63 protein-coding genes, 1 pseudogene and 1 riboswitch (1 of these 65 running past the window's edge) are annotated in these 57,671 nt (G+C 39.4%); of the genes and pseudogenes, 35 read left to right on the forward strand and 29 right to left on the reverse strand.

Going from position 1 to position 57,671, the window contains the following annotated elements; all coding sequences use genetic code 11:
* Both OCK74_RS24435 and OCK74_RS24440 read right to left on the reverse strand, forming a co-directional pair.
* Positions 1 to 263: hypothetical protein (locus OCK74_RS24435; RefSeq protein WP_279299732.1), on the reverse strand; the 263-nt coding region annotated here is incomplete at its 3' end.
* 279 nt (positions 264 to 542) lie between these two features.
* Positions 543 to 1,577 (reverse strand): DUF481 domain-containing protein, encoded by a 1,035-nt coding sequence (locus tag OCK74_RS24440; RefSeq protein WP_279299733.1) that lies wholly within the window; start codon positions 1,575 to 1,577, stop codon positions 543 to 545.
* 253 nt (positions 1,578 to 1,830) lie between these two features.
* Between OCK74_RS24440 and OCK74_RS24445 the strand changes: the two genes are divergently transcribed.
* The 16 genes from OCK74_RS24445 (at position 1,831) to OCK74_RS24520 (ending at position 13,705) form a co-directional block, all read left to right on the forward strand.
* The gene (locus OCK74_RS24445; protein WP_279299734.1) at positions 1,831 to 2,409 is read left to right on the forward strand and encodes an RNA polymerase sigma factor; all 579 of its coding nucleotides are present in this window, start codon (positions 1,831 to 1,833) and stop codon (positions 2,407 to 2,409) included.
* A gap of 319 nt (positions 2,410 to 2,728) precedes the next feature.
* Positions 2,729 to 3,292: a DUF4136 domain-containing protein gene (locus OCK74_RS24450; RefSeq protein WP_279299735.1), complete on the forward strand. Its 564-nt coding sequence runs from the start codon at positions 2,729 to 2,731 to the stop codon at positions 3,290 to 3,292.
* 41 nt (positions 3,293 to 3,333) lie between these two features.
* Complete coding sequence (locus OCK74_RS24455) at positions 3,334 to 3,651, forward strand: transposase (protein ID WP_279299736.1); 318 nt, start codon at positions 3,334 to 3,336, stop codon at positions 3,649 to 3,651.
* Positions 3,652 to 3,670: 19 nt separating this feature from the next.
* Positions 3,671 to 4,228 carry a hypothetical protein gene (locus OCK74_RS24460; RefSeq protein WP_279299737.1) on the forward strand — a complete coding sequence of 186 codons (558 nt, stop codon included), beginning with the start codon at positions 3,671 to 3,673 and terminating at the stop codon, positions 4,226 to 4,228.
* A 23-nt stretch (positions 4,229 to 4,251) separates the two neighbouring features.
* On the forward strand, positions 4,252 to 5,322 hold the full coding sequence (locus tag OCK74_RS24465) for a hypothetical protein (protein ID WP_279299738.1): 1,071 nt from the start codon (positions 4,252 to 4,254) through the stop codon (positions 5,320 to 5,322).
* Between the two features lie 12 nt (positions 5,323 to 5,334).
* Entirely contained in the window at positions 5,335 to 6,057 is a 723-nt protein-coding gene (locus OCK74_RS24470; protein ID WP_279299739.1) for a hypothetical protein, read from the forward strand.
* A 308-nt stretch (positions 6,058 to 6,365) separates the two neighbouring features.
* Positions 6,366 to 6,710, forward strand: a complete 345-nt coding sequence (locus OCK74_RS24475; protein WP_279299740.1) for a hypothetical protein — start codon at positions 6,366 to 6,368, stop codon at positions 6,708 to 6,710.
* 51 nt (positions 6,711 to 6,761) lie between these two features.
* A complete protein-coding gene (locus OCK74_RS24480) occupies positions 6,762 to 8,309 on the forward strand; it encodes an arylsulfatase (protein WP_279299741.1) in 1,548 nt (515 codons plus the stop codon).
* Between the two features lie 80 nt (positions 8,310 to 8,389).
* A complete protein-coding gene (locus OCK74_RS24485) occupies positions 8,390 to 9,361 on the forward strand; it encodes a formylglycine-generating enzyme family protein (protein ID WP_279299742.1) in 972 nt (323 codons plus the stop codon).
* Positions 9,362 to 9,458: 97 nt separating this feature from the next.
* A complete protein-coding gene (locus OCK74_RS24490; RefSeq protein ID WP_279299743.1) occupies positions 9,459 to 9,836 on the forward strand; it encodes a DUF1622 domain-containing protein in 378 nt (125 codons plus the stop codon).
* A gap of 67 nt (positions 9,837 to 9,903) precedes the next feature.
* A complete protein-coding gene (locus tag OCK74_RS24495; protein ID WP_279299744.1) occupies positions 9,904 to 10,797 on the forward strand; it encodes a pentapeptide repeat-containing protein in 894 nt (297 codons plus the stop codon).
* A 7-nt stretch (positions 10,798 to 10,804) separates the two neighbouring features.
* Positions 10,805 to 11,257, forward strand: a complete 453-nt coding sequence (locus tag OCK74_RS24500; protein WP_279299745.1) for a YidH family protein — start codon at positions 10,805 to 10,807, stop codon at positions 11,255 to 11,257.
* Between the two features lie 52 nt (positions 11,258 to 11,309).
* Positions 11,310 to 11,789, forward strand: coding sequence for a hypothetical protein (locus OCK74_RS24505; RefSeq protein WP_279299746.1), 480 nt, complete (start codon positions 11,310 to 11,312; stop codon positions 11,787 to 11,789).
* Between the two features lie 66 nt (positions 11,790 to 11,855).
* Positions 11,856 to 12,506, forward strand: a complete 651-nt coding sequence (locus OCK74_RS24510; protein WP_279299747.1) for a hypothetical protein — start codon at positions 11,856 to 11,858, stop codon at positions 12,504 to 12,506.
* 168 nt (positions 12,507 to 12,674) lie between these two features.
* Positions 12,675 to 12,938, forward strand: a complete 264-nt coding sequence (locus OCK74_RS24515; RefSeq protein WP_279299798.1) for a DUF6515 family protein — start codon at positions 12,675 to 12,677, stop codon at positions 12,936 to 12,938.
* Positions 12,939 to 12,997: 59 nt separating this feature from the next.
* Complete coding sequence (locus OCK74_RS24520) at positions 12,998 to 13,705, forward strand: outer membrane beta-barrel protein (protein WP_279299748.1); 708 nt, start codon at positions 12,998 to 13,000, stop codon at positions 13,703 to 13,705.
* 35 nt (positions 13,706 to 13,740) lie between these two features.
* Here OCK74_RS24520 and OCK74_RS24525 read toward each other — a convergent pair whose 3' ends face one another.
* Positions 13,741 to 14,220, reverse strand: a complete 480-nt coding sequence (locus OCK74_RS24525; protein WP_279299749.1) for a helix-turn-helix domain-containing protein — start codon at positions 14,218 to 14,220, stop codon at positions 13,741 to 13,743.
* A 245-nt stretch (positions 14,221 to 14,465) separates the two neighbouring features.
* Entirely contained in the window at positions 14,466 to 14,933 is a 468-nt protein-coding gene (locus OCK74_RS24530) for a helix-turn-helix domain-containing protein (protein ID WP_279299750.1), read from the reverse strand.
* A 797-nt stretch (positions 14,934 to 15,730) separates the two neighbouring features.
* On the opposite strand from OCK74_RS24530, the gene OCK74_RS24535 reads away from it, so the two are divergent.
* Positions 15,731 to 16,903: a helix-turn-helix domain-containing protein gene (locus OCK74_RS24535; protein WP_279299751.1), complete on the forward strand. Its 1,173-nt coding sequence runs from the start codon at positions 15,731 to 15,733 to the stop codon at positions 16,901 to 16,903.
* 81 nt (positions 16,904 to 16,984) lie between these two features.
* Positions 16,985 to 17,620: a DUF502 domain-containing protein gene (locus tag OCK74_RS24540; RefSeq protein ID WP_279299752.1), complete on the forward strand. Its 636-nt coding sequence runs from the start codon at positions 16,985 to 16,987 to the stop codon at positions 17,618 to 17,620.
* 79 nt (positions 17,621 to 17,699) lie between these two features.
* On the opposite strand, the gene OCK74_RS24545 is transcribed toward OCK74_RS24540, so the two are convergent.
* From OCK74_RS24545 to OCK74_RS24555, 3 genes are all read right to left on the reverse strand, one after another.
* Positions 17,700 to 19,718 carry an alpha amylase C-terminal domain-containing protein gene (locus tag OCK74_RS24545; RefSeq protein WP_279299753.1) on the reverse strand — a complete coding sequence of 673 codons (2,019 nt, stop codon included), beginning with the start codon at positions 19,716 to 19,718 and terminating at the stop codon, positions 17,700 to 17,702.
* Positions 19,719 to 19,865: 147 nt separating this feature from the next.
* The gene (locus tag OCK74_RS24550) at positions 19,866 to 20,219 is read right to left on the reverse strand and encodes a DUF6717 family protein (protein WP_279299754.1); all 354 of its coding nucleotides are present in this window, start codon (positions 20,217 to 20,219) and stop codon (positions 19,866 to 19,868) included.
* A 114-nt stretch (positions 20,220 to 20,333) separates the two neighbouring features.
* On the reverse strand, positions 20,334 to 22,115 hold the full coding sequence (locus tag OCK74_RS24555) for a PAS domain-containing sensor histidine kinase (RefSeq protein ID WP_279299755.1): 1,782 nt from the start codon (positions 22,113 to 22,115) through the stop codon (positions 20,334 to 20,336).
* 320 nt (positions 22,116 to 22,435) lie between these two features.
* Here OCK74_RS24555 and OCK74_RS24560 point away from each other — a divergent pair, with 320 nt between their 5' ends.
* Positions 22,436 to 24,784 carry a transglycosylase domain-containing protein gene (locus tag OCK74_RS24560; protein WP_279299756.1) on the forward strand — a complete coding sequence of 783 codons (2,349 nt, stop codon included), beginning with the start codon at positions 22,436 to 22,438 and terminating at the stop codon, positions 24,782 to 24,784.
* A gap of 16 nt (positions 24,785 to 24,800) precedes the next feature.
* Positions 24,801 to 25,895: an AI-2E family transporter gene (locus tag OCK74_RS24565; protein WP_279299757.1), complete on the forward strand. Its 1,095-nt coding sequence runs from the start codon at positions 24,801 to 24,803 to the stop codon at positions 25,893 to 25,895.
* Between the two features lie 14 nt (positions 25,896 to 25,909).
* On the opposite strand, the gene OCK74_RS24570 is transcribed toward OCK74_RS24565, so the two are convergent.
* Entirely contained in the window at positions 25,910 to 27,256 is a 1,347-nt protein-coding gene (locus tag OCK74_RS24570; protein ID WP_279299758.1) for a voltage-gated chloride channel family protein, read from the reverse strand.
* 36 nt (positions 27,257 to 27,292) lie between these two features.
* A riboswitch (Fluoride riboswitch) is annotated at positions 27,293 to 27,366 on the reverse strand.
* The gene (locus OCK74_RS24575; protein ID WP_279299759.1) at positions 27,339 to 27,782 is read right to left on the reverse strand and encodes a response regulator; all 444 of its coding nucleotides are present in this window, start codon (positions 27,780 to 27,782) and stop codon (positions 27,339 to 27,341) included. It overlaps the preceding riboswitch by 28 nt.
* 198 nt (positions 27,783 to 27,980) lie before the next feature.
* Between OCK74_RS24575 and OCK74_RS24580 the strand changes: the two genes are divergently transcribed.
* The gene (locus OCK74_RS24580; protein WP_279299760.1) at positions 27,981 to 28,853 is read left to right on the forward strand and encodes an aldo/keto reductase; all 873 of its coding nucleotides are present in this window, start codon (positions 27,981 to 27,983) and stop codon (positions 28,851 to 28,853) included.
* A gap of 41 nt (positions 28,854 to 28,894) precedes the next feature.
* Here the strand turns inward: OCK74_RS24580 and OCK74_RS24585 are convergent, their stop codons facing one another.
* The 6 genes from OCK74_RS24585 to OCK74_RS24605 form a co-directional block, all read right to left on the reverse strand.
* Positions 28,895 to 29,284, reverse strand: a complete 390-nt coding sequence (locus OCK74_RS24585; RefSeq protein ID WP_279299761.1) for a hypothetical protein — start codon at positions 29,282 to 29,284, stop codon at positions 28,895 to 28,897.
* Positions 29,285 to 29,416: 132 nt separating this feature from the next.
* On the reverse strand, positions 29,417 to 29,644 hold the full coding sequence (locus tag OCK74_RS24590; protein WP_279299762.1) for a hypothetical protein: 228 nt from the start codon (positions 29,642 to 29,644) through the stop codon (positions 29,417 to 29,419).
* 32 nt (positions 29,645 to 29,676) lie between these two features.
* Positions 29,677 to 29,967, reverse strand: a complete 291-nt coding sequence (locus OCK74_RS24595) for a helix-turn-helix transcriptional regulator (protein ID WP_279299763.1) — start codon at positions 29,965 to 29,967, stop codon at positions 29,677 to 29,679.
* A gap of 7 nt (positions 29,968 to 29,974) precedes the next feature.
* Complete coding sequence (locus tag OCK74_RS24600) at positions 29,975 to 30,145, reverse strand: response regulator (protein WP_279299764.1); 171 nt, start codon at positions 30,143 to 30,145, stop codon at positions 29,975 to 29,977.
* Between the two features lie 90 nt (positions 30,146 to 30,235).
* Positions 30,236 to 30,469, reverse strand: a complete 234-nt coding sequence (locus tag OCK74_RS28050; protein WP_423803181.1) for an ATP-binding protein — start codon at positions 30,467 to 30,469, stop codon at positions 30,236 to 30,238.
* Positions 30,400 to 30,684 (reverse strand): hypothetical protein, encoded by a 285-nt coding sequence (locus tag OCK74_RS24605; RefSeq protein ID WP_279299765.1) that lies wholly within the window; start codon positions 30,682 to 30,684, stop codon positions 30,400 to 30,402. Before OCK74_RS24605 ends, OCK74_RS28050 begins: the two co-directional genes overlap by 70 nt.
* Positions 30,685 to 30,970: 286 nt before the next feature.
* On the opposite strand from OCK74_RS24605, the gene bamJ reads away from it, so the two are divergent.
* Complete coding sequence (gene bamJ, locus OCK74_RS24610; RefSeq protein ID WP_279299799.1) at positions 30,971 to 31,405, forward strand: BamJ family beta-barrel-assembly machinery protein; 435 nt, start codon at positions 30,971 to 30,973, stop codon at positions 31,403 to 31,405.
* Between the two features lie 398 nt (positions 31,406 to 31,803).
* Here bamJ and meaB read toward each other — a convergent pair whose 3' ends face one another.
* Entirely contained in the window at positions 31,804 to 32,820 is a 1,017-nt protein-coding gene (meaB, locus tag OCK74_RS24615; RefSeq protein WP_279299766.1) for a methylmalonyl Co-A mutase-associated GTPase MeaB, read from the reverse strand.
* Positions 32,821 to 33,374: 554 nt separating this feature from the next.
* Here meaB and OCK74_RS24620 point away from each other — a divergent pair.
* The 11 genes and pseudogenes from OCK74_RS24620 to OCK74_RS24665 all read left to right on the forward strand — a co-directional run bounded on the left by OCK74_RS24620 (position 33,375) and on the right by OCK74_RS24665 (position 45,099).
* Positions 33,375 to 34,934: an acyl-CoA carboxylase subunit beta gene (locus OCK74_RS24620; RefSeq protein ID WP_279299767.1), complete on the forward strand. Its 1,560-nt coding sequence runs from the start codon at positions 33,375 to 33,377 to the stop codon at positions 34,932 to 34,934.
* 11 nt (positions 34,935 to 34,945) lie between these two features.
* Complete coding sequence (locus OCK74_RS24625) at positions 34,946 to 35,227, forward strand: hypothetical protein (protein WP_279299768.1); 282 nt, start codon at positions 34,946 to 34,948, stop codon at positions 35,225 to 35,227.
* Positions 35,228 to 35,244: 17 nt separating this feature from the next.
* Positions 35,245 to 35,685: a biotin/lipoyl-containing protein gene (locus tag OCK74_RS24630; RefSeq protein ID WP_279299769.1), complete on the forward strand. Its 441-nt coding sequence runs from the start codon at positions 35,245 to 35,247 to the stop codon at positions 35,683 to 35,685.
* Between the two features lie 73 nt (positions 35,686 to 35,758).
* Positions 35,759 to 36,844, forward strand: a pseudogene (locus tag OCK74_RS24635) (TerC/Alx family metal homeostasis membrane protein); the annotation flags it as partial.
* Between the two features lie 5 nt (positions 36,845 to 36,849).
* Complete coding sequence (locus OCK74_RS24640) at positions 36,850 to 38,001, forward strand: sodium ion-translocating decarboxylase subunit beta (protein ID WP_279299770.1); 1,152 nt, start codon at positions 36,850 to 36,852, stop codon at positions 37,999 to 38,001.
* Positions 38,002 to 38,016: 15 nt separating this feature from the next.
* On the forward strand, positions 38,017 to 38,166 hold the full coding sequence (locus OCK74_RS28055; protein WP_423803179.1) for an OadG-related small transporter subunit: 150 nt from the start codon (positions 38,017 to 38,019) through the stop codon (positions 38,164 to 38,166).
* A 41-nt stretch (positions 38,167 to 38,207) separates the two neighbouring features.
* Positions 38,208 to 38,612, forward strand: a complete 405-nt coding sequence (gene mce / locus OCK74_RS24645) for a methylmalonyl-CoA epimerase (protein ID WP_279299771.1) — start codon at positions 38,208 to 38,210, stop codon at positions 38,610 to 38,612.
* A 20-nt stretch (positions 38,613 to 38,632) separates the two neighbouring features.
* Positions 38,633 to 39,949: an acetyl-CoA hydrolase/transferase family protein gene (locus tag OCK74_RS24650; protein ID WP_279299772.1), complete on the forward strand. Its 1,317-nt coding sequence runs from the start codon at positions 38,633 to 38,635 to the stop codon at positions 39,947 to 39,949.
* A 66-nt stretch (positions 39,950 to 40,015) separates the two neighbouring features.
* Positions 40,016 to 41,842, forward strand: coding sequence for a methylmalonyl-CoA mutase family protein (locus OCK74_RS24655; RefSeq protein WP_279299773.1), 1,827 nt, complete (start codon positions 40,016 to 40,018; stop codon positions 41,840 to 41,842).
* A 26-nt stretch (positions 41,843 to 41,868) separates the two neighbouring features.
* The gene (gene scpA / locus OCK74_RS24660; RefSeq protein ID WP_279299774.1) at positions 41,869 to 44,016 is read left to right on the forward strand and encodes a methylmalonyl-CoA mutase; all 2,148 of its coding nucleotides are present in this window, start codon (positions 41,869 to 41,871) and stop codon (positions 44,014 to 44,016) included.
* Positions 44,017 to 44,448: 432 nt separating this feature from the next.
* On the forward strand, positions 44,449 to 45,099 hold the full coding sequence (locus OCK74_RS24665; protein ID WP_279299775.1) for a hypothetical protein: 651 nt from the start codon (positions 44,449 to 44,451) through the stop codon (positions 45,097 to 45,099).
* On the opposite strand, the gene OCK74_RS24670 is transcribed toward OCK74_RS24665, so the two are convergent.
* The 11 genes from OCK74_RS24670 to OCK74_RS24720 form a co-directional block, all read right to left on the reverse strand.
* Positions 45,086 to 45,718 carry a hypothetical protein gene (locus OCK74_RS24670; protein ID WP_279299776.1) on the reverse strand — a complete coding sequence of 211 codons (633 nt, stop codon included), beginning with the start codon at positions 45,716 to 45,718 and terminating at the stop codon, positions 45,086 to 45,088. The genes OCK74_RS24665 and OCK74_RS24670 overlap by 14 nt on opposite strands.
* Positions 45,718 to 46,281 (reverse strand): RNA polymerase sigma factor, encoded by a 564-nt coding sequence (locus OCK74_RS24675; protein WP_279299777.1) that lies wholly within the window; start codon positions 46,279 to 46,281, stop codon positions 45,718 to 45,720. Before OCK74_RS24675 ends, OCK74_RS24670 begins: the two co-directional genes overlap by 1 nt.
* Positions 46,282 to 46,340: 59 nt before the next feature.
* Positions 46,341 to 47,189, reverse strand: a complete 849-nt coding sequence (locus OCK74_RS24680; protein ID WP_279299778.1) for a hypothetical protein — start codon at positions 47,187 to 47,189, stop codon at positions 46,341 to 46,343.
* A gap of 175 nt (positions 47,190 to 47,364) precedes the next feature.
* Entirely contained in the window at positions 47,365 to 47,805 is a 441-nt protein-coding gene (locus tag OCK74_RS24685) for a hypothetical protein (RefSeq protein WP_279299779.1), read from the reverse strand.
* A gap of 52 nt (positions 47,806 to 47,857) precedes the next feature.
* Complete coding sequence (locus OCK74_RS24690) at positions 47,858 to 48,976, reverse strand: ABC transporter permease (RefSeq protein ID WP_279299780.1); 1,119 nt, start codon at positions 48,974 to 48,976, stop codon at positions 47,858 to 47,860.
* Complete coding sequence (locus tag OCK74_RS24695; protein ID WP_279299781.1) at positions 48,973 to 50,079, reverse strand: ABC transporter permease; 1,107 nt, start codon at positions 50,077 to 50,079, stop codon at positions 48,973 to 48,975. Before OCK74_RS24695 ends, OCK74_RS24690 begins: the two co-directional genes overlap by 4 nt.
* A gap of 99 nt (positions 50,080 to 50,178) precedes the next feature.
* Entirely contained in the window at positions 50,179 to 50,925 is a 747-nt protein-coding gene (locus OCK74_RS24700) for an ABC transporter ATP-binding protein (protein ID WP_279299782.1), read from the reverse strand.
* Positions 50,918 to 51,832, reverse strand: a complete 915-nt coding sequence (locus OCK74_RS24705) for an ABC transporter ATP-binding protein (RefSeq protein ID WP_279299783.1) — start codon at positions 51,830 to 51,832, stop codon at positions 50,918 to 50,920. Before OCK74_RS24705 ends, OCK74_RS24700 begins: the two co-directional genes overlap by 8 nt.
* 31 nt (positions 51,833 to 51,863) lie before the next feature.
* Complete coding sequence (locus OCK74_RS24710; protein ID WP_279299784.1) at positions 51,864 to 52,799, reverse strand: HlyD family secretion protein; 936 nt, start codon at positions 52,797 to 52,799, stop codon at positions 51,864 to 51,866.
* 14 nt (positions 52,800 to 52,813) lie between these two features.
* Positions 52,814 to 54,103 (reverse strand): TolC family protein, encoded by a 1,290-nt coding sequence (locus OCK74_RS24715; protein ID WP_279299785.1) that lies wholly within the window; start codon positions 54,101 to 54,103, stop codon positions 52,814 to 52,816.
* Positions 54,104 to 54,113: 10 nt separating this feature from the next.
* Positions 54,114 to 54,728 (reverse strand): TetR/AcrR family transcriptional regulator, encoded by a 615-nt coding sequence (locus OCK74_RS24720; RefSeq protein ID WP_279299786.1) that lies wholly within the window; start codon positions 54,726 to 54,728, stop codon positions 54,114 to 54,116.
* An 87-nt stretch (positions 54,729 to 54,815) separates the two neighbouring features.
* Between OCK74_RS24720 and OCK74_RS24725 the strand changes: the two genes are divergently transcribed.
* On the forward strand, positions 54,816 to 55,874 hold the full coding sequence (locus OCK74_RS24725) for a linear amide C-N hydrolase (protein WP_279299787.1): 1,059 nt from the start codon (positions 54,816 to 54,818) through the stop codon (positions 55,872 to 55,874).
* 16 nt (positions 55,875 to 55,890) lie between these two features.
* Here the strand turns inward: OCK74_RS24725 and OCK74_RS24730 are convergent, their stop codons facing one another.
* Together OCK74_RS24730 and OCK74_RS24735 are read right to left on the reverse strand one after the other, a co-directional pair.
* The gene (locus tag OCK74_RS24730; protein WP_279299788.1) at positions 55,891 to 56,727 is read right to left on the reverse strand and encodes an MBL fold metallo-hydrolase; all 837 of its coding nucleotides are present in this window, start codon (positions 56,725 to 56,727) and stop codon (positions 55,891 to 55,893) included.
* Between the two features lie 67 nt (positions 56,728 to 56,794).
* On the reverse strand, positions 56,795 to 57,037 hold the full coding sequence (locus OCK74_RS24735) for a hypothetical protein (RefSeq protein ID WP_279299789.1): 243 nt from the start codon (positions 57,035 to 57,037) through the stop codon (positions 56,795 to 56,797).
* Positions 57,038 to 57,188: 151 nt separating this feature from the next.
* On the opposite strand from OCK74_RS24735, the gene OCK74_RS24740 reads away from it, so the two are divergent.
* A protein-coding gene (locus tag OCK74_RS24740) for a pyridoxal-phosphate dependent enzyme (protein WP_279299790.1) crosses the window boundary here: on the forward strand, positions 57,189 to 57,671 show its beginning. It continues 873 nt past the right edge of the window; only the first 483 of its 1,356 coding nucleotides appear in the window; its start codon is at positions 57,189 to 57,191; its stop codon lies beyond the right edge, outside the window.

The following is a 57,671-nucleotide window of genomic DNA, read 5'->3' on the forward strand; positions in this document are numbered from 1 at the left end:
TTGATCTGGTCCAGGATGGCCTTGCTGGAGGCGGCACTCAGGAACTGGGGTTTGCCGTCCCCATCGGGATCATTGAGGGCATCGCCACTGATCTTGACCACCGAGTCGGGCAAAGCATAGGTGGTTTTGCTTTTGAAGTCAAAGTCGGGGTTAAAGTTGGTATAGACGATATCGAGTTCTTCTACATATTCTGCGCCTTTGGGGTAGCAGCCCCCCAGGGTGAGGCCCAGCAGCAAGAGTCCTGAGTAGCGGTTCATGGCCATAAGGAAGGTTTTAAGTAAGGTTGATGCGGGTTTTCCGGGGGCGGAGGGGTTTAAGCAGGGGCGGAGGCGTCTAAAGGGCAGTGGAGGATTGGCTGCAAAAGGGTCAGAGGGTACAGCGCAACGAGGATCCGAAATTGATGTAGCATCCGGGATTGCTGGTCTAAAATTACAGGGGAATGGCGGGCTGAGAAAACTTCTCCCCTCCTACTCTGCTCAATATCATAAGATTTGGCAGCTCTAAGAATTGTTGGCAAGAAAAGATTGAAAATTCTTGGCAACTCAAAATCGATAAGAAATATTTATAGCCACACCAAAGTCAAAATTGCTGTCTCCTTCTGGTGGCTGGTTGTCGAAATTTGAATACGGATTGAAGGTTAGATAAAAGCGCCGAATCAATTCCCAGGAAAAATTGATATTGTTGTCAAAGCGCACCCGGCCTTTCTGACTTAAACTATAATAGAATGACTGAACTGTATTGATCTGTATGTTAGGGGAATGGTATTTAAAAAAATTGAATCTGAAAATTAATGGCAATTCAAACAACTCATTTGTTGATGTACCTGATGTACTCCTTTCCTGGTTAATCGTTAGGCCGCTCATCAATCGCAACTGCCAATACTTGCGAACAATGATTTTATTACCACCACCAAAGAATTCCTGAAATCTACTTGCAATTGATAGTTCCAGGTTCCTTTGGTAATTCAATCCTATAGATAGAAACCATGTGGAAGTATTTAAATCATATGAAGTAAATAAACTTCCATCTTCCCTATCCCTTGAATATTTAGAAGAATCTAAAGACCCAATGGTTGCCAATGACAATTGGTGTCCAAATCGCTCGCCTGCATATTTCACATTAAAACTAAAATTCAGTTGACCTAAAGAGTTAGATTTAGTATAACTGAATCCGGCCGCAAGGTTTCCTTCCAATCGGGGAAAGAATCCCTTTTCTATGGCGATTATGGTATTCAGGTTAAGGATACTGACTGCAAAAACCTCGGAGTTATCCTGAAGAATATTTACCCAACCATTTTTTGGACCTGGTTGCATGACGCCATAATAGGTCCTTTTATCCTGGGTTTCGATCTTGAATCTCCCGGATGATTGAATGGTCTTGATCTTGTACATTTTTACTTGTATGATACCTAGGTCTACCTCATCAATGGTCAGTTTGCCTAAAAAGCCGGCTTTAATGTCTCCTATCAAAACCTGGCCGTTGAAAAACAATAAAGTATCCTTTTTCTGAGCATTAGTTTCCAGCGTCAAGCTCACAGCTATAAATAATAACAGGACCATATGCCAAAGTCTGAACATACCGCTACTTTTCATTACTCAAATGCTGAATAGTATATAATAGACACGCACCAAAAGCTTATTCCTGAACTTTAGATGAATTATTTCTTATTCGAGAGATATCTCTAATAATTCTTTGCAAAAACTTCATTTAGGTTTTCAACTATTAACTGTACCTTTCATTACCCAAATAGACATTTGAAAAATTACCGCCATCTTATTTGTACACGCACTTGCCTGCATAACGTTCATTCAATTACTTTAAATAACTGTTATGTTACAAAAGTGCCTATTGCATGGTACTATCAATGATGAGGATTTGCTTGAAATGATCGGAAACCATGACGACCAAGCCTTTAATTTGTTATATAAAAAGTATTGGCATCCGCTTATTCATTATGCCAGGCGCTATCTCAAAGATGAAGATACTTGCGAAGAAATAGTCCAGGGCCTGTTCGTACACCTTCATAACAGGCTTACATCGTTAAAAATAAACTCATCAGTCGCTTCTTATTTATATACAGCTTTAAGAAACAGGATAAGTAATTATTTGCGAAACCAAGCCGTATACAAAAGGCATGTTATGCTTGCTATAAATGAGGATCCCAAAAAACAGAATGATGTTGAACAATTCATCAATATGATTGAACTGCAGAAAGAAATTACGCTTTCTTTGAAACAAATGCCTTTAAAATACAGTGAGGTATATGTACTACACAATCAAAATTATTTTACAATAAAAAAAATTGCTTCAATCCTGAACAGGCCTGTCAATACTGTAGAAAAACAATTGAGAAAAGCAAAAGCCCTATTACGCAATAATTTAAAAGAGACTTTACAAATAGATAGGTAATCAAAAAAGACAATTCCTGAATTGAGATATCTCTTTTAGTTGAATAATACAAGAGATCGCATAAAGTACTCTTATAAGTACTCTTAAATAATAAGAAAAATATTGGCGGGTATCATACTCCTGAAGTGTCTTAATTGTAAAGAAATATATAGATATCTCATCTCTATGACGAAGTACAGTAATCTCTCCTCTATGATAACTAAGTTTCAGTATGATTAGATCATGTGTTGATAAATCAGAAGTAACGTACTCAGTAATTGGAATGAATCAATATGTTTTGTTTTATTGAAACACTGTTCTTAAAAGTCAAATGTTGCATATGAAAAATTATTTACCTCAAATTGTGATTCTTGCACTCACCTTTATTGCTTGCTCTTGCAGCCCAACAATGCAAGTACATTCTGACTATGATAAGAGTGCAGACTTCAGCAATTATAAAACATTTTCGCTTTACAAAAGCGATAGCAGCTCTTCTATTAGCCAATTGAACCAGCAACGGATAATTAATGCAGTCAGGAATGAAATGATAAAAAAGGGATATCAGGAAACATCATCTTCACCTGATATTCTGGTAAACCAGGTAACTATCCTCAAAGATAAAGTTTCAGTAAGTTCAAACACCAACTATTATGGTTATGGTGGCATGTATCGTCCTTATTATTGGGGTGCCGGAGGTGGTTACAGCACTACCAATTATGACGTACAGCATGTTAAAGATGGTTCCTTAATCATTGATATAATTGATGCCCGCACCAATAAGCTTATTTGGCAAGGCATAGGCAATAAAGAAATTGATAAGCCAATAAAAAATCCGGATACCAAAATACCGCAAGCCATTTCAATAATCATGGCGGACTTCCCTCCTGGTAAGTCTAAAAAGTAATAAGGGTACTCAAACCCAATTTCTGAAATATATTCTATACAATGGCTACGCAAAGAAGGAAATTTACCGATGAAGAAAAGCTTGACATTTTACAGCAAGCTAATAAAATGGGTATTACTGCTGTATTGCGTACTCATAACCTTTCTTACAGTGTATTCACAAAATGGAAACAAAAATTTATGAAATCAGATATCAACACAGACTTAAACAGTTTGATTCACAAAGCAAGATCTGAAATAAAATTGCTTATAGAAGAGAATACACGGCTAAAAAAAATAATTGCACATCAGGCGTTGGAACTCGAACTGAAAGATGAAGAATTGAAAAAAACAAACGATTTGCTAAAAAAAAATAAATAACCATTTAAACCTTACAATTATGAAAAAGTATCTGCTTACTACAGCTTTCATAATTCTTTGTGTTTCATTTAAATCACAAGCTCAGGGTGGTGATATAGTAATTAAAGGATCCAAAGAAATCCCCAAAAAAATGACTCCCCAACAGGTTATGGATTCATTAAATAAAAGGTTCCCCGATGCCAAGGCGGTTAAATACTATGAATCCAAAGCCGATGTAGTAAACAAAGGATGGACCGTTTCAGAAGAAGATAACTTGGCGCCAGGTGCAGATGTAGGATACTATACCATTAGTTTCAAGAGGGCTGATTTGAAATATTACGGTTTATATGATAAGGATGGCAATCTGCTGCAATCAAAGGTAGAAGAAACTGTAAAAGAACTCCCGGAACCAGTCCGTAATTCTTTGAACAGGCTTTCACAGGAACATCCCGGGTATAAGGTGGTATCCAAAACCTTTTATAAAAATCAAAACTACTCTAAGAGTAAGGAGTATTACGAAGTAATTGCAGAAAAAGATAAGGTAAGGAAAAGACTTTATTATGCACCGGACGGTACATTAATAAAAATAAAAGGTTAAGCATTTATACCAAATGGGCAACTATGAAACGGGTAAAAAAACAAGCTACCTGCTTGCTCCTATTTTTTTTGCTCACAGGGCTTACAACTCTGAATGCACAGGTAGTAGCCATAAAAGATTTGAGTCACAAGCGCCAGTATTACTATGACAGTCTAAAGAAGATGAATTATGACAGGATCTTCCCGATATATGGTGACAAGGTATATAAAAAAGGATTTGATATTCCCTTCCCTTTTGGCATCATGATCAATAATTTCGTTGGCCGGCAAGATGTGCTCATCAGCAACCTTCAGGTGAGCGTACGTGATGGTGATACCATACTTGGACCGGCAGATCTGAGTGACGTTATTGAGTTTAGTAAAGTAGAAGCCAAAGTATATAACCTCAATCTACGCGCAGACATGTATATATTCCCATTTTTAAATGTATATGGCCTGTTGTCCTATCTGCCCCATGCCAGTACGGAGGTTGCAGTATCTAAGCCTGTTGAGTTCTCTACAAAAGCTGAACAACATGGATGGGCCTATGGTTTTGGGATCATGGGCGCAGGAGGTGTTGGCCCGGCATGGCTGCAAGCCGATTACAGTATCAACTGGGCTGATATGCAGTTGCTTGATAACAAAGTCGTTACGCAGATAATGGGGATTAGGCTGGGCCATGTTTTTCCTTCAAAATTAGACCCTCAAAAGAATATCTCTGTCTGGATAGGTGCGATGGGTATTTTCATCAATAACGACACAAAAGGTGAAGTAGCGCTGGATGAAATCTTTTCAGGTATTTCACAGGAAAAGATCGATGAGATCAAACAAAGCTATAACAGTTGGTACGATAAGCTGGACCCTGCAGAAAAAAAAGTGATAGATAAGATCGTTCAGAAATTACAAGATAAAGTAGACAACAGACCTACCCGTGATGTCCACATCATTTATGAAATGGATAAAGACCTGAAGTCAAACTGGGCAGGGTTGATGGGTGTACAATTCCAGTTCAACAAGCGCTGGCAACTTCGATCGGAATCCAATTTTATAGGAGGCAACCGTTTTTCAGTCTTGTTGTCCCTTAACTATCGCTTTCTTGGTTTTAAGAAAAAGTAAATACTTGTAACCATGCCGAGCAAATCATGCATATCAGTAGTAATAGCCAACAACACATGGACAGGAGGCTATGGCGCAACGAGCCAGCGGCATTACGCTTTTGCACAAGGGGGCACATCTGTTGCCACTCGAGGCAATCAATGGGAGCAAACTGTGAATTTTACGACAGCCGGCGGAACCACTGCCGGCTATCGCACATATAGTAACCAGAGTGGAGTCATTTATTCAGAAGTTTATGTCACTAATAGGTACAGGCAGTCTTCAAACTTTACTTCATACAAATTTGTGATCAGGCTTTTTTGTTTTTATACCAAAAGTATATTGCATGGATTGATCTTCATATTAACCTTACTTCTTCATCAACCGGCTGTAGGACAGCAGGCTGAGTATAATAAAACAGGCGCACCTGGTACATGGCGTATCATAGGTACGGCGGAAGCACAATTCACTGTTGATCATGATGGAATTATAGTAGGTCCCCCCTATGATAATTTCAGAAAGTTGCAAATCAAAGTTACGGAAGCTCCTCTGCGCCTGATCAAATTACAAGTGATCTATGAAGATGGTGAGCCTGATATACTTCCGGTAAGAATTTATATAGCTCAGGGCGGCGCAAGCCGTCCCCTTAATTTAAGTGGAAATGGTACAAGGCACATTCGCAGAATTGATTTTTGGTATGATACCGGTGGATCAAGAACCGGTCGGGCTAAAGTAACTGTTTTAGGCATGAAATAAATGATAAATAATTAATGATGGCAAAGGGTTTCAGCACAGGAATATTCAAGGTCTTCTTATTGGTGATTTGCTGTACTGCCATCAGCACAGCGCAGCAAACATCAGTTGGCAATGATAGCAGTTCAGACCCTTTACCTTCATGACTTGATAAGTGTGCCACTTCAAAGCAACCTGGACTAAAACAATATCATTGGCTATAGGCCCGCGCATTCCCTTGGGAGGACCATCGGGGAGCAGGCCAAATTTTGGATTAAGAGGTGTGAAAACTTTTGTATTTCCGAAATAAAAACAATTAATAGTTAGACAGCATGGAAAATATAGCAAAGCCAACTACCCCCATCCTTTTAAGCAAGGCAATACTATTATTTGTCACTGCTTTTACGGTTTATAAGGCTGGAAAAGATGCTGCGTTTAAAGATTGGTTTCGGGTTCAAAAAGGGAGTGTCGCTTCCTGTGGCCCCAATGTTTCAGATCGTTCCTTATATCGGGAGGGAGATATGAGTAAATTCAATAACGACCATTATTCACGGAAAAATGACCAACCGGCAAACAAAGAAAGCGGAAATGGTTGCCCCCACCAACAGGGAGCTAGTACTTTATGCGATCTAACAGGTTGCAAACGCCGGTTACTTTTTTATCGTTTCGCCATGTAGCATCAATCTGTCGTACCGCTCATGTTTTTGATGGAAAATAAATCTTAAAAAATGGCAAAGACTAACCAAAAACAACCCAACATTCTTGTTATCTGGGGCGATGACATTGGAATCTCCAACTTAAGTTGTTATTCGCACGGCCTGATGGGGTACCAAACGCCCAATATTGACAGAATTGCAAAAGAAGGGATGATGTTTACAGATTCTTATGGTGAACAGTCCTGCACCGCGGGGCGTTCTTCATTTATTACCGGCCAAAGCGTATACCGTACGGGACTTTCAAAGGTAGGCATTCCTGCAGCTCCTATCGGCATGAACGAAAAGCTTGTCACGATCGCAGCACTGCTTAAGGAACAGGGCTATGCCACGGGACAGTTTGGTAAGAACCATCTCGGAGACCTCAACCACATGCTGCCAACCAATCATGGTTTCGATGAATTCTTCGGCAACCTATATCACCTGAATGCAGAGGAAGAACCGGAGATGTACAACTACCCACCTGAAAAAGATTTTCCGGATTTTCGTAAAACATTCGGTCCACGCGGTGTCATTCATGCCTGGGCCACGGATGTAGATGATCCAACCGAAATACCTCGCTGGGGACGAATAGGTAAACAAAAAATCGAAGACACAGGATCGCTGACCAAAAAGCGGATGGAGACTGTGGATGATGAATTCCTGAACGCCACAAAAAATTTCATACAAAAGCAACACGATGCCGGCAAGCCATTCTTTGTGTGGTTTAACACCACGCATATGCACTTCATCACACATACGAAAGAACAAAGCCTTGGCCAGTCAGGACGTTGGCAGTCGCCATATTATGATACCATGATCGATCATGACAAACATGTCGGACAGTTGCTCGAGCTATTGGACAAAATGGGTATAGCGGATAATACTTTTGTGATGTACTCCACCGATAACGGCCCACACCGTAATACCTGGCCTGATGGGGCTACTACCCCCTTCCGCAGCGAGAAGAATACCAATTGGGAAGGAGCTTTTCGCGTACCTATGCTGATACGCTGGCCAGGCAAGATCAAGGCAGGTACCATATCAAATGATATCATTCAGCACCACGACTGGTTGCCTACCTTCCTGGCAATGGCAGGTGAACCTGATATTATTGAAAAGTTGAAAAAGGGTTATAAAGCAATCGGTCGTAACTATAAAAATCACATCGACGGATTCAACTTGCTGCCTTATTTGACAGGAGAAGTTAAGGAGAGCCCTCGCAATTTCTACTTTTATTTTAGCGATGATGGCGATATGTTGGGCATGCGCTTCGACAATTGGAAGATCGTTTTCATGGAACAGCGAGCCAAGGGCACCCTACAGGTCTGGGCTGAGCCATTCACACGGTTACGTGTGCCTAAGATCTTTAATCTTCGCACAGACCCTTACGAATTTGCGGACGTCACCTCGAATTCTTATTACGACTGGTTCCTTCATAACGGCTATTTCATGTATGCGGCGCAAGCTGGAGCAGCCAAATTCGCTGAAACCTTTAAAGAGTTTCCGGCTGTTCAGAAACCAAACACTTTTACTGTTGATGATGCCCTGGCTAAAATGCATGAAGCAGTTGGCGGGGATTAAGTGTTAGTTTATCAGGAACCGGCTTGACCGTAATTAATATTTCATTTAAGGAAATTGGCAACCTAAGTAAAAAACATAACATGGAATATCCAAAACAAGCTATTGCAATAAGTTTAGAGAATATGGTATTGATATCCGGTGGCCAATTTTTGATGGGTTCGGATCAATTTTACCCGGAAGAAAAACCAGTGCGCAAAGTTACTGTGGATAGTTTTTACATAGACAAGTATGAAGTGACCAATGAAGATTATCAAAAGTTTGTAAAGGATACAGGCTATATCACGGTTGCGGAAAGACCACTTAACCCAGCTGATTATCCTGGAGCTAAGCCTGAACTGCTGGTTCCGGGTTCATTGGTATTTCAAAAGGTCAAAGGACCTGTACAACTGAATAATTATTTCAACTGGTGGGCATGGGTACCTGGCGCCAACTGGAAACAACCCAAAGGACCGGGCAGCAATTTGGAAGGAAAAGGGAAACATCCTGTTGTACACATTGCTTATGAAGACGCAGAGTCATACGCCAATTGGTGTGGAAAAGAATTACCAACCGAAGCGGAATGGGAATTCGCAGCACGTGGCGGAATGGAAAGCAAAAACTTTACCTGGGGAGATGAGGACGTTCAGTTTAGAAATCCCATGGCAAACACCTGGCAGGGTGAGTTCCCCTGGCAAAATCTATTGATTGATCAATATGAAGGAACCTCCCCTGTCGGTTCGTTTGCCCCTAATGGTTATGATTTGTATGATATGGCAGGTAATGTATGGGAATGGACCTCTGACTGGTATTTAAGAAACCTTGTTGAACCGGAAGCTCACAAACATAAATCATGCTGCACGCCTGCTGTAAATCCACGTGTAACATCTCCCGAGGGCAGCTATGATCAATGCCAGCCAGATGTGCATATACCCAGGAAGGTTATCAAGGGGGGATCGCATTTATGCGCCCCCAATTATTGCCTGCGTTACAGGCCTGCTGCAAGGCAGCCACAAATGATAGATACAGGTATGAATCACCTGGGATTCAGATGCTTGATCAGAGTGAAGGAATAGAATGCAACAACTTCCCTATGGAACAATATGCCAACGTTGCAAAAACTGGCGGATAACGGCCTGATGTACACGCAATGACATACTACGACTTTATGACATGAATGAATTCATTGATACCATAAGAGCCAACCTGGATAGTTGGGGTGCATTAACCGAAGTGGTGTTGAATGGCATTTCACTACTTTGTATAGTTGCAGGTGTTATCATTTCTATAATCAGAAGTATCCAGGAAAGACTACGCTTACCTGGGATTCATCCCTTTCATACCAATTTCAGAATGGTATTTGGAGGATGGCTGGTCGTGGCACTTGAATTCCAGCTGGCCGCTGATATTGTAGGAACGATTATTTCGCCAACTACTGAACACCTGATCGAGTTGGGTGCAATTGCTTTTATCAGAACATTTTTAAATTATTTCCTGAGCAAAGAATTATTGGAAGAAAGGGAATTATCAAAGGTTGGAATGGAACGGTAGAAAATAAAAAAAGCGAGCTGAGTTGAATACTTAAAAGCGTTTATGAACCTTAATGAAATAAACAATTATGCCTAAAGACTATTCAAATAGAAATCTACAAAAGGCATCATTTAAAAATGCAGACCTCGCATATTCCAATTTTGCTAATAGTGACCTTCGTGGCACTGACTTCACAGGTGCAGATCTTACAGGTGCTGATTTCACCCATGTGAAAACTGGTATTGCACCCATACATACCACCTTACTCTTTTTTGCTGCTTTGATAGTATCTCTGATTTCAGGTTATGTAGCAATGCTCGCAGGACATCTCATCCAAAGAATGCTTATTTCAAAGGACATATTGATCAAAATTGCAGGAATAATATCCATCTTACTTACAATTTTATTTATAGTTTATATATATCTGAAGGGTGGCAGAAATGCCATCAGGAACCTGATCAAACCAGCTTCTTTTATTGCCTTGTTGATTGGCTTTGTTAGTTTAATGACCGGGGCAGGTACTGGTATAGGCATGGCTGCTCTTGTGTTAGTTAATATACTGGTAGTCATCATGTTCATAGTAGGCACCGTTGCCAGGGTAGTTGCTGGAGCATTGTCTAATATTCTATTCCTCATCGTCGCCATGGGTGGAGGTATGTTTGGGAAAAGCGTGGGTGGTGGCATAGGAACGTTGATCATGGCCATGAGTTGTGCCATCATTAGCAAAAGAGCATTAAGCGGTGCCGAAGGATTTGATGCATTACGAAGAATTGTGTTTTCTATTGTCTCAAAATTTGGCACTTCCTTCCGAAATGCAAGGCTTTTCAATGCAAATTTTTCCGGATCAATAATTCGTGATACAGATTTTTCCAATACTGATTTATCAATGGTGAATTGGGGAGATTCCCGAATAATAAACTACTTGGCTGATGAACAAATGATTAGTGAAAAAAAAGGACCACATAAACAGGAAATTAATTAACGAACACATGACCAATATTTCAAACAATGATTACAACATAATTCAAAATAAAATGTCTGAATATCGTACTGAATTATCAGAAAAAAAAGCACAACTGCCGGATGCGAATACGAAGCTGGCTTACCAAAGGACTGCACTCGCTTATGAGCGTACCTTGATGGCCTGGATAAGAACAGCTACATCGCTGATATCCTTTGGGTTTACGATATATAAGTTCTTCGAAGAATTGCGGAAAGAAGGTCCACACCCACCTAGGATCATAACACCAAGGATTGTAGGTCTCGTGATGATTTCATTTGGGCTTGTTGGATTATTATTTGCACAAATACAGCATCAGGAAGCATACAAAAAACTAAAGGTTGAATATCCTCAGATCCAGAAATCGCTTTCATCTGTGCTCGGAGCTTTAATACTTGTATTTGGGTTGTTATTATTTCTTGCCACATTATTCAGACAATAATTTCTAACGTGTAAACACAATTGAAAATAAACTAAAAAAACAGGAGGCAATTATGAAAAGGTTATTGTATACTGCACTCATCATCTTCATTGCAGTATCAGCAAATGCGCAGGATGAATTCCAGGAAATTCAGAAAGAATGGGGTAAAGAGAAAAAAGAAATTGTAGGAATAGGAATGGCATTATCAGATGCAGATGCTAATAAGTTCTGGCCATTATATGACCAATATGAAAAGGAGCGACAAAAGATCGGCAAGGAACGAATCATGATCCTGAATGATTATGCAGAACATTATTCAAGTATGACCAATGCAAAAGCCGATGAGCTCGTCAATAGGATTAATAAAAACGATGCGGCCCTTTCCAAACTCTACCAGCAATACTATACTAAGATCAAAACTGCGCTCAATGCGATACAAGCGGCAAAGTTCCTACAAATAGAAAATTATATAAACTCAACGCTCAAATTGACGTTTCAGGAGCTCTTGCCGGTTATTGGAGAGCTTGATCATATGAAAAAACAAGAGCTGTAAGGTCAGGTCATTCATCAAAAAAATAACATGAATGAATCACATTTATTTACAACAAAAAATACATTTATGAAAAAGTTTTATTTCCTCCTTCTATTATCCACAACAACCCTTCTGACGTCCGCTCAAAGCTTAAGGATCAATGGCTATGGTGCCTATGTATTCGAAGACGGCTATGACTCTTTTTACGACAACAACAACTATTACAAAGGGCAAGTGGATGGAGGATTCCAGGGAGGGGTCGGTATTGAATATTTATTTACACCGCAATACTGCATCGAGATGATGTACCTGCGGAGAAGCACCCATGCTCCTACTAATTTCAAGAGCGGAGTCGCTAGTCAACAAAAAGATATAAATTTTGACCTTGTGCACGACTATGTTATGCTGGGGAGTGATGGACATATGTCCTCTCATGACGGCAAGGTAGAGGGTTATGTTGGAATTTTTGCAGGCTTGTTGTTTGCAAGCCTTGACAACCCTGAAAATAATGATCATGCATCATCTACAAAGTTTGCTTGGGCTATAAGAGGAGGATGCAATATCTGGGCTTCTGATAAATTTGGGATCAAACTGCAAACACAGTTGATTTCATCGCTCCGGTCAGCAGGCGGTGATTTCTATTTTGACCCGTACGGTAATCCGGTAGGTCTAAGTACCTATTCATCGCTATTCCAGTTCGGTCTGGGAGGTGGACTGACTTACAGAATTGGAAAATAAACTCAACCTGCAAATATGAAAAAACAGGTAATTGGGTGGTCACTGATGTGCATATCATTTAGCTTAACTGCCCAATCGAACAAATACTATGCATGGGGTGGCAGCAGGTACTATAGCTTCCATCCTTATGTCTATCACCCTTACCGCCCGTGAGGTACTGTAACCTCCATACCATCAGGCAGCCAGCCTGTGGTGGTAAACAATGTGACAAACTATTATTATGGCAGAGCTTATTATGAAAAATCAGGCGACGGGTATAAAGTAGTAGCACCACCAGCAGGTGCTATTGTGGACAGTCTCCCCGAAGATGGAGAAGAAGTGAAGATTGGAGATCAAACCTATGTGAAGATTGGAGAAACTTACTATCAGCCTGTAAAAGTTGACGGAAAGGATAAGTATGAAGTAGTACAGGTGGAGGAAGGAGAGAAATAAACAATGCAGCGTTCAATATAAGGGCATGCCTCTTATATTAAGCAGTTAAATTTTGTTAGATGAAAAAAGTCCTTGGTACTGTATTATTGTCTTTCCTATTCAACTTTGCACCTGCACAAGTGGTCATAGCACTCTTATTTGGCGATAAACTGAATACTGGCAAACTTGAATTTGGATTGGTGGTTAGTCCTGCTTTTACCAATTTTACGAACACAGTGAGTAATGCAAGATCAGGCTTAAATCTTGCGCTCTATTTCAACATACATCCCGACAATAAATTTTTCCTTCATGTTGAAGGAGTTGGGAAAGGTGCATTTGGCGCGAAAGATATTATTCCTTATCCAACGGGAAATGATACTTTGGATCATTTGTTTAGCACTGGCTCAGTTGAAAGAAAAATACAAATATTCAGCATGCCCGTTTTGGTCCGGTACAAGATGACAGATCTTTTTTTTGCTGAAGTAGGAATCCAGCCTAGTTTGAGGCTGAAAGCAAAAGATTTCTTCAATACCAAAATAATGGAAAACGACCTGGATTATACCATAAAAGTAACAAAAGAACTCCCAAGACTTGATTTTGGCGTTGCCGGCGGATTATTCTATAAGTTCAGGAAGGATAAAAAAAGCATGGGCCTGGGGATCAGGTATTATTATGGATTGATAGATTTTAACAAAACACAGGAAGGCACGCAATCCAATACGGCCTGGCTGTTGAATGTAACCATTCCTGTGGGCACTGGAAAATCCAGCGCAAATACCGCTAAATAACACCAAACTACTAACGTCTGCTAACAGGCATTGAGTCATATTGGCAACAACTGGTTAAAATGAAAAAGAAACCACCCGCTAAAAATTAAAAGGCGTCTTAAATAAACAGACGGCTTTTGACCTGTAAACTTCTTAAAGGCTGCTGTAAAAGAATTCCTGTTGCTGAAACCACATTTGTATGCAAGTTCCTTCAAATTTGATGTGGCCGACAGATCTGTTTTCATAAGCTCTTCACAATACTTGGTTCTGAATTTATTCATGTAATCAGTAAAACGCATGCCATATACCTGGTTAATAAAAGCTGACAATTTATATACGGGAATTTGCAAATCATCTGCTAGTTCCTTTATATGATATCCTCCTCGCAGGTATGGCCTTTCTCTTTCCATGAGAGACTCTAAGCGGCATTTTAACTCATCAATGCTTTCACCACCTAGGCGAACCTCTATATTTTTGATTCTCCTTTTCTCTCCCAACAATGAAAGTAGATAGCTAAAGAAGTTTTTTTTCTTCATTTCCAACAATTACTGATTGATCAGGTGTTGGTGTAGCACAACAGGAAAGAAAGACGAGGATAGATATAAAACTTATTTCTTTTGAAGATGCTTTTAATTTTAGAAAAGTTATTTGGCAAGTTGCATTCACCTGCTTCGTAAAATTACTATGAAAAAGATGAAGTGAAGTACCTGTTAAAAAAGTATTGTGCAAAGAATTGTAATATTGAGATATTTTATAGCTGGAAACAAATATAAAGCTTGACTTAATTAATGAAATCAATTTTGCTTGTTTGATGGTTACATAAATAGCGTCTGAGATATTCTGACGGCTTTTCGCCAGTAAACTTCTTAAAGGCTGCTGTAAAAGAATTCCTGTTATTGAATCCACATTGTTCAGAAAGCCCCTTGAGATTTAAGTTATTAGCCATTCCATTTTTAACCAGTTCCTTAAAATAGGTGACGCGGAATTGGTTTATATAGTTATTAAAATTCTTGCTTAGCTCCCTGTTCAAAATAGCTGATAATTGGTAAGAAGGTATTTTAAGCTCATCAGCTAGATTTTTAATACTGTATCCTACGTGTAAGTATGGTTGCTCCAATTCCATAATTGAATTCATCCTTGCTATAACAAGGCTAACTGTTTCGTGGCTTAAGTGAATAGTAGATTGCTTATTGTATTGATTTTTTTGCAGTCGAAAAAAGCGAAATATTGTTTGTAATTGTACTTTCATAATGTTAGCATTATTGGTTTGCAAAATATTATAAAACTAAATTACTATTTATATAAGCCGGACCTTTCAAAAGAAGCATGGAATAGGATGAGTCTTATAATACTTAACAAAGATGTTTTGTCCAAAAAAAATGTTGATATTTATCACAATACGCTATGCATATCGTTCAACAAAAACTATATGCTTTCTATAAAAACTTACCAATTCAAAATTTTTTCTTCAATTTATGATGATAAAAATTAAAAATGTTGGCAGCAGGTAATGCATAAACGTATAATTGATTAACCTTTCATGTTTTTTTAATCATAAAATCCCTTTCACTTGATTTAAAACAATAGCAATTGTAATTGAAAATGATCATCTTCAACTGCTCATTTTTTTAAAACTTATCATGAGTACTTGATTAACATTAATTAACTTGCATAAAAATATCAAATAGAATATATTTGATAATAGCCCAGAAACACGAGCTTGTTGTTTGCTCATCTGTTTCCCTTTGAGATCTACTTTTAATTATTTATCGGCTTAATGCAATTTGAGGTACAGATTGGATGAATGCGATTCAGAACAATAATGATCAGTAAAAAGAATGTGTATATATGTTTCGTTTTTGACTAATTGATCCATTCATATACATCAGCATTTTTTTTATAATCATTTATGCTAAATATACATTTAACTTGCTAAAGGTTTTGCTCTTAAAAATTTCCTATCCCTATTTGCATTGAGGTCTTTATGTCCCTATCCAATGTGTTTTGCTGTGAAAATTATTTGATTAAAAGACCAAAAAAACTTAAATGGGGAATAATGGCTTATATTCATTCACTGCATCAATAATTGGTTTCATACTGATCATCATCATACTGTACAGGCAAAGGCAGGTTTCGATGATGTTCTTTTCATTCTTTCTTTTTACACTTGCCGCTACTAATTTTTTATGTTATCTATTTGAAAGCAGGAAAATAATTGAAGTGCCTTTTCTCTTTAGGATCGGTCCATTAATTAACTATCTCACCGCTCCTTCCTTGTTCTTGTATATATTATTTGAACTAAAAGAAAAACGAAAGCTTCAATGGCTGGATGCTTTGCATTTGCTGCCTGCTATTTTGTTCTTAGTGGATTATTACCCATGGTATATAAGTGATATTAGCTATAAAAAACAGGTCATACAAGAATTATTTCAAAAAAACGAGTCTGTATATTTATTAATGGAAGGGTGGTTGCTGCCTCCTGGAACACATTTCGTCCTGAGGCATATTATTGCGCTCATTTATGTATTTTTCATGGTGCTTCTTTTGATAAAACTTGGTGGTTCTGCTGAAAGAACAGTGCCAGGGAACCAGCAAAAGGAAAATTGGTTAGTTCTGGTGGTTGGTATATTTTTCTTATTTTCTGTAATAGGAATCATCACATATTTTTATGCTCCATCATCTTTTGTATGGTCAGCAACAATTTGGGCTCCATTGATCGTTTTCTCCATACTTTGCCTTTTCCTGCTTTTTAAACCAAGTATCTTATATGGAATAGATATAAACAACAAAACAGAATCAAATGCAGAAAATTCAAAACAATTGGTCATTCCTGAAGAGGTTTCTTTTAAGCTCCAGGCTGGCCTCCACGACTTTTTAGAAAAAAAGGAATATCTCCGGAAAAATATAAAAATTGGAAATGTAGCAGAAGAATTAGATGTCCAAACTTATATTTTGTCTGCCTATATAAACCAGGTATATCAAATGCACTTTAATGACTTTATTAACTGGTTCAGGATTCAATTTATTGTAGATGGATTAAAAAATGAAAATTGGCACCAACTTACGCTGGAAGCCATTGCTGAAAAAGCAGGATTCAGTAACCGCACAACCTTCCTGACCGCTTTTAAGAAGTTTATGCGCATGACACCCACTGCCTTTTTACAAAAAACTAAAAATGAATTCAAGTCTAAAAATAAATCACTCGACAATGATATTTAAGAGAAATAAGAAAAACCCTTTTTGGACTAATTCATATAAAAAGAAATATACACTAACTTATTGCTTATGAAATAAAAAAGCATGAAGTCTCACAAATTAAGTTTTTTCAAATCAACTCTTTTAAGCGGCATTATTACATTGGTTCCGCTGCTGGTTTTTTTTATCGTTGTTGCAAAAGCATATGATTGGATTAAGCGCCTGACTAAGCCAATTATCCGCTTATTTCCAACAGACTCCTATTTGAGTTTGCCTGTTCAGGAGCTCGTAGCCGTTTTGGTAATGTTTTTAATTTGCATAATTGTAGGATTGATCGCAAATTCCAGGAAGGGAAAGCGCAAATGGCTGGTTACTAAATTAGAGAATGCAATTTTGGTCCATATACCTGGATACACTATTATGAAATCCATGGGTGAAAATATGTCAGGGATGATGAATCAGGACAAACAACAAGTGGTGATAGCCCGGTTTGACGATTCATTTCAATTAGGATTTTTAATGGAAAAAGTTGAGGGAAAAGAAAACATTTCTGCCATTTATATACCAGGAACACCCAATCCCTGGTCTGGATCCCTTTGTTTTTTGTCAAATGACCGTATCCAGCGTTTGAATATCTCTTATTCTGAAGCGCTAACCTGTATAAAGAATGGAGGTTTGGGCGCATCTGCCCTGTTACAAAAATCTGGTAAAGTTGATATCCAACCGAATATGGTAAAATAAACCCGCATTTCAATGAAAAAGTCCCTTGAAAGAACAAGGGACTTAGATTTTTATACTTTAAATGATCAGCTTGATGTGTTTATTGAGCCACCTTCTTCTGCATTACTAAAGCCGTTCTGTTGGTCAGATAAATACTTACATTCAAGTTTTCATCTGTAGGGTAATCAATAGAATCGTCCACACGGCCAAAGCCACCAAATTCTTTTCGATCAGAATTTAAAATGATCCTGTAAATACCTTGCTCCGGTACCCTGAACTTATATCCAAAGACAGAATTATTCGTGCTGAAATTAAAAATGAAAATCAGGTTATTCCGTTCAAAAATGATCACCTTGTTCTCTGTATCCATGTTAATCTCACGAGCACCAGAGGCAGAAAGAACATGATGGCCTTTAATTGTGTGAATCATAGCCTTATCCCAATTCCAGAGATATTGATACTTTAGATCTTTATTATCAACCAATGACCATTGCCTTCTTGCGTAATAATGACTCCATTGATTTCCAGCTCTCGGAAAATCAACCCACTCAGGGTGCCCAAATTCATTTCCAATGAAATTTAGATATCCTTCCCCACCCAAACTAATGGTAAACAGCCGTATCATCTTATGTAAGGCTATTCCACGATCAATCACCAGGTTCTGGTGATCTACATGCATATGAAAGTACATTTCTTTGTCCATGAGCCAGAATGCAATGGTCTTATCTCCTACCAATGCCTGGTCATGTGATTCTGCATATGCAATGGTCTTCTCCTTATAACGCCGGTTACTTAAAACTTTCCACATTTCATGGATATTCCAATCTTCATCCTGTTTTTCTTTTAAAATTTTGATCCAATAATCAGGTATACCCATGCCCAACCTGAAATCGAACCCAACACCTCCTTCCTCAGGCTTTCTACATAAGCCCGGCATGCCGCTGACATCTTCTGCAATGGAAATGCTGTTCTTTTTACATTGATGCACCACTTCATTAGCTAATTGCAGGTAGGTAACGGCATCCCAATCCACTCCACTTTTAAAATATTTGTCATAGTGATCAAAGGAAGTATTCCCATGATGGAAATACAGAAGCGACGTAACACCATCAAACCGGTAACCATCAAAATGAAACTCTTCTAACCAATAGCACACATTAGATAAGAGAAATTGCTTTACTTCCCATTTTCCATAGTCAAACAACATCGAATCCCATCCTTCATGATAGCCCCGGCCTCCTGAATGGAAATACTGGTGATCTGTGCCATCAAATTGATTGAGGCCTTCTGCCATATTTTTTACAGCATGGGAATGAACGATGTCCATGATCACAGCAATTCCCATACTGTGCGCTTTATTAACCAGGTATTTCAAATCTTCTGGTGTCCCGAACCTCGAAGATGGAGCAAAAAAGTTGGATACATGGTACCCGAATGAACCATAATATGGATGCTCCTGGATGGCCATTAACTGGATAGCATTGTAGCCACCATCTTTGATTCTTGGTAGGATCACATCAGCAAACTCTTTATAGCTCCCCACTCCTTCTCTTTCTTGGGCCATCCCTACATGACATTCATAAATGATTGGTTCACGGTAAACTTCCTCCAGGCTAAATGTAGCGTCTGTCCATGAAAATGGATTTTCAGGTAACCACAATTGCCCGGCAAAGTCATGTGTTTCAGGATCTTGTATAACCCTTCGGATGTAGGCAGGAATTCTATCCATGGATCCTTTCTGCGTATGAACATGCACCTTTATTTTACTCTCATGAAGAAAGCTGTCCTTATATTGCTTGAAAGGCAGAAATAATTCCCAGTCCCCGTTGCTGTTCTTTTCCAGTGGATGGGAAGTCCTGTTCCATTGGTTGAAATCCCCTGTCAGATATAGTTTATGAGCTTGTGGAGCCCATTCTCGGTAAAACCATCCATTTTTTTCTTTATCGAAGTTAATACCATAATAGTGATGCCCATTGGCGAAATTGAGTAAACTTCCGGCAGCCTCTTCAATTTCCTTTCGGGCTTTTTTGTAACGTTCAAATCGGTCTTTTACATCATCAATGTATGGATCCAGCCATGGATCTTCTTGGTTAATCGCTAACTTTTCAATTTGCTTCATCAAAGTAATGTTAGGGTTGAAATTCTAAGATAACAAGTTTTACCTTATAAGAAGAAATGACTTTGAGAAGGCAATGATTTAGTAAAAAAATCTAATAGTATAAATGATTAAAAAATGTGGCAGAAATGCTTGATATGAAAATTATTATTAAAGCCTGACCCTTTTAAGATAAAGCCGTGGAGCAAGACCTTGTTGATCTATACTGGCGAAAATGTTAAACCATAGTTCCAGATCAATCACACTTCCTTCAAAACTCCTGAGTTGATAATACCCTCCTGTGCCCGGGCCAGCCGAACCGGTGAGTTCCAGAACATCTGCGCCTTCAAATGGCAGGGTGCTAAGCTGAAGCATTAGTGTGGTCTCTCCCTCAGAAATCATTTCTAAGAAATCATGAAAAGCGCCAATTCTTTCCAGGTCATCTGAGTCTCCCCCCCTATCAATATACTCTGGTAGATCAAGAAACCAGCGGTTTCCCATTTTGTAGTAGGTAAATAAATACATAATTGGTAGCGGATTGAAAACGAAAATACACTAAGTATTTTCAACAACAATAATAAGTAAAAATACGATCAACAATGCAATTAGCGCATAATACTAGGCGTTTCAGATTTTCAACTAATGAGTTGTGATTGGAAATCTTGCTATTAATACACATCCCAGGCCGGGGGCACTATTGATGTTCAGTTTACCATTTAAACTTTCGGCTCGTGTAATCATGTTCGTAATACCTATGCCTTTTCGTCTCTTATTGATATCAAAACCAGACCCATTATCAGTTACTTTCAATACCAAATCACAATCAATACGATCAAACACGACCTGAACACTTTTCGCTTTTGCATGTTTCAGTATATTCGTAAGGTGCTCCTGGAGAATGCGGTACACCGCCAACTGGAGTTCTTTATTAACTACAAATGCATCGACTTTTGCGATGTCTAATGAAAAATGTATCTTATTGGTAGCTGTAACAGAGTCAATTAATTCCTGTATCTTATCTTTAAATCTTATATTTTGCTGAGTTGGTGAAGAAAGCCTTTTGGATATTCCCCTGATTTCATTGATAGAATCCTGTAAAAGTTGGATCGACTTACCCGAAAGTTCCTTTGCATTACCGATGCCGTCGTGGATGAGCTCTGAATAAAGCTTTACGGTAGTAAGAATCTGGTTTATATTATCATGTAATTCCTGACCAAGATATGCCCGCTCATTTTCCTGGGCAGCAAGTACAGCAGCTGTAGTTTGCTTTCTTTGTCTTTCCAGTTTCTGTTCCAATATTTTTCGCTCCGAAATATCACGAAATATGAAGAAGTAACGCTCAATACTTCCCTGGTGGTCAAAAATGGGCTCACCAGAAATTTCCAACCAAACTTTTGCATTGCTCTTTGTATTGCTAAGCATTTCAACCTGGAAGGGAGCTCCTTCTCTAAAAAGTTGATCCATTTGCATCAATGCAATGTCATCAGATTCTTCTCCCTTTAAAAAATCACTATTTTTAAAGCCAATCACCTCATCTGCCGTGTAACCTGTGATCTTTGTATAAGCATTATTGATCCAGGAAGTGGTACCATCCAGTTCAATTAACGAAACTGCATTGTTAGTTTCCTTAACAACCAGGGAAAGCATTTGAATTGTTTCTTCGTTTTTTTTCTTGTCTGTAATGTCACGAAAATAAACAGACAAGCCAGTAGTTGACGGATAAGCATTGACTTCAACCCATATATTGAGAGGCTCCGGATAAAATGTTTCAAAGTTTACTGGCATCTGTTCTGCTAACGCTTTTTTGTATTGCCACTCAAATACAGTCCCCAAAGCATTTGGAAAAAGTTCCCATATATTTTGTAGGTAAACCTGCTCATAAGTGCAGTTTATCATGAGTAAAGCCTGCCGGTTAGCATAAACGATACGCCAATTAGTATCAAGAACAAGAAAACCGTCGGTAATTCTTTTCAAAATATCCGACATTTCATTGTTCTGCTTTTCTAATTCAAATTGATACTTTTTATGTAACTCCATAAGTTGCCGCCGCTCAGTTATATCACGGATAGTACAATATAAGAGGCCATCCTGAGCATCCCAACGGGCAGCCCATGATATTGGAACAGGGCTACCGTCCTTACAATGGAAAACATTTTCAAAATGAATGATTTGGTGACCCGCAATCAGCTGCTCAAAAAAAATGTACGTTTTCTCTCTATCCTCTTTGATAACAAGGTCAATACATGCAGTTCCGGTCAGTTCCGCCGGAGCATAACCCAACACATTATTGACTGTTTTATTAATAAATGTGAAACGCCCTTCTCTGTCAAGCGTGAAAACAATTGTTGACAAAGAATCGACCAGGTGCTGTAATGGTATAGATGAATGTGGAGCTTTAAGTGATGGCGACACAGTTCTCATTTGCTGATTTTCTATGGATGTTGGTTAAAATTAGAAAAAGTGATATGGGTAACACGCTGATTTTCGGTGAATTCAGGAAAATACTCTTTAAATAAATAAAAAAAAGCTATCATATAAAAACCATTCACTCAAGCTGTAATGCAAAATATCGGAAGAAGGCTGATGCTGTTTAATAATGAAATACGTAACATTCTGTTAAGGCTAATCCATGAGTTCCTCAGCTTTTTGGACTTTGTACACAATTCAATAGATTTGACGCCGTTACTAAATTCCTTAACTATTTTGCACCATTTACCAACAAGCCATTCATAAAAAAACCTATGAAAAGAATCTTAACGCTCCTGATCATACTACTTTTAAGTGGCCTGAGCATATTGGCTCTTGTCGTTTTCCTGGTGATGCAAGGAGTTTTCGGTCCTTTACCTTCTCTTAAACAATTAAAAAATCCGAACCTCCTCCAGGCTTCAGAAGTCCTGGCTGCCGATAGCACGCTAATGGGAAAATACTACCGGGTTGGCGGCAATCGTAGTAATTCCAACTTTAAGGATATATCTCATTACGTAATTGATGCCCTTATTGCCACTGAAGATGAACGCTTTTATAAGCATACAGGTATAGACACTCGGTCAACCCTGCGTGCAGTTTTCCTGTTGGGGCGCGCAGGAGGCGGCAGTACGCTTTCCCAGCAACTAGCCCTCAACTTATCCACTGACAGGCGAGCTTCCAATTTGGGTTCAAGGTTTATCCAAAAGATCAAGGAATACATCATTGCTACCCGGTTGGAAAAGCAATTCACCAAGCAGGAGATCTTAACACTTTATTTAAATACTGTTCCCTTTGGTGATAATGTATACGGCATCCGTATAGCTGCCCGCACCTTCTATCAGAAAGAACCCAGCCAGTTAAAACCAGAAGAAGCTGCAGTGCTGATCGGGATGTTGAAGGGCAATTCAATTTACAATCCTCGTCTACATCCAAATGCAGCGCGCGACCGCAGAAATGTAGTTTTAGGACAAATGGAAAAGAATGGAATGCTCTCTTCCTCAACTGCCAGTCAATTGAGAGCCCTGCCCCTTATTATTAATTATAAAAAACTGGATGAAAATAATGGTGTGGCGCCTTATCTGAGGGAAGTGCTCAAAGAAGAATTGAAAGATGCATTAGAGGGACTCGAAAAACCTGATGGCACACCATATAGCTTATATGAGGATGGATTGCGGATCTATACTACGATCGACCCCAACATGCAATCCTATGCAGAAGAAGCAGTAGCGCAACAGATGCCACTTTTGCAAAAAGCCCTGAACCGGCAAAGGAATATACGTACAGGGAGCGTTTGGAAAGGCCATGCAGAAGTGTTGGACGCACAAATGAAGGCATCTGATCGTTGGCGTAATTTAAAAGATGAAGGTCTAAGTGATGACGAGATCAAAAAAGCCTTCAAGCGCAAAGTGTCCATGAAAATCTTTGCATGGAATGACAAGCGTGAAAAGGATACCTTGCTCTCTCCCTTGGACTCGATCAAATACCACCGTCAGATGCTTCAAACAGCCTTTATGGTGATGGACCCACAAACCGGGGCAGTAAAAGCCTGGGTAGGCGGTATCAATTACAAAACTTATAAGTTTGACCATGCGAACCTCAAAACCAAACGCCAGGTTGGCTCTACCATAAAGCCCCTACTCTATGCTCAGGCAGTAGAAGAGAAAGGTTTTTTACCGGAAACCCCTGTAGAGGATATACAACAGGATTTTGGTGGGGGCCGATTGGTTCCGGCAACAACACAATCTTGCAGTGGTGATACCATCACCATGGCTTCTGCTTTAGCATGGTCCAAGAACTGTGCAACAGCTTATATCATGAAACAAGTGGAACCGGAAAATTTTACCCGCTTCCTTGGGCGTATCGGAGTTCCTACGGAAGTAGAGCCTCACCCATCAATTGCTTTAGGGTCCTGTGATCTTTCCCTCTATGAAATGATGTGGGCCTATTCCATTTTCCCTAGCGGTGGCATTTCTACCAAACCTTATATCATTAGTCGCATTGAAGACCGTAATGGAAATGTGTTGAAACGTTTCGAACCCGGCAAAAATCGCAAAGAAGTGATCAGTGAAGTGTCGGCTTATCGTATGTACCAGATGATGCAGGGCACAGTAACTGTTGGTACCGCGAAAGGATTGATGGAGCGCCTTGGTGCAGCAGAAATGGGCGGCAAAACTGGAACAACTAACGACAACGCTGATGCATGGTTTATGGGTTATGCCCCCCAGTTACTGGCGGGTACATGGATTGGCTGTGATGACCGTTTCATTCGCATTGAAAGTGGCTTGGGTATGGGATCACAGGCCGCCCGTCCAATTTGGGAGGCATTCTTTAAAAAAGTATATGCCGATGCAAAATCAGGTGTTAAAAGAGATGCTATATTCAACAAACCACCCGAACTGTTGATCAATACAGACAGTCTGGTAATGAAGGAATTAATGGACGCTGGTATGATGAGAACCGAAGATGAAAATCCTGAAGATCTGAACAACCCCAAAGCTGTAATGCCTCCTAATAATAAAGAGAACCGGAATCGCGATCCTAAAATTGGTGAATCCAGGCAACCAGCAGAGCAAAAGGAAAAAAAGGGAATATTGAATAAAATATTTGGCAAAAAAGAAGAATAATAAAGAAATTTAAGATGTGGAATCTATCCAACACAATAGTCTATTTAAGTTACTGGTAAGAATTGTTGTTCTGGTAGCAGCAATTACAGTTCTTCTTTGGATCCTGTTCAAAGCTGCCAGCATGGTCCTGATTCTGATTCTGGCCTTTGTGTTGGCACTGATCATCAATGCACCCGTAAGTTACCTTGAGCAAAGAGGAATGAAAAGGGTTTGGGCTAGCATAACTGTATTTGGAATTATTTTTTTAGTCATTGTTTTTCTGAGCTTATTAACCTTACCTAAAATTTATTACCAGTTAGAACAACTTATACTTGACCTACCTGCCTATATTAATAATTTAAGTACTAATATCGCATCCTGGTTTGAAGATTATCCTGAAATAAGCAGGAAAATAAAAGAAAATACGAATGATCTATCTATTTGGCTGCCCTCCATGCCACAAACCATAAGAAGTATCAGCAGTTATTCCCTCTCCTTATTAAGTTTTCTCTTTTTAATGATCATATTTACATGGATCATTATTTTTTCAGTAATGAATCCCAGGCCCCTGCTCAAAACTTACTATTCCTTTTGGCCTATTGAACGAAGAGAAAAAGCACAGAATGCACTGCTACACACCTCTACTATGCTACAAGGCTGGGTTAGATCGAACCTGATTGGAGGTAGCATTCAGGCTGTTTGTACTACCATTTTCTTATCCTTACTCCACGTACCGGGAGCTTGGGTATGGGGTGCCGTTACATTGTTTTCACAATTAATTCCAAATATTGGATTTTATATAATGTCAATTCCACCCGTACTGGTAGCATTTTCTGTCCATCCGTTGAAAGCCCTTTGGGTCGGGATATTCTTTATAGCATTAAGTGAGCTAATGGGGAATATTATTTTGCCCAGGATCCGTTCCAGAACAATGAACTTGCATCCGGTGTCAACGCTGATTATGTTACTGATCCTGGGAAGCGCATTTGGACTTTGGGGCGCTTTTCTAACTGTGCCCATAACAGCCATCATTAAAGCATATTACGAAGAATTTTATTTGAAAAAGATGGAAGCAGATAATCATCTGGAAGAACGTATCGATAATATAGTTTATCATTCCACTGATCGCTGATAAACTCATCTTGCTCATTCCTCAATTCTGCCCCTTCTTTTCCTATCTCCAATTGTATCTTCCTGATCCAAAGAATGATGAAATTTTGAAACGGCAATCCGCTGAGATCCATATATTCCCGAATGCCCGCTAAAGTAATAAGCAGTAAAGCAAGCTACAGCATAGTACATAATATTATGAGATCCAAAGAGCTCAACCCCCATCAAAGTACAGGCAATTGGAGTATTGGTAGCGCCTGCAAAAACAGCAATAAAGCCTAAACCGGCAAACAGATCAACTGGTGCTCCGGCAACTGTTGCCAACACGTTACCTAATGTAGCCCCAATAAAAAACAATGGAGTCACTTCACCTCCTTTGAATCCTGTACCTAATGTAATAGCAGTAAGCAGTAGTTTCCAAAACCAGCTCCATGAAGTGGCTCCTCCTTCTGAAAATGCAGAAACAATACTGACTCCACCCTTGGGATTGGTTACACCTAAACCTAGGTAATCGAATGTTCCTAATAAATGACTAATAGCAAGAATTACGATACCTCCTGCAACTGGTATGAGCCATTTGTTTTGGATGTATTTACCTGAAGAATCTTTGATGAAATGTGACGTTTCTGAAAAAAGAAAACCTGCAAGTCCAAATGCGATTCCTCCAACAACAACTTTAAATAGAAGTAAATAATCAAAAGTTAAAAAAGATATCCAATGTTTTGTCGGTTCTATGACACCAGAAAAAGCAATGATATACCGGGTGTGCTGAATTCCATATGCAGCACAAGTAAAATCAGCCAGTAAACTGGCTATAAAGCAAGGAAGTAGTGCATCATATTTAATCCTGCCCGCAGACAAGACTTCCAGTGCAAAAATAGCTCCTGCTATGGGCGTTCCGAATACAGCACCAAAACCAGCTGCCATGCCGCACATCAGTAGAATGCGTTTGTCATTGTGCTTTAATTGATACCACCTGGAAAAAAGCGCCGATATACTTCCCCCCATTTGCACTGCCGTACCTTCCCTGCCTGCAGAACCTCCGAATAAATGCGTAACCAGTGTTGAAATTAAAACAAGGGGCGTCATACGGGCAGGAATACCGCCACCTGGTTTATGAATTTCATCCAGGATAAGGTTATTGCCTATATCTGAATTCTTTCCCCATGTTTTATATAGGTATGTAATGAAAAGACCAGCCAATGGTAGAAAGTAAATGAGCCAGAGATGATTCCATCTGGCTTCACTTGCCATATCCAACAGCCAAAGAAATAAGGATACCAATGAACCTATGACAATGGAAACAGGAACAATCAAAACAGTCCAGTAAAGTAAATGCTGGGCAATTTTTATTTGTTCAAAAGAATTGCGGAATTGCTTCATCCTACAAATAGAATTAATATACAACAATGAATGTTACTATTTGTAGGCGCCATCAGTCCCGGAAACTTCCGGGGCGGTTGGGTCAGGAAGACACCATTTCCTGTGAAAGTGACACAAATGTAAGGGTTTGATGAAAATTAGAAAGTATCTTTTTAAGTTCTGCAACAAGATCACGAATTAAATAAGGCTTTTCAAAGTAATATTGAGCACCTTCACGATAAGCGGATATACGATCATTGACATCACAAGAGCCGCTCCAGAAAACAACGGGAATATCTTTAAAATCTGGGTAACTCCTGATCAATCTTAGACACTCAAAACCATTGTGTTTAAGTAAATGAAGATCTATAAAAATGATGGCAGGCTTTGTTCTTTCCAGTAATGTAAGGAGGTCTTCTGTGGAGTACGTGCATTTAACTTCGAAGTCAGGACTTACATCCATTATGGCCCTGCTAAACAGGAAACAATCATCCTCATCGTCATCAATTAAAAGAATTGATTTGGAACTACTAATTGGCGATATCATTGGCTTCTGATTAAGGATTTAAAATAGTGGGCCGTGTTTTTAACACACATTTATTAGATGCAATAATAAACAGTACAAAATTGTCCGTTAAAGAGAATGCTCATCATCACCATTGATGTAAGTCATAAAAAAATCGTCTATTGCTAATATAAGCACTGTGTAATTCGTTTGCGGAATTATTTGCAAACTTTAAGTTCAGTGAAAGAATGTCTTTCATATCCCCCTGTTTATGGCTTTGGTTATAGCGAAGAACTGGTGGCCAAAGCAATGAAAAACACTACCAGGAACCGATACCAGATCTTAACCAAATTTGGTTTGAACTGGGAATCAGCCGATGGAGAATTTTACTTTGACTCTGTGGATAATAACGGCAAACCACTCAAAATTTATAAATGGTCATCAAAAGAAAGAGTAATAAAAGAGTGTGAGGAAAGTTTACGTCGATTGCGCACTGATTATATTGACCTATACCAGATTCATTGGCCAGATTCAACGACTCCCATTAGTGAAACTTTTGAAGCTGTGCAAAAACTGATTGAACAAGGTAAAGTGCGCGCTGCGGGTGTTTGCAACTATAATACGGCTCAGGTTAATGAAGCCCTGAGCACAATTCAACTGGCTTCAAACCAGGTTCCCTACTCTCATATTTTCAGAGATATAGAAAAAAGCATCGTACCACAAGCCTTGGAAAAAGTATTCGGTATTATCGTTTATAGTCCCTTGCAAAGAGGATTACTTACTGGGAAAATCAAACCTGGGCATCACTTAAATGAAGGAGACACCAGGGAAGGCAATAGGTTTTATACAGAAGAAAATATTAAACGTGCAAATCAATTATTAGAAGAAATCAAACCAATTGCCGAAGCTCATAATGCAACGCTTGCCCAGGTAATTTTAAAATGGACAATGTATAGACCGGGAGTTGCCTGTGTATTAGCGGGTGCAAGGAACGAGCAGCAAGTTGTGGACAATGCTAAGGCATTACATCTAAGTCTAAGCACGGAAGAATTGAATACGAAAACAACCTTATCTGAAAGCTTCATCAAGGCTGAAGTAAAAAGCGGGTCTTAAAAGACCCGCCGCTTATTCAAACTATAAAGTAATTAATTTAATTAATTATTGCCTCGTTGCTGAAAGTTTCTCCTCTGTTCTGCATAAAAATCATTAACAGCCTTAACCTTTTCGTCAGTCAGAGGGATATCTTTATATTTCTTATTATTGGCTGCTTGTATTTCATCAAGCTTTTTTCTTCTTTCATCCTCACTCAAATTTGAATTTCTTAACTCGCGCATGGAGCTACGGGATGCAAAGTTGATTTCAATCACTTTATCAGCTTCTGCTTCAGTTAACTTAGCTTTCTCAATCAGTTGAGGTTTGATACGTTCAATCATTCGTTGCCTCATTGCTGCAGTATCGCCTCCTCCTCCTTGCCACTGTTGCGCTTGGGCACTAGAGATGATAAAAATCGCACAAACTAAAAGAATGGCATATGTCTTTTTCATAAAACAATTATTTGAGAGGAAAATTACACTGGCCTCCTGTTAATTTGAGTTAATTAAGGTGAATAATATATGCCTCAAAAAACAACCAACTCAAATCTGAAGCTGGTTACTGAAATACAAGACCTATTTTTCTTAAATAATGTCTGTCTTATCTTCACCTAACCTTGCAGTTTCCCCTTCATCTAAATCATCATTGGGGCTGCTAGCTGTAAAATCTGCATCCTCCAGCATATCCTTTTCTGCCTGTTCATGAGCAGCACTCGCCAATTTTCTGTCATCGCGGGGAATCCTTACACTTGATGCATCTCGCTTCTGTTCACGGGTATTCTTTTTACTTGGATCAGAATCACTTTTTTTCATAATGAAGAATTTAATAGTTAAATAATAAAGATCTATGCCGTTTCTTCTTCATAAAAATTCCGTTCTGGGGCATCACGGGTCGCATTGTCTCGGACCTCTTTTTCTGATTGATATTGTGAAGGTAGAACTTTAAATTCCTCTTTAAAATACCTGGAAAAAATTTTAGGATTATTAAATCCTACTTCGTAAGCGATTTCAGTGATCGTCAGGCCACTTTTTGCCAGTAGTTGGGCAGCCCTTTTCAATCGAATACTACGGATAAATTCTAAAGGCGCCCTACCTGTCAGAGCCAATAGCTTTTTATAAAGAGCGACACGACTCATATGCATATTACGACTCAATTCCATTCATCACAGGCATCATAATATCACTGACCACCAATTCCGGATGCATTTTTTTTACCTTCTCCCACCCTTCTTTCCAATTACTGGCATCCTCAACATGATAATATGCTTTCAAATTATCCTTAAGGTAAAAACGGAAATCTTCGTTATCTTCCACAAGCAAAATGGTCTTGCTCTTTCTGTTACTGCCTTCAGGCTCTGTTTCATCGAAAAAATCAGGTGGCTTGATGCTTTCAACAATAGTTGATTAATTTACTGATTCAGAAATTCTCTGGTTTTCCATACTTTCAGGTACATCGCTTTGAAAGAAACGCTCAAAAATGCGATCCTGCTGATCTTTTGCAATTCCAATACCTGTATCGCTTACATATATGGCAAGCCTGCCCTCGATATCTTGACCAGAAAGATACTCTAGCCGAACATTGATAGCTCCATGATCATGAGTATACTTATAAGCATTGGAAAGGAGATTGAATAATATCTTTCCAACTTGTCCTTATCAAAATTAATTTCAAGAGCATCTACATTTGATTCAAAAGAGAAGTTGATATTCTTTTTCTCTGAGATATCTGAAAAAGAATAAGAAATATCTTTAGTAAACTTGATGATGTCCCCTGCCACAGGATGCAGTTTGAATTCCTGGACTTCCATTTTTCTAAATACCACCATGATCAGTACTAATCCAGATAATTCCATTTTTATCCTGAACTGCGCCTGTAATAAAATTGTTGCTCAATTTATATCCAGGCCCTTGCTCATTAAATCGTTTAATGGTGTTTGTTATGGACTGAAAAAGAAAAACACCTTTAGGATTGGCTGCTATCCAGATCCAGGCATCACCGTCATGATCAACAAAAAAGTCATAGGAAAAATTTCCCCATTACAACAGCATTTTGAAAAACACAACAATTTAAGGCAAGTTTTATAAATATATCTAATAAGTCTATAAGGAATGATTGAATTACTTTTGAAAAAAATTTCTATGGGTATTGCGGATAAATTATTCAAAATGAAGCAGGAAAAAGCGGCTGAAAATTTAAAAGCCGGTGAAGAATTTTTAGAGGCTAATAAGAATAAACCGGGTATTGTGGCTTTACCAAGCGGTCTACAATATGAAATCATCACGGAAGGAACTGGCCCTAAGCCGCTCGCCTCCAATAAAGTGACCTGCCATTATCATGGAACATTAATTGATGGGACTGTTTTTGATAGTTCTGTAAAACGTGGCCAACCTGCCACTTTCCCTTTAAACCAGGTCATAAAAGGCTGGACAGAAGGATTGCAATTGATGCCTACAGGCAGTAAATGGAGATTCTTTATTCCACCCCATTTAGGTTATGGCGACAGGCAGGTGAGCGCTCAAATCGGACCAAACAGTACATTAATATTCGAAGTTGAGCTAATAGGTATCAGCTAAAATATATCTTCACCAAAATAGGCTGGCCCACAAATTTGAGCCAGCCTATTTTATTCTCTAACCCCAATTCAATCCCTAATCCTCCCCTCTATCATCTCTCATCTACCCTCTACCTTCTATCACCTTTTCTCCCTCCATTCATCATTCCAACAATATACCTAATAGTAATCTTATAGAAAACTTACAGTAAAGTTATAGTAAACTTATAGTAGAGTTATAGTAAACATTAGCCGTACATGCTACATACATCCTCCTCGACCACTCCTATACTACTCCGTATCTACCCCGTACCTAAGGCGTATCTAAGACATAGCTGCCTTACTCTCCCCATAATATTCCTCCATCAATTCCTAACTCCAATTTCTTCTAATCCTTAATTCCTTCAAATCCAGATTCATTCATTCCCCTAGCTGTCTTTTATTGAAAAACATACTAAGTAATTTCTTCGCAGCCACAATTGCAGGTATTTTTTCAGTCTCAACCTGTTGTTCAAGAAATGAAAGGGAACTTTTCACCTCTTGGTTGCTATAAAAATCATTGCGCAGGTGATAGTTGATGGTATCATGCATCCATTGCAGGTTTTGCTCCTGCCGGTTACTTTTAAAGAATCCCTTTACTTTCATCATCCCTTCAAACTCGCATATCAGTTCCCATATCTCTTTGATGCCAGTATGATTAATAGCTGAACAGGTCAACACACTTGGATACCATCCACTTTCATTAGGAGGGAACATATGTAAAGCATGCTGCAATTCTTTTTGCGCTAGCTTGCTTCTTTTAATATTATCGCCATCAGCTTTATTAACGACAATAGCATCTGCCATTTCCATGATTCCCCTTTTGATGCCTTGTAATTCATCTCCCGCCCCTGCCAGCATCAGTAACAGGAAAAAATCAACAATGCCTTTCACACTGGTCTCACTCTGACCAACACCCACTGTCTCGATGATGATGATATCATAACCGCTTGCCTCGCACAAGAGCATCGTCTCTCTGGTTTTGGAATGAACACCTCCCAAAGTAGCTCCGGAAGCTGAAGGTCTTACAAAAGCATTGGGATCATTAGCCAACTCTTCCATCCTGGTCTTATCCCCTAAAATACTACCTCCGGTTTTCTGACTGGAGGGATCAATCGTTAAAACAGCAATGCGCTTGTTTTGTGAACTAAGATATTTCCCAAAAGCTTCTATAAACGTACTCTTCCCTGCACCAGGCACACCAGTAATGCCAATTCGTAGTGACTTACCTGAATAAGGTAATATCCGCTCTATAACAGCTCCTGCCAAATCATTATCTGAATGTAGCTGGCTTTCAACTAATGTAATAGCCTTGCTAAGCATGACCCGATCTTTATTCAGTATTCCTTGGACGTATTCATCTACAGTATGTCTCTGCTTCTTGAATGTAAATCCCATATAAATGATAAAGATTTTTGTATTACCTGATTTATATCAGCAGTTTGATCCACAAACAACTTCTAAGTTTATTGCCGCAATTGGAAGGAACAAACCCAATTTAGATCGAAAATTGTTAACAACACCAAATTTATAAATAATAGGTGTTGGATAATGTTGAGGAAATCGGGATGACTGTAAAGGATCAGGAAATGTTTCTGAAGAAGTTTGAAATTGAAGTGCGATACCGATACATTTAATATTATCAATGAAAACAAACTACGCTATTCTTACCAATAAAGGAAAAGATAGCAGCACAGGAAAGCACCTCTCCCGACTGCCTCTCTAGAATCAAAGCTGCAGAAATGATAAACTGAAACAATCATCTGCACCGTATTCAGTTGCCATTGGAGCCTACCACTGATGTTTCATAAACTATGCAGCGCATTACATTAATCCGTTTAATGCACGATTTGTGTAGTGCTTGCCTCATTTGTGTACCCTTTACGAACCATCTTATTCGCCAATGAAGTCTTTACCGTTTAATTAAAATAATATCACTAATTCTCATTTTTATGGTAGAAGAACATAAAATCAAACAATTGCTTGACAAAAGAGAAGAAGCTAAATTAGGTGGTGGTCAGAAGCGTATCGACGCCCAACACAAAAAAGGAAAACTTACAGCACGGGAACGTATCGATTTACTTTTGGATGAAGGCAGCTTTGAAGAATTTGACATGTTTGTTTCACACCGCTGCAAGGACTTCGGAATGGATAATGAAAAATACCTGAGCGATGGTGTGATTACAGGTTATGGTACCATTGATGGCAGACTGGTTTACGTTTACGCTCAAGACTTTACAGTTTTTGGAGGCTCATTAAGCGAAATGTTTGCAAAGAAAATTTGTAAAGTAATGGATCATGCTATGAAGATGGGTGCTCCTGTTATTGGCATTAATGATTCAGGCGGCGCACGTATCCAGGAAGGTGTTCAAAGCTTAGCGGGATATGCAGAGATCTTTCAAAGAAATATTATGGCTTCAGGTGTTATCCCCCAACTCTCAGCCATCTTCGGACCCTGCGCTGGCGGAGCTGTATATAGCCCTGCACTGACAGATTTTATCATCATGTCAAAAACCTGCAGCTACATGTTTGTAACTGGTCCAAAAGTTGTACAAACTGTAACAGGTGAGGTTGTTACTGATGATCAATTAGGGGGAGCAATGGTACATAGCAGTAAATCCGGGGTATCGCACTTTGAAGCTGAAAACGAAGAAGAAGGCATTCTGTTACTACGAAAATTGCTGAGCTACTTACCTCAAAATAATCTGGAAGATCCTCCATATATCCCATGTACCGACCCAATCGACAGGCTCGATGATATTTTAAACAACATAATTCCAGACAGTCCAACTAAGCCATATAATGTCAAGGATGTCATTCATGCCATAACAGATAACAACGAGTTCTTGGAGGTCGCTCGTCATTATGCTCCAAATATTGTAACCGGGTTTGCCCGCTTTGACGGAAGATCTGTTGGTATTGTTGCCAACCAGCCAAACTACCTGGCAGGTGTCCTGGACATCAATGCTTCACGCAAAGCTGCCCGGTTTGTAAGATTCTGTGATGCATTCAATATTCCTATCCTTACCCTGGTTGATGTACCAGGTTTTATGCCTGGAACTACTCAGGAATACGGAGGCATTATAATCCATGGTGCTAAACTATTGTATGCCTATGGTGAGGCCACGGTGCCTAAAGTAACCATCATATTACGCAAAGCATATGGTGGAGCATATGATGTTATGAGCTCCAAGCATTTAAGAGGCGATATCAATTATGCTTGGCCTACAGCAGAAATTGCAGTAATGGGCGCTAAAGGTGCCATTGAAGTCCTGTACAATAAAAAATTGAATGATATAGTGGATCCGGCAGTCAGGGAAGAACTTTTGCGCAATTATGAAGAAGATTACATTAACAAATTTGCCAACCCATATGACGCTGCGTCTTACGGTTTCATTGATGACATTATCATCCCCCGTACAACACGCTTTAGAGTGATTAGAGCCTTCCAGGCATTAGCTACGAAAAAAGATTCAAACCCACCTAAAAAGCACGGAAATATTCCTCTGTAAAATCAATACTTATGAAATTCTTTCCAAAAAAGCAACCCGGGACGCAACATCGGTCAATCAATACAGACGCTATAAAGACTGAAGTTCTTGATGATGCACAACAAGCTGAAGGCGAATTAACTGCCGTTATTGCACTGGCCATTCATAAGTATGTTACAGAAGTAAGGGAGTATGAAAACACTGTGCTGACGATCCAACAGGTCATCAAGCCATATTCTCCATGGAGTTCCAAAATTTATGGACTACGGCAACAGCCTTTGTATGTACCAGGCTTAAGAATGAAAATAAAATAATCAATAAAGAAGAAAAAATGAAGAATTATAAATTCAAAATAAAAGACAGAAAATATAATGTTGACATCCTTGGTATTGAAGATAATTTAGCCAAGGTCATTGTTAATGGTGAAACTTATGAAATTGAAGTGGAACAACAATTAAAGACGACAAAAACACCCAAACTAACGCGCTCATTAGCAGTACCATCAACAGATGGTACTCCTTCTACTGCAAGGACTGCAAGCCCCTCTGCACCAAAAGGCACAGGCACATTGAAATCTCCTCTCCCTGGTAAAATACTCGATATACATGTAAATATTGGGGATAAAGTTTCCATTGGCCAGACAATTTTATGTCTTGAAGCCATGAAAATGGAAAACAATATTAACTCAGACCGCGATGGAATGATAACAGCCATCCATATTCAAAAAGGTGATACAGTGCTCGAAGGAAATATACTGGTTGAAATAGGATGACCCATTCATTGGCATTAATCAGTTGACCAATAAAACCTTTCACCCATGAACTCTATAACCATATTTTTGGCTTGTATTTCTGGTTCTTTTCCTGGGCGTTTTTATCATTGATATGTACGTCACCAATCGCAGGAAAGAAAATATAAATGTAAAGACTGCATTAAGCTGGACCGGTTTGTGGATCAGCGTTGCTCTTTTATTTGGCGTGGCGATTTATTTTTACTTTCCACAGGATGCGCAGAGTGTTGTTAAAACATCTTCTGTCATGATGGTTAAATTTATCTCAGGCTATTTCACAGAATACTCGCTATCTGTAGATAATTTGTTTGTTTTCATCATGATCTTTTCCTTGATGTCTGTCCCGGAATCCGTTCAGCCGTTACATCTGAAAATTGGTATCTTATTATCCATTGTATTGAGGATTCTATTCATTGTACTTGGACTGACCTTGGTGCAAAAATTCAACTGGATCATGTACCTGTTTGGAGCTATTTTACTTTGGACTGGATATAAGATGGCTTTTACAGATGAAGAAGATGAAGTAGACCCCAAATCCAACTTTCTTTATAAAGCAGCAGCTAAATTGTTTCCAATCGATTGGGACATGAATGCTGTCACTTTTTTTAGAAAAATTAATGGCAAGACACATATCACACCCCTGTTTTTAGTATTTCTGGTGATTGGAAGCACTAATGTCTTGTTTGCAGTTGATTCCATACCTGCCATTATTGGCATTATCAATGAAGGAGCAAGCGGCGTGATTTCCAATGCTGATCAGAACTTTTTGGCGATTACGTCAAACACATTTGCAGTCATGGGCCTGGTTTCTCTATTCTTTGCCTTAAAAGGGATTATGGGCATGTTTCGATTTCTGAAACATGGTGTAAGCTTTATTCTATTCTTTATTGGAGCCAAAATGCTGCTTTCATCAGTACACCCAGTTGAAGAGTTTTTCTCTGGTTATACTTGGATTTCACTGGCTGTAATCGTCTCAACATTGTCTGTTTCCATCCTTCTTTCAATCATCATTGCTGAAAAGAAGGAAATAGAGTTCCTCAAAGAAGAAGTCGAAGAACTGGAAGATGAAATAGATGAATTAACAGAAGAAGTTGAAGAACTGGAAGATAAAATAATAATTACAAGACTCACCAAAACTTAATCATCATGAATATCAATGACCTTTTACCTGTTTTATTTAATATCACTTGGCAACACTTGCTAATGATTGGGGTAGGTATCTTGCTCATTTACCTGGCTATTGCTAAAGAATATGAACCAACGCTCCTCTTACCTATGGGTTTTGGAGCCATATTGGTCAACATACCCTTCACATCTGCCATTACCCAAATCGATCCTCAAACAGGCAAGGCTATAGAAGGTGCACTATCTGTTTTTTATCAAGCAGGTATTACAACGGAAGTGTTTCCATTACTTATTTTTATTGCCATTGGCGCCATGATCGATTTTGCGCCTTTATTCAAAAATCCATTTTTACTACTTTTTGGTGCAGCCGCCCAATTTGGTATATTCTTTACCATCATTGCAGCTACTCTTATGGGATTCGATCTGAAAGAAGCTGCATCTATAGGTATTATCGGTGCTGCTGATGGCCCCACCTCAATATTTGTAACTTCTAGATTTGCGCCTCACTTACTGGGTCCAATATCTGTTGCCGCATACTCATATATGGCATTAGTGCCTATCATCCAACCTCCGGTAATTAAACTGCTCACGAGCAGGAAAGAACGGCTGATCCGAATGGAAGGACACCCTAAAGTTGTTTCGCGCACGGCATTGATTTTATTCCCGATCACAGTAACGGTAATTGCCGGCATTGTAGCCCCCTCATCAATTGCTCTGATTGGCTTCCTGATGTTTGGCAACCTGATAAGAGAATGCGGTGTCCTGAATAAACTATCACAATCTGCACAAAATGAGCTGGCAAGCCTTGTAACTATACTTTTAGGAATCAGTATAGCAAGCACAATGACCGCAGAGAGATTCGTAAGATTGGACACATTAATGATCATTGGACTTGGTCTTGTTGCTTTTATTTTCGACACATTCGGCGGCGTTATGTTCGCCAAACTGATCAACTTGTTCCTTCCTCAGGGCAGAAAAATAAATCCGATGCTCGGAGCTTGTGGCATTTCTGCATTCCCGATGTCTGCTCGCGTTGTTCATAACATGGGACAAAAAGAAGATCAATTCAACTATCTTCTGATGCACGCAGTAAGTTCAAATGTGGGAGGACAAATTGGTTCCGTGGTAGCAGGAGGTCTGATTCTGGCATTAATTCCATTATTGTTATTTTAAATAAAGGAGGTAATTATGGATCCATTAAGCGCAGCTTTAAAAATCACCGGCTTAGGCATGGCGGGAATCTTTGTTTTCATGTTCATATTCTATCTGTCGATCCGTTTAATCGACCGGCTATTCCCAGGCAAAATGCAATCAAAAGAACAGGCTCTAAGAGCATAACAACCAATATAATTTCTTAATTTATACCATAAATAAAATAAATGGAGCTTAATTACATTGAACATATAGGCATCGCAGTAAAAGACCTTGAAGCAGCAATCAAATATTATGAAGATATATTGGGTTTAATATGTTATTCTGTAGAAGAAGTCAAAGATCAAAAAGTTAAAACAGCATTCTTCAAAGTTGGACAAACCAAGATTGAACTCCTGGAAAGTACTGATCCTGACGGACCTATTGGAAAGTTTATAGAGAAAAAAGGTGAAGGTATACACCATATTGCTTTTGCTGTAAATAATATTGAAGGTCAACTTCAAGATGCAGCTTCAAAAGGTATTCAGCTCATTGATTCCAGGCCCAGGAAAGGCGCAGAAGGCTTGGATATAGCTTTTTTACACCCAAAATCAACATTTGGAGTCTTAACTGAACTCTGTGAAAAAAAGTAAACAAATAAAAAACGATCACTATGGCCATATTCAAATCCGCCGAAGAAGCAGTTAAATTAATTAAATCTGGAGACAGGGTTTTGGTCCAGGCAGCTTGTGCTACGCCCCAAACCTTGTTAAAAGCAATGACAGCAAGAGCTTCCGAATTGCGTAACGTAGAAATTGTTCATATACACACTGAAGGTTATATCGATTATGCAAAACCTGAGTACAACAAAAGCTTCAAAACAAGCTGCTTTTTTATGGGTGGCAACATCCGTAAATATGTACAAATGGGTAGTGCTCAATACAACCCGGTTTTCCTTAGCGATATTCCTCATCTTTTCAGAAATGGAACGCTCCCTCTGGATGTAGTTTTAGTGAATGTTTCCACTCCGGACAAACATGGCTATTGCTCTTTGGGTACTTCTGTGGATGTTGTTGTGGCTGGCCTCGAAACTGCCAAAACAATCATTGCCCAGATCAACCCCAATATGCCGCGTACAATGGGTGATGGTATTGTACACATTGACCGTTTTGCAGCTTGCGTACAAGTGAACGACCCTCTTTATGAATTGCATATTGCTCCTCCGGACGAAGAAGAAAGCCAAATAGGAAAACATATTGCTGGTTTGATCACTGATGGCGCAACCCTGCAAATGGGAATAGGCGGCATTCCCAACGCAGTATTATCCTGCCTGCACAATCATAAAAATTTGGGCATCCATACTGAAATGTTCTCAGAGGGCATACTGCCTTTGATTGAAAAAGGTATTGTAAACGGTTCAAAGAAGGTTGTTTTACCCCATAAAATAGTTTCAGGTTTTGCAATGGGATCGAAAAAGTTATATGACTTTATGGATGATAACCCGGAAGTACTCATGATGGATATTTCTTTTGTAAATGATACATCTGTGATCAGGAGAAATCCCAAGGTGGTTGCTATTAACTCCGCTATTGAAGTTGATTTAACCGGACAAATCTGTGCAGACAGTATAGGAACAACAATGTATTCTGGCGTAGGCGGACAAATGGACTTTATGCGTGGAGCGGTATTATCACCTGGCGGCAAAGCTATTTGCGCCTTGCAATCAATGACGCACAGAGGGGTATCCAAAATTGTCCCCACTTTAAGAGTAGGTGCCGGGGTTGTGACCACAAGAGCGCACGTTCAATATGTAGTTACAGAATTTGGTATAGCCGAATTAAAAGGCAAAAACCTGGCTCAGAGAGCAAAAGCTTTGATTGACGTGGCCCATCCCTGCGTAAGGGAAGAATTGGAAAGAGTGGCCTTTGAACGTTATGGCCCTAGTTATGTATCTTTTAATAACTTAGTATTGGCAGAAAACTTTGCATAGTGTCGTTGAACTTCTTTACAAATGAGGCTTCAAATGCCTCATATTTCACGTTCTAACTTTTTTATAATGGATACAACTGATAAACTGTTTTCTGAATTTGAACCAATTACGCGAGAACAATGGAAAGCTAAAGCCATTGAAGACCTGAAAGGTGCAGATTTTGATAAAAAACTGGTTTGGAAAACAGATGATGGCTTTCCTATTCAACCTTTTTATACAGAACAAGACCTCAATGAAAATAGCTTTCTGAAAAAGCATCAACGTTTTGTGCCTGGTGGAAAACGGGAATGGTCAAATTATATACAGGTTGATGTTCACGACCTGCACATGGCAAATCAAATGGCAACTGACATGGTTCAATCTGGTGCCAATGGAATATTATTCCGTATCCAAGATCCCCAAAGCATTGAATTTTCAATTTTGTTGAACAACCTGGATCCTGAAAAACTACATATTTCTTTTTCGACTCCAATTCCAAGCGAAGCATTCATATCCAATTATTTCAGGTTTTTGGAACATAATGCAATAAAACCTGGTAACATTAAAGGTTTCTATGAATCAGATATCCTGGATGAATGGGTTACAAAAGGCACAGAACCTGATTTTAATGCATTGGCAAATGTGATAAAAGTATCACTTCCAGCTGTAGGCTTTAAAGCCTTGGTCATTAGGTCACATGCTTTTATTAATGCCGGTTCTAACACGGTACAGGAGCTCTCCTTTACACTGAATAAGCTGACAGATTATATCGATAAACTATCATCGCCGGATTTAACTCAGTCAAATGTTATTGAAAATATTGTATTGCACATGGCAATTGGAGGAGATTATTTCTTTGAAATTGCTAAACTGAGGGCTCTTAAAATTATTCTGAAAAGCATTTTAGATGTATATCAATCAGATGCTTCCATAGAAATTTTAAGCTCAAACTCAGCCTGGTCCAAATCTTTTTACGATCCAAATGTAAACATGCTAAGGAATACGACCGAAGCTATGTCAGCAATAATTGGCGGCTGTGATGCGCTCCTTACCTATCCACATGATTATACGAATGGTGCTCCTACGAAATTCAGCCACCGCATTGCTTTGAATATCTCAAACCTGCTAAAAGAAGAATCTTACTTTGATAAAGTTGTAGATCCGTCCGCAGGCTCTTATTATATTGAAAATCTTACTGCCAGCCTAGCTGAAAATACCCTTATCTTGTTTCGAAAAGTTGAAGATGCGGGAGGATTTATCAATGCTTTTACAACAGGCATGATCCAGGAACAGATATCATTGATTAAAGCCAAAAAAGAAAAAGAAATTGCACTTAGAAAAAGAGTCTATGTAGGTACCAATAAATACCCCAGTCTGAAGGAGAAAACACCTCTGAAAGAAAAAGATATCCAGCCTGCCTCTAGGAGAGATATCCCTTTACTCTATCCTCAACATGCTGCAAGTTCTTTCGAATTATTAAGAGACAGAACGAGAAGACATTTTGAATCTACAGGCTTCATCCCCAAGGTTTACCTTGCCTGCTTTGGAAATCTTGCGGCCAGAAAAGCTAGAGCTTCATTTACTGCAGAGTTTTTCGGAACGGCTGGTTTTCACATCCTGGGAGAGTTTTTCTTTAATGATACTCAAAAAGCAGCAGAGGAAAGTGCAAAAAGTAATGCAGATATCGTGGTGATTTGTTCCTCAGACCTGGAATATGAAACGCATGGCGCCGCATTTGCGAAGCAGTTTAAAACGATATCAAAAGATAAGATTTTGACCCTTGCAGGTCACCCGGAAAAAATAGTGGAGGACCTGAAGAAAAGTGGTGTGGATGTCTTCATCCATATCAGGACAGATGCCATTGAAACACTTAGCGATTTCCAGGCTAAACTTTTTCAACCATTAACTCGCTAGGATTCTTAAGACTAATTATTACAGACATGAAACCTGACTTTTCAAAGATCAACATAAAGGATACAGCAAGCACACTGGAAGAAAATAACGAACAAGCCTTCGTAGAAGAATGGGAAACAGCTGAAAGAATTAAGGTAAAGCAATTATTTACACAGAAGGATATCGAAAGCGCAGAACACCTGCACTTCGCAGCGGGCTTGCCTCCTTATTTAAGAGGCCCCTACTCTACTATGTACATTACCCAGCCTTGGACCATCCGCCAATATGCCGGCTTTTCCACGGCAGAAGAATCCAATGCTTTCTATAGGAGAAACCTGGCAGCAGGACAAAAAGGCTTGTCAGTAGCTTTTGACCTTGCCACACACAGAGGTTACGATTCTGACCACCCGAGAGTGGTAGGAGATGTAGGCAAAGCAGGTGTCGCTATCGATTCTATCCTGGATATGAAAATACTCTTCGACCAGATACCATTAGATAAAATGTCTGTATCTATGACCATGAATGGGGCTGTTATCCCAGTTCTGGCATTTTACATTGTTGCAGCAGAGGAACAGGGTGTTTCCATGGATAAACTGAGTGGAACTATTCAAAATGATATTTTGAAAGAATTCATGGTGCGCAACACGTATATCTATCCGCCTAAACCCTCTATGAAGATTATCGGTGATATTTTCAGCTTCACCAGCAAGAACATGCCAAAGTTCAATTCCATCTCCATTTCAGGGTACCATATGCAGGAAGCAGGTGCTACGGCCGATATTGAGCTTGCTTATACGTTGGCAGATGGTTTGGAATACATCAGAACCGGTATTGAAGCAGGACTAGCCATTGACGACTTTGCACCACGTCTTTCTTTCTTTTGGGCCGTCGGAATGAATCATTTTATGGAAATCGCCAAAATGCGGGCAGCAAGATTGCTTTGGGCCAAGATTGTAAAACAGTTCAATCCTGAAAACCCAAAATCCATGGCTCTGAGAACCCACGCTCAAACTTCCGGGTGGAGTTTAAGCGAACAGGATCCTTACAACAATGTAGCACGCACCTGTATTGAAGCCATGGCTGCTGCATGTGGGCACACACAGTCGCTCCACACCAATGCACTGGATGAGGCCATTGCTTTGCCTACAGACTTCTCTGCACGGATTGCAAGGAATACCCAGCTATACTTACAGGATGAAACGAATATCGTGAAAGTTGTTGACCCATGGGGAGGCTCCTATTACGTCGAATACCTTACACAGGAACTTGCAAAAAAGGCCTGGCAGCATATACAGGAAATAGAGGAATTAGGAGGAATGGCAAAAGCTATTGAAACAGGTATTCCTAAAATGAGGATTGAAGAAGCTGCTGCCCGCAAACAGGCAAGGATCGACTCGGGTAAAGACATCATTGTTGGTGTAAATAAATATCATGTGGACGAAAAAGCAGATTTCGAAGTACTCGAAGTAGATAATACTGCTGTTAGAAATGCACAAATAGAAAGACTCAATAAACTCAAGGCGGATAGAGACAACAAGACTGTCGAACAGGCACTGCAACAAATTTCTGAATGTGCACGAACTGGTGAAGGCAATTTACTGGAGTTGGCCATAGAAGCAGCAAGAGTGCGGGCAACCTTGGGTGAAATATCCAGCGCTATGGAAATGCACTTTGGTAGACACAAAGCTGCCATCCGGACCATTTCAGGTGTATACTCCAGGGAATCAGCAGGTGATAGCGAGTTCAGGGAAGTACTGGAAATAGCTGACCAATTTGCTGAAGAAGTTGGACGTCGTCCAAGAATAATGATTGCTAAAATGGGACAGGATGGTCACGACCGTGGTGCCAAAGTAGTTGCCACCTCATTTGCCGATATGGGCTTTGATGTGGACATGGGCCCTCTGTTCCAAACTCCGCAAGAAGTAGCAAGGCAGGCAGCAGAAAATGATGTAGATTTCGTAGGCGCATCTTCTCTGGCCGGCGGACATAAAACATTGATACCAGAATTGGTGAATGAGCTCAAAAAGCTGGGCCGAGAAGATATTATTGTTTTTGCAGGTGGTGTTATCCCTCAGCAAGACTACGACTATCTTTTTCAAAGAGGCGTATCAGCAGTATTCGGGCCCGGCTCTAAAATACCTAAATGTGCAAAGATTATGTTGGAAAAACTCATGGTTTATCGTCCCTTGAGTTAAGTAGCCATTTAGCACTTTCAATGCTCCGGATTCTGCATTAATCAGCCCATTACACTCCTCCCTACCCACACCAACCTTGGACCTCACGCGGTTACGCTCAACCGTTTCAAGGGAAAACTTCCATATTGATGGGTTACATTGGTGTAATTGCCTATTGCATGCAAAGTTCACATCAACTAAATGCACTTCAAATGATAAGCAACCAGGCCCCTTTTAATATCGTACGTTTATAGACGACAGAAGCAGTCCATAGATCAGTTGAGTACCTTTTTCAGTTTAAATCGTTATTAAAGTAAGCAACAATCATTTTGTACTTAATCTTGTATGTTATATCTTAATTTATTGAAAGATATAAGATGATGGCAAACAAATTAATTATAGCAAATAAAATTTTATACCATTTGAATTGAAAACGTCTTTTAAAATATAGGCATGATGAAGGAAGAGGAATCTCATTTCGACGAACTGGTAGCATATACCTTACGCATCGAATTGCAAAATAACAGGGTGCTTATATACAGAATAGATATTGAAAACAAACAATATTTATTAGGTAAACTTAGAACCAACTCCGAAGGATCTGAAGATAACCAACCTATTCAGTTTTTGTGGTTCGAAACTTTTTTAAACCGGCATGTCATTATTAATACTAATGAAGTGGTGAGAATTACTTTTAGTTATGACTATCTGGAACAAATTGAAAATTCAAACGCCTATTATGATAATTTTGAGGTAGTTGAAAAAGATACCTCTCTCATATCTCAGGAAACGGAAGAAGGTGAATCAAGAATGTATGTTTTAGAAGAAGCGTATTTACCCCAGGCAATTATTTATCATAAAGCTAGTGCTTTTGAAGATGATTATACAGGCAATCCACAACTCTTTTACAGTCTGGATGATGGCTGTTTGGGAATTTTCTCCCTGGAACTTGATGGCGAATTACCATTGAGACAGTTTCTCAATTTGATCGATAATGACGGAGAAGAATGCTTCATTCCATTACAACAAATCATCGTAATGGAATTTGAAGGCAGCCTCTTTTATAATGGAGATCAGGATGAAGAAACACTTACTGACCCTTAGCGCTGTCCTTTCCATCAGGAACAATCCTGTAGTCTTTATCCGTTATTCCTGTTACACCTCTGGGCCGTTTAGGCTTTACTGTCTCCTGTTGCACTGGTGGAGTCACAACAGTTGTAACCTTTTGAATCGTATCAGGTTGAAATGGTTCAAATATTAAAGTCGGTAGAATAACAGCAACAGTATCCTTATTGGTCACACGATCGTTATTGAAAGGTGTTGCATTTATAGGTGCTTTAAATTCTACCTCCATATTTTCTTTATTGAAAAACTTACCGCTTTCAATTACGCCCTGCTTGGATGGTGTAATTTGGCCACTGTCTGGTTGATGTATGTTTTGAACAGGTGAAGGAATAGGTTGAACACTTTTTTTATGATTCTTATTGATGAAGAATATAGTTACCAATGCAGCCACAAACACAAAAAGACCTGCTCCTTCAACCCAACCGCTGCTGGAAGGGGAATCTGGATCAGGATCTGTACCAGTACCACCATCATCTGTCGGCATGTCTATATCGAGTTGTCTTTCGATGCGGGCCCATATAGTATGAGCCATATCGGGCACAGGTGTGCCGTCCAACTTTTCGGTGATCAATTGTTCATATGTGGTCTTTTGATTCATCAAATATTTAAGTAGGCTAATTGTTTTTGAAGAAATTTCCGGGCTTCACTAAGGTGCCATTTTGAAGTGCCTTCACTAATACCCAGTTGTTTGGCAATTTCGCGGTGGTTATAACCTTCCACCGCATACAATACAAAAACTGCATGCGTTGCAGGTGGTAGCTTTTTGATGATCTCCATGATTTCTTCTGCACCCATCTGTGCCAGCACAATATTGTTCACCTCTGGCTCCGGAACAGTTTCTATCTCCACATTTTCACTAAACCGGCTCCTGCTCTTAATTTGGTCCAATCCTTCATTAACAACAATCCTTTTGATCCACGCATGCAACGATCCTTTAGAAGGATCAAAACTGTGCAGGCTTTTAAACACCTTTACAAAAGCAAGACTCAAAATATCTGCAGCATCATGCTCATCACGCGAATATCTTAGCGCAATAGTCATAGCAAAGCTGTAGAACTGCCGGAACAGCCCCTCCTGCGCCCTGCGGTTATTGGCAAGGCAACCTTCTACCAAAAGTTCTATATCCAGTTCTACAACCTGCACTTGTAAAGAAAAATTCAAAAATTAAATGAACACAATCTACTATAAATTAATTCGCCATTCGTCCTTCGATTCATTCGTCATTCCATCACTTCATCCTTCTCCACATCCTGCATGCGTTTCAACAGTATCGCTGAAGAAATAGAAGAAAGTATCAACTTATCTGCTGGCTCAAGGCTATTTTGAAGCCATACTGAATGATCAAGAATATCAATAATAGCAACGACACCCCTATCCCATTGCAACTCATACCCAGCCAGCATTTTACCTCCCAGCACTTTGGTATTCTTACCGCTTTGGGTGGTCACATTTTCAATACGCAAAGGCCTGATTGCAATGCTCTCCTTACCATTGGTCGCATAGCCCTCCTCCTCAACATAAGGCCTGTCAAACAACCTGTGGGCAGTATCTTTGGCTATATCGTATTTATTGATTAATACCAACGACCAGGGATTCTCATTTTTTATTGTTAACGGAACAATGGCAGCTGTAAATGCGTATTCATATTGTTTAGTCTTTGAAGCATCTCCAATCCATGGATTATTGCTTTTATAAACCAATTGCTTTTCTTTGAACTTTTCCGTTGCATAGACTTCTGCCACCAGGTTGCCATCCTCTATTGTATACTGGAACCGACTACGTTGAGTATTGATATTGTTATCCGTATTGATATCAAATACTTTCAGCAAAGCTTCTTCTGGACGGATACGGAACTTTGTATATTGAAGTGAGGAAGTAAAATCCCACCCCCTTTTAATTTTAGAAGTTTGGTAATTTCCAAAACTCAATTGTTGGTTTACCTTCCAGCCATTGATTCCCTTCACAGGCATCTTGGTAGCCTGGCTGCTAAACTGTGATGGTACTGATAATTTAACAGCCGTACAGGAAACTAGCATGATAAGAACGGCCGTCATAGCTAAGAATTTCATGTTTTATATTTATAACAATACCCCTTCTACAAAAAAAACCGTTGGGTAAAAAACTGTCGTTAACAAAACTTTAGCAAAAGTTCTTGAGCCTTCGTGCAGGCTTGTTTGCATTTGGCGATGGCAAAGTAATCTTCGACAACTTTGTATATAAAAGCTATAAGTAATTCATACTCAATTATAATACAATTTCTAATTCCTCTCCTGATAGGGTATGGTAAAGATTTTGAAGTTGATGTAAGTACCTTAATTCTATTTCCATAGAACCAGGTACCAAACTGGCAAACCAAATTTTTCCCCTTGAAAAAATTTGAGGATAAAAACCTTTGAGTTGATACGCGCCATTGTTAAGAATAAATCCTGATTGCTCTAAAATATCATTGGTTAAAATAACCGGTTCAAATTCGCCTTTAGATTTAAATATTGTTTCCATCTTTACGATGAGGTCATCTTCAAAGGGCTCAACTCTTTGTTCCAACTGAAAAGGAGTATAACCGATCTTATCTTGTGCAATAACAGCTACTTCAACCATCATGGGAAGTAAAGTAATCTGGGGGTTGGATAATTTAGGATTCCAAACTAATAGGTTTCCCAGTCTCAATTCATTGGCTTCTATCATGGTGCAATTTGGTTTCCTTAAAACTACATTTTACTTATGTAAATACGAACAATTAAACCCTCTTCTTATAACTAATTGCAGCCCATGTATTCAACACGATGGCAAACCCAATAATGATAATGATCTGTCGGCTAATGTCAGCTAGTCCGCTGCCCTTTAAAATAACCATACGCATAACCTCAATAAAATAGGTTACGGGATTAAATTTCGTAATCCACTGAGCCCATACAGGCATGCTTTCAATAGAAGTATACAACCCGCTTAAAAGGATAAAAACCATCATCATGAAAAAAGAAATAAGCATTGCTTGCTGTTGCGTACCGGCCATGGTCGACACCAGCAACCCCAGCCCCAATATGGCTAATAAATAAATGGCTGCATAGATGTAAATGGTAATAAAACTTCCTACAGGAACGATGCCATAGGCCAGCCACGTAACCAGTAATCCCATAGTTAAGATAAATAAACCTAATACCCAGAATGGAATCAGCTTACCAAGAATAAAATAATGTTTTTTTACCGGCGTTACATTGATCTGTTCTATTGTCCCTATTTCCTTCTCTTTTACAATATTCATTGCGGCTAGAAAAGACCCCACCATAGTAACCAGTATAACCAGGATACCTGGCACCATAAAATATTTATAATTCTGCAAAGGATTATACCAGTTGGAAGAATGAACTTCAATGCTGGTCTCAGGACTAAAGCGGGGAAATTGAATCCATTTCAATCGTACTTCCCTGTTGTAATCCTGGATGATACTTCTTAAATAAGCGCCACCCAGGTTGGCCTTTACTCCATTAATAGCATTGACAGCAATAAAGAGAGTTCCTTCGTTTTCCTTAACTATTGTTTGTTCAAATTTTGCAGGTATTTCCAATACCACATCAGCCTTATTCTGTTCAACCTCTTCTAAAGCAGCATGAAAACTGTTGTTATAACTTATGAGGTTGAAATATCCTGACGATGTAACCTTTGAGATCAACAGCCTTGAATAAGATGAATGGTCATGGTCTGCAACACTCAAATTCACATGTTTCACCTCATAATCCGCAGCCCATGGTAAAATCAGTAACTGTATAATAGGCATTACAAAAATGATACGGAGGATGGCTGGATCCCGGAAGATCTGCCTGAATTCTTTCTGCAATAGGAATCGAAGTGTTCTCATGCTAGCCTGATTTTGAATTTTTTAATACTTAGGGTCAGGAGAAACAACATCATACCCATTAATATCAATGTTTCTTTCCAGATAGCACCCAGGCCCAATCCCTTGATCATTACAGATGTCACAATAACGAAGAACCACCTGGCAGGAATGATATGCGATATAACTTGCAACAATATGGGCATATTCTCAATTGGAAACATAAACCCACTCAACATGATGGTAGGCAAAAACATGCCAACCAATGAAATAAACATGGCTATTTGCTGCGAGTCGGTAACAGTAGAAATCAATAAGCCAAAAGCCAGGCAGGTTAATATGAATAAGAGACTCTCCCCGACCAATAGGAAAAGGCTACCATGAATGGGAACATCCAACACAAAGACACTCAACAACAATATGCTGGCAACATTTACCATTGAAAGCAAAAGATAAGGAACAGCCTTAGCAATCACTACTTTCAAAGGCTGAACAGGCGAAACCAGCATAACCTCCATAGTGCCCATTTCTTTTTCACGCACAATGGTGATGGCAGTCATCATGGTACAAACAAGCATTAACACCATTGCCATAACTCCCGGAACAAATGTATAAGCACCTTTCAATTGTGGATTATACAACATGCGCATCTCTGTTGATATAGTATAAGGAAGCCGGTGTTCATTAGTAATGCGATCCTGGTAATCCATAATAATAGCAGATGCATAGTTAATAAGTGTATTGGCAGTATTAGGATCGGAAGCATCGGCGATTAGTTGAATCGGGGCCTTATTAACGTGTTCGAGGTCATTATTAAATCCTGAAGGAAAAACAACAGCCAACTTGACAGCACCTCTTTTAAAAGCGGATTCAACCTGGCTATAGGAAGTCACATTCTGCTGCACATCAAAATATTGGCTTGCATCAATTTCATGAATAATAGAAGTTGAAGCGACATCTTTTGCGTTATCAAACACCAATACCTTCGCATTCTTCACTTCATTGGTCAGCGCAAAACCAAATATGATGATCTGCACTACAGGCATGCCCAATAGAATGAACAAAGTCCGCCTGTCACGCAAAATGTGATAAAATTCTTTCTTTACAAATGCGCCGAACTGTTTCATAATCAATAAGGTGAAATATAATTGTTTATCCGCTTATTATCCAGGTCAATGCCTAACCATTACATTCTCCCGCATACATCCCTTTATTTTTCATTCACTTCAATCTCCGGTTCTCTTAGCCTTTCGCGCCAACATCAAAAAAACTTCATCCATGGATGATGCCTTTAAATTGCTCTTCAACCCCGATGGTGTATCCAGTGCATCTATCCTTCCATCCACCATAATGGAAACCCGGTCACAATATTCTGCTTCATCCATATAGTGGGTAGTTACAAAAACCGTAATACCATCTTCTGCAGCCTTATAGATCATATTCCAGAATTCTCGGCGGGTAACAGGATCAACTCCACCTGTAGGCTCATCCAGGAATACGATTTGCGGCTCGTGAAATATAGCCACAGAAAAAGCCAGCTTTTGCTTCCAGCCCAACGGTAATGACCTTACCAGTTTATCTGCATCTTTTTCCAAATGCAATTGTTTTAAGACAAACGCTGTCTTTTCTTTGATAAAAGAATTGGTCTTACCATAAATACCCGCATAAAATCGGATGTTCTCACGTACTGTGAGATCTTCATACAACGAAAACTTTTGGCTCATGTAACCTATGTTCCGCTTAATTTCTTCTGTTTGTTTATATATATCAAATCCTGCAACAGAAGCCTTACCTGACGTAGGCATTGAAAGCCCGCACAACATGCGCATGGCGGTTGTTTTACCTGCACCATTGGCACCCAAAAAACCAAAGATCTCACCCTTTCCTACTTGGAAAGAAATACTATCGACAGCAGTAAAATCACCAAATCGCTTGGTTAAACCTTCTACAGATATGATCGTATCGTTATTCATTTGTTTTCATTAGATCCATAAAACAATCTTCTATACCTGGTGTAACAGGAAACATCTCAACACCTGATGCCCCAAAATAAGATGCAACAGGCGGAACACCTGCCTCATCATGGAATACGACATGATGGTATTCACCAAATGGATAAGCATCTTTGACTTCCTTGAAAGTCTTCAGTTCATTAAGCAGTTGTAGCATCCTGCTTCCTTTTGCAGCATATAAGGGTTGTTTAAAATTACCGATCACACCTGCAGGTGTATTAATAGATAGCAACTTTCCTTCCTGTAGTAATGCGATCCTGTCACATAGATTGGCTTCATCCATGTAAGGGGTGGAAACAAGGATGGTGATTCCACTCCGCTTAAGATTTTGCAACATGTCCCAGAACTCTTTTCTGGATACAGCATCCACACCCGTCGTGGGCTCGTCCAGGAATAATACAGATGGACGGTGGATCAGCGCACAACTTAACGCCAACTTCTGTTTCATGCCTCCCGACAATTTACCTGCCCGGCGGTCTTTGAATGGCTCGATCTGGGAATAAATATCTTTGATCAATGCATAGTTTTCTCTAATAGTCGTATTAAATGTTGTTGCAAAAAATTCCAGGTTCTCTTCAACTGTTAGATCCTGGTAAAGTGAAAACCTTCCGGGCATATAACCTACCCTTTGCCTGATTGCCTTAAAATCTTTAACGACGTCATATTCATCAATAGTAGCCTTACCACTGTCTGCCAATAATAAGGTAGTGAGGATCCGGAAGAGCGATGTCTTACCTGCACCATCTGGACCGATGATACCAAAAAGTTCCCCTCTATCCACTTCAAAAGAAATGCCTTTCAAAGCCTCTACTAGGTCCTTTTTACTTCCATAAGACTTGACCACGTTTTCAACGACTACAGCTTTCATTTAAATAGATTTTAGCTGAAGGAAATGCAGGTTAATGAAATCGTACCTCTCCATACATTCCAATCTTTAAAAACCCGTCATTCTTTACTTTAACCTTAATGGCATACACCAGGTTAGCTCTTTCCTCTTTGGTCTGTATAGTTTTTGGAGTGAATTCTGCCTTATCTGATATCCAGGTAATGGTGCCCATATAGGTCTTGTAATCATCCGCGCCATTGTCCACAAATACTTTTAACTGCTCACCTAATCTTACCTGTGAAAACTGGCCACCCGTTATGTAAGCTCTTAATGTCAAAGTGGATAGGTCTGCTATCTTGTATAAGGCCTTTCCTGAAGCAGTCATTTCTCCCGCTTCCGCATATTTGGCAAGCACAGTTCCATTCACAGGATTGATAATATTTGCATCATGAATTTGCTGATCTAATTGTTTCACTCTTTTTTCCAAAGGCTCTTGTTCACTTAAAATGCTACGGTTCTGAGTGCTGCTATTAGTGCGTTGCACTTCGATCTCACTGCGCGTTACCGCCATCTGCTTACGTACAACATCTATTTGAGAATTGATATCGTCCAGTTGTTTACCGGTAGCAGCATCAGACTTGATCAGATTTTCAAGACGCGCCCTTTCATGCAACAAATTATCCAGTTGGGCTTGTTGCACAGTTATCTGATCCTGTAGCTTCTGAACTTGTGGAGCCACATCAACGGTCTTCTCTCTTAACGCGGCAATACTGGCCTGAACCTGTTCCTTCTGCAACTCTATGTTTTCTGCATCAATGATACCAACAACTGCATTTTGCTTTAGTATGGTTCCTTCGTCAACAGAAAGAGATTCTATCTTGCCGGTAGCTTCTGCCGAAACAATCACTTCATCTGCTTCGAAAGAACCCGTGGCATCAAATACTTCATTGTTTCGATGACATGCCATCAGGAGGAACATGATAACTACTGAATATCCTGAACTTTTCATAAAAGATTTTTATGTTATTGATCACCAAGTATGATCTGGTAATTGATTTGTGCTTGCAACAATTGCATTTCGTGCAGTATTAAATTTTGCCTGGCTGAATCTTCCTCATTTACCTCCTTTAAATAGTCGTTTGCAGTTATGACCCTGTTTTCCAACTGGGCCTTAGCTGCTTCTTTAACACTTTCCCGTAATGCAATGATTTCCTTATCTGTAGCGATCAACTGGCTCCACTTCATAATTTCTGCAGCCTGCTGTTTTAATTGCATATTCGTGTTCAGCAGGAATACTTCCTTTTGTACATCCACAGACTTTTGATTGACGTCATACAACTTTTTCTCCCTTTTAGCTGTATATAGGTCACTTAGCGACCAGTTCATGCGTAAGCCAACAATAAAGTAGGGTTCAAATTCATTCTTAAACAAATTGAGAACTGGACGGCCATACCCTCCTTGCACAAATGCCGAAGTGCGCGGACGATTCCTGGCATCAACCAATTTTTTCTGCTGCTGAAATAAATTAGACTGTCCGTTATAAAGGTTTAATTCAGGTCGCTTAATCTCACTGCCTGAAACAGCAGGATTTCCGGGTAAAATAAAGACCGTTGTCTCAGGCAGATCCTGGTTCAGGAAAAGCCCCAAAACATCAATCAAACCCTTTCGTGCTGCCTTTAATTCAATCAACCGCTGGTCCGTGCTCAGTACCTCAGCTTTCAGCACATTTAAATTGGAACGCAATACCAGCCCATTGGCCACTTGTGCCTCAACCGTCCTTTCTCCTCCTTGCAGATCTTTTTTTACCAGCTCCACCTGTTTCATTTGTTCCTCTAACAGCATGACTCCTAAGTACAATTGAGTAATCCGTTGCCGTAGTTGATATAATTCAACTTCAATTTGGCCTTCCTCAACGGTTGCATTTAACTGTTGCAAGGTCTTCTGTTGTTTGATCTCCCCCCCATCATATAGAACCTGGCTAACGTCTGTAAATAGTTTGTATTGGTCTTTAGAAGGCACTTCAATTTTTATTGCAGGATTATTAATATTTACAGCAGTTACAGACGATTGGTAAGTGGCTTGCCCGTAAACGACAATTTGAGGCCAATATCCCCTGCTCAAATTTTGTATAGTTAAATCAGCAGTTTGCTTGATCAGCCCCTTCTGCTTCGTCAGTGGGTATTGCTCTCTGGCCCGTTGATATGCCGATTCTAATGTAAGGGATTGAGTAGAGGCATTGAGTGATACAAAGGTTGCCAGGAAGAATAATAGGTTTTTAACTGCCTTATTGAACCACTTAGTTAAAACCCGCATAATTAATTTTTTAGTTCTTTATTGAATGAATGATAAACTGGGGCACAGACTTCTTGCGATCTTCCAGCATTGCACGGAATTCCGTTTGATTCATTCCGGAAACCCATTGGATAATAGGTTTAGCCAAAAAAGGAAAAACGCATAATGCCATAGTATTGATGATCAGTTGTAATGGATGAACCTGTTTAATTTCCTGTTTCTTCACTGCGTTGTTAATTTGAGTGATAAACTTGTCCAATTGTGGTTTTTCATTGCCAAATAGTTTTTTTACGAAACCCTCTGGCTGTTTATTCATCTCATTGATCACAAAAAGAGGTATAAACGGATTCTTCAATACATTGTCTATATACTCCTTGCAAAAGGCTTCAATCTTCTCGTTTATCGATAGCTCCGAATTGAAAATATCATTGATGCGCGGCAGAAATCGTTGTGCAATCTGGGCAAAGATGGTTTCAAACAATTTATCCTTACTCCGGAAATAATAGTGTAGCAACGCCTTGTTAATGCCCGCCTCATCTGCTATGTCCTGCATCCTGGCCCCAGCCATACCCTTGGTTATAAACACCTTCTTGGCCGCTTCCAGTATCTTCTCTTCCGTACTACAATCTTTACCATTTTTAACCATAATGTTTAACCATTTGGTTAACAAAATTAGAACATTATTTAAGTGTATAAAATAATTATGTTCTCCACCAAATCAGTAACTTAATGAATGAAAAAGTTTATAGCTCTTCTTTTTTTGCCGCTACTTGCTTTATCTTCCAATGCCTGTTCTACTTTTTTATTGGCCAGGGATGGTAAATATTATTTTGGCCGTAATTATGATTGGGTCAGTGGCAATGGTATAGTGATGGTCAATGCGAGGGCAGTAAGAAAAACATCTTATAACCCGGATGGCGGAAAAGCAACCTCCTGGATATCCAAATATGGAAGCATCAGTTTTAACCAGTTCGGCAAAGACTTTCCTCATGGTGGGATGAATGAAAAAGGACTGGTTGTGGAATTAATGTGGCTCGTTGAAACAAAATACCCAAATACAGATGCCAGGTCTGAAATAAATGAGTTGCAATGGATTCAATACCAGCTGGACAATTGTGCTACTATTGATGAAGTGATTGCCACGGATAAAGTAATCCGCATCGGCAGAAATAATGCTGCTCCACTGCACTTCCTGGTTGCAGATGAAAATGGAAGAGCTGCAACAATTGAATTCATAAATGGGAAAATGGTTGCACATAAAGGAGATAAATTGCCCTATCCGGTGTTAACCAATACTATTTATGAAGATGCAGTGAGCAGGTTGAAAAATAAACCCGTCAACCAATGGACAAGCTTCGGTGACAATTCAGTTGATCGTTTCGCATCAGCATGCCAAATGATCCAACAATTTCAGCAGACAAATAATAATACAGATCCGGTAGATTATTCCTTTTCAATTTTAAACAAAGTTGCCCAGGGTGATTATACTAAGTGGAGTATTGTATATGATATATCCGGTCGACAGGTTCATTTTGTCACTAACGGTAACCAACACCGGAAAAGCTTTTCTCTTGATGACTTTGATTTCTCTTGTAATAAAGCCCCATTAGCTTTAGCTATGGGAAGTAGTGCCACCGGCCCGGTATCTAAATATTTTTCACCTCTTACTTTCAGTCAGAATAAAGCCGTTATTGAAAGATCCGCCTTGGAAAGTAAGACCCATGTTCAGCTATCTGCTCCTACAATTGCAGGTATTGCTGATTACTACAATAGTGTGCTGTGTCTAAACTAAGAGGAAAAACACCATTTTAAAATAGGGATGCCTGGACAGGCTGAATGCTGACATCTACCGTTTCCATCCTAAATGAAGCCGTTTTTGTACCCGTTATCGTATAAACTGGAGTTTCATTATAACGGGAAGCAACAATGATCTCTGTGTCATGAGCATGAGTGTTGAATAATTCCTGCACCAGCTCGGGACAATTATTCTCCTTTGACAGGTGGGAAAGAACCAGGTGACTCATATATGCAGGCCTTTGGGCCAAAAAGAACTGAAGCGCTTGTCTGTTGGAAAGATGCCCTTTACCCCCGCGAATGCGGTTTTTCAAATAAATAGGATAAGACCCTTTATCCAACATGCCCTCATCATAATTTGCCTCCAAAAATGCAGCATGACACCCCCTAAAATAAGTAGCCAGGTTTTCACAGGGTGAACCAATATCAGTAAATACGCCCACATTAAGCCCATTATAGTTGACCACAAAACTATGAGGCTCTATAGCATCATGCAATTTTGGAAAGGTTGTCACAAGAAGTTCACCTACTGCTATGGATTCATGTCCTTTGAAATAGTGGATCAAATGCGTTTCAATATGAAATCTGCATTGCCCGAATGTTTCTTTAGTGAAATATACAGGCAGGTTATATTTTTTAGCAAGCACTGGTATGCCACGAATGTGGTCAGAATGTTCATGCGATACAAAAATCGCCCTGACCTTTTTCATGGAGAGCCCAAGGCGCAGCATGCGCTTTTCTGTTTCGCGACAAGAAATACCCGCGTCCACAAGCACTGCATCGTGTTCGTTTCCAACGTAATAGCAATTTCCGTTACTCCCGGAGTTCAAAGATGTTATAAAAAGGGCCATGGACTTGCAAAGAAAATAGTTTTATGCGAAATTCCACCTTTGCATTTCTCCGCATGCTCACCTTATATTAAATATTTAATATATTCATCCTTTCTAAATAAGGTCCCAACTCGTCAGTACTTTCAAAACTCCGGCTCCTTAAAATTTCATCACTATGTTTATCGAAAAATACTTCCACATAAAAATGATCCAGCTGGAATAGTAAGATACACGTATCATCAATATCTCTGTCTGTAAGGCATACCCCATTCAATAACAAGTTCCTGTATTGAATATGTTGATTTAGAGAATTAAAATGTTGAAGCGTCATAAACAATGGTTTGGACTAATGAAATTCACAAAGCAAGTGCCAATACCTTAATGAAGAGTATATAGGGAGGCCACCAAATTGAATCAATTAGATGCCTCGGAAGCCTTTGCATAACTTTCATATTTATCTTTACTCGCGTGAAACCAAAGACATGGATGTAAAAAACAATATATTAGAGACCATCGGAAATACACCCTTAGTTCGACTGAATAAGATTACTAAAGACCTGCCCTGCGATGTTTATGCTAAAGTGGAATATTTCAATCCTGGTAACTCCATCAAAGATCGAATGGCGGTAAAAATGCTGGAAGTTGCAGAAAAGGATGGAAAACTAAAGCCAGGCGGAACCATCATTGAATGCACTTCCGGCAATACAGGCATGGGATTGGCAATGGCTGCCGTTGTAAAAGGCTATAAATGCATTTTCACCACTACAGATAAACAATCTCAATCAAAAACAGACATTTTACGTGCATTGGGTGCTGAAGTTATTATTTGTCCAACAAATGTAGAACCCGAAGACCCACACAGTTATTACTCTGTCGCTGCAAGACTGGAAAAAGAAATTCCGAATTCCTTCCTCATGAACCAGTATGATAACCTTGCAAATAGACAGGCGCATTATGAAAGCACT

The organism is Paraflavisolibacter caeni (genome assembly GCF_025628885.1).
Classification (GTDB): Bacteria; Bacteroidota; Bacteroidia; order Chitinophagales; family Chitinophagaceae; genus Flavisolibacter; species Flavisolibacter caeni.

Coding starts and splice junctions, on each gene's coding strand:
- OCK74_RS24465 (WP_279299738.1), top strand. CDS start 4,252: ATGAAACGGGTAAAAAAACAAGCTACCTGCTTGCTCCTATTTTTTTTG.
- OCK74_RS24630 (WP_279299769.1), top strand. CDS start 35,245: ATGAAGAATTATAAATTCAAAATAAAAGACAGAAAATATAATGTTGAC.
- OCK74_RS24605 (WP_279299765.1), bottom strand. CDS start 30,684: ATGGAATTATCTGGATTAGTACTGATCATGGTGGTATTTAGAAAAATG.
- OCK74_RS24720 (WP_279299786.1), bottom strand. CDS start 54,728: ATGGTTAAAAATGGTAAAGATTGTAGTACGGAAGAGAAGATACTGGAA.
- OCK74_RS24735 (WP_279299789.1), bottom strand. CDS start 57,037: ATGACGCTTCAACATTTTAATTCTCTAAATCAACATATTCAATACAGG.
- OCK74_RS24470 (WP_279299739.1), top strand. CDS start 5,335: ATGCCGAGCAAATCATGCATATCAGTAGTAATAGCCAACAACACATGG.
- OCK74_RS24540 (WP_279299752.1), top strand. CDS start 16,985: ATGAAGTCTCACAAATTAAGTTTTTTCAAATCAACTCTTTTAAGCGGC.
- meaB (WP_279299766.1), bottom strand. CDS start 32,820: ATGGGATTTACATTCAAGAAGCAGAGACATACTGTAGATGAATACGTC.
- OCK74_RS24655 (WP_279299773.1), top strand. CDS start 40,016: ATGGATACAACTGATAAACTGTTTTCTGAATTTGAACCAATTACGCGA.
- OCK74_RS24480 (WP_279299741.1), top strand. CDS start 6,762: ATGGCAAAGACTAACCAAAAACAACCCAACATTCTTGTTATCTGGGGC.
- OCK74_RS24710 (WP_279299784.1), bottom strand. CDS start 52,799: ATGAAAAGTTCAGGATATTCAGTAGTTATCATGTTCCTCCTGATGGCA.
- OCK74_RS24730 (WP_279299788.1), bottom strand. CDS start 56,727: ATGGCCCTTTTTATAACATCTTTGAACTCCGGGAGTAACGGAAATTGC.
- OCK74_RS24550 (WP_279299754.1), bottom strand. CDS start 20,219: ATGTATTTATTTACCTACTACAAAATGGGAAACCGCTGGTTTCTTGAT.
- OCK74_RS24520 (WP_279299748.1), top strand. CDS start 12,998: ATGAAAAAAGTCCTTGGTACTGTATTATTGTCTTTCCTATTCAACTTT.
- OCK74_RS24650 (WP_279299772.1), top strand. CDS start 38,633: ATGGCCATATTCAAATCCGCCGAAGAAGCAGTTAAATTAATTAAATCT.
- OCK74_RS24475 (WP_279299740.1), top strand. CDS start 6,366: ATGGAAAATATAGCAAAGCCAACTACCCCCATCCTTTTAAGCAAGGCA.
- OCK74_RS24625 (WP_279299768.1), top strand. CDS start 34,946: ATGAAATTCTTTCCAAAAAAGCAACCCGGGACGCAACATCGGTCAATC.
- OCK74_RS24530 (WP_279299750.1), bottom strand. CDS start 14,933: ATGAAAGTACAATTACAAACAATATTTCGCTTTTTTCGACTGCAAAAA.
- OCK74_RS24700 (WP_279299782.1), bottom strand. CDS start 50,925: ATGAATAACGATACGATCATATCTGTAGAAGGTTTAACCAAGCGATTT.
- mce (WP_279299771.1), top strand. CDS start 38,208: ATGGAGCTTAATTACATTGAACATATAGGCATCGCAGTAAAAGACCTT.
- OCK74_RS24505 (WP_279299746.1), top strand. CDS start 11,310: ATGAAAAGGTTATTGTATACTGCACTCATCATCTTCATTGCAGTATCA.
- OCK74_RS24570 (WP_279299758.1), bottom strand. CDS start 27,256: ATGAAGCAATTCCGCAATTCTTTTGAACAAATAAAAATTGCCCAGCAT.
- OCK74_RS24495 (WP_279299744.1), top strand. CDS start 9,904: ATGCCTAAAGACTATTCAAATAGAAATCTACAAAAGGCATCATTTAAA.
- OCK74_RS24725 (WP_279299787.1), top strand. CDS start 54,816: ATGAAAAAGTTTATAGCTCTTCTTTTTTTGCCGCTACTTGCTTTATCT.
- OCK74_RS24715 (WP_279299785.1), bottom strand. CDS start 54,103: ATGCGGGTTTTAACTAAGTGGTTCAATAAGGCAGTTAAAAACCTATTA.
- OCK74_RS24450 (WP_279299735.1), top strand. CDS start 2,729: ATGAAAAATTATTTACCTCAAATTGTGATTCTTGCACTCACCTTTATT.
- OCK74_RS24585 (WP_279299761.1), bottom strand. CDS start 29,284: ATGAAAAAGACATATGCCATTCTTTTAGTTTGTGCGATTTTTATCATC.
- OCK74_RS24665 (WP_279299775.1), top strand. CDS start 44,449: ATGATGAAGGAAGAGGAATCTCATTTCGACGAACTGGTAGCATATACC.
- OCK74_RS24670 (WP_279299776.1), bottom strand. CDS start 45,718: ATGAATCAAAAGACCACATATGAACAATTGATCACCGAAAAGTTGGAC.
- OCK74_RS24460 (WP_279299737.1), top strand. CDS start 3,671: ATGAAAAAGTATCTGCTTACTACAGCTTTCATAATTCTTTGTGTTTCA.
- OCK74_RS24555 (WP_279299755.1), bottom strand. CDS start 22,115: ATGAGAACTGTGTCGCCATCACTTAAAGCTCCACATTCATCTATACCA.
- OCK74_RS24510 (WP_279299747.1), top strand. CDS start 11,856: ATGAAAAAGTTTTATTTCCTCCTTCTATTATCCACAACAACCCTTCTG.
- OCK74_RS24680 (WP_279299778.1), bottom strand. CDS start 47,189: ATGAAATTCTTAGCTATGACGGCCGTTCTTATCATGCTAGTTTCCTGT.
- bamJ (WP_279299799.1), top strand. CDS start 30,971: ATGGGTATTGCGGATAAATTATTCAAAATGAAGCAGGAAAAAGCGGCT.
- OCK74_RS24620 (WP_279299767.1), top strand. CDS start 33,375: ATGGTAGAAGAACATAAAATCAAACAATTGCTTGACAAAAGAGAAGAA.
- OCK74_RS24445 (WP_279299734.1), top strand. CDS start 1,831: ATGTTACAAAAGTGCCTATTGCATGGTACTATCAATGATGAGGATTTG.
- OCK74_RS24535 (WP_279299751.1), top strand. CDS start 15,731: ATGGGGAATAATGGCTTATATTCATTCACTGCATCAATAATTGGTTTC.
- OCK74_RS24560 (WP_279299756.1), top strand. CDS start 22,436: ATGAAAAGAATCTTAACGCTCCTGATCATACTACTTTTAAGTGGCCTG.
- OCK74_RS24685 (WP_279299779.1), bottom strand. CDS start 47,805: ATGATAGAAGCCAATGAATTGAGACTGGGAAACCTATTAGTTTGGAAT.
- OCK74_RS24500 (WP_279299745.1), top strand. CDS start 10,805: ATGACCAATATTTCAAACAATGATTACAACATAATTCAAAATAAAATG.
- OCK74_RS24640 (WP_279299770.1), top strand. CDS start 36,850: ATGAATATCAATGACCTTTTACCTGTTTTATTTAATATCACTTGGCAA.
- OCK74_RS28055 (WP_423803179.1), top strand. CDS start 38,017: ATGGATCCATTAAGCGCAGCTTTAAAAATCACCGGCTTAGGCATGGCG.
- OCK74_RS24440 (WP_279299733.1), bottom strand. CDS start 1,577: ATGTTCAGACTTTGGCATATGGTCCTGTTATTATTTATAGCTGTGAGC.
- OCK74_RS24545 (WP_279299753.1), bottom strand. CDS start 19,718: ATGAAGCAAATTGAAAAGTTAGCGATTAACCAAGAAGATCCATGGCTG.
- OCK74_RS24575 (WP_279299759.1), bottom strand. CDS start 27,782: ATGATATCGCCAATTAGTAGTTCCAAATCAATTCTTTTAATTGATGAC.
- OCK74_RS24690 (WP_279299780.1), bottom strand. CDS start 48,976: ATGAGAACACTTCGATTCCTATTGCAGAAAGAATTCAGGCAGATCTTC.
- OCK74_RS24595 (WP_279299763.1), bottom strand. CDS start 29,967: ATGAGTCGTGTCGCTCTTTATAAAAAGCTATTGGCTCTGACAGGTAGG.
- OCK74_RS24490 (WP_279299743.1), top strand. CDS start 9,459: ATGAATGAATTCATTGATACCATAAGAGCCAACCTGGATAGTTGGGGT.
- OCK74_RS24485 (WP_279299742.1), top strand. CDS start 8,390: ATGGAATATCCAAAACAAGCTATTGCAATAAGTTTAGAGAATATGGTA.
- scpA (WP_279299774.1), top strand. CDS start 41,869: ATGAAACCTGACTTTTCAAAGATCAACATAAAGGATACAGCAAGCACA.
- OCK74_RS24525 (WP_279299749.1), bottom strand. CDS start 14,220: ATGAAGAAAAAAAACTTCTTTAGCTATCTACTTTCATTGTTGGGAGAG.
- OCK74_RS24455 (WP_279299736.1), top strand. CDS start 3,334: ATGGCTACGCAAAGAAGGAAATTTACCGATGAAGAAAAGCTTGACATT.
- OCK74_RS24695 (WP_279299781.1), bottom strand. CDS start 50,079: ATGAAACAGTTCGGCGCATTTGTAAAGAAAGAATTTTATCACATTTTG.
- OCK74_RS24705 (WP_279299783.1), bottom strand. CDS start 51,832: ATGAAAGCTGTAGTCGTTGAAAACGTGGTCAAGTCTTATGGAAGTAAA.
- OCK74_RS24590 (WP_279299762.1), bottom strand. CDS start 29,644: ATGAAAAAAAGTGATTCTGATCCAAGTAAAAAGAATACCCGTGAACAG.